This window comes from Breoghania sp. (assembly GCF_030066895.1).
Classification (GTDB): domain Bacteria; phylum Pseudomonadota; class Alphaproteobacteria; order Rhizobiales; family Stappiaceae; genus Breoghania.
Window position 1 is genome coordinate 1 of the sequence record NZ_JASJAV010000018.1, and the last position, 57671, is coordinate 57671.

Annotated in this window: 50 protein-coding genes and 14 pseudogenes (1 of these 64 running past the window's edge); 28 read left to right on the top strand and 36 right to left on the bottom strand. The window is 62.3% G+C overall.

Annotated features, from left to right (window positions below; genetic code table 11):
• The 7 genes and pseudogenes from QNJ43_RS17730 to QNJ43_RS17765 form a co-directional block, all read right to left on the bottom strand.
• Positions 1-307, bottom strand: a pseudogene (locus QNJ43_RS17730) (ATP-binding cassette domain-containing protein); the annotation flags it as partial.
• 156 nt (positions 308-463) lie between these two features.
• Positions 464-1815: pseudogene (pstA, locus tag QNJ43_RS17735) on the bottom strand (phosphate ABC transporter permease PstA).
• Positions 1812-3299 carry a phosphate ABC transporter permease subunit PstC gene (pstC, locus tag QNJ43_RS17740; RefSeq protein ID WP_300471915.1) on the bottom strand — a complete coding sequence of 496 codons (1488 nt, stop codon included), beginning with the start codon at positions 3297-3299 and terminating at the stop codon, positions 1812-1814. Before pstC ends, pstA begins: the two are co-directional and overlap by 4 nt.
• A gap of 106 nt (positions 3300-3405) precedes the next feature.
• Positions 3406-4386, bottom strand: coding sequence for a substrate-binding domain-containing protein (locus QNJ43_RS17745; RefSeq protein WP_300471962.1), 981 nt, complete (start codon positions 4384-4386; stop codon positions 3406-3408).
• 732 nt (positions 4387-5118) lie between these two features.
• A pseudogene (locus QNJ43_RS17755) lies at positions 5119-5856 on the bottom strand (ATP-binding protein).
• A gap of 138 nt (positions 5857-5994) precedes the next feature.
• Positions 5995-6204 (bottom strand): hypothetical protein, encoded by a 210-nt coding sequence (locus QNJ43_RS17760; RefSeq protein ID WP_300471918.1) that lies wholly within the window; start codon positions 6202-6204, stop codon positions 5995-5997.
• Positions 6201-6512: a hypothetical protein gene (locus QNJ43_RS17765; RefSeq protein WP_300471919.1), complete on the bottom strand. Its 312-nt coding sequence runs from the start codon at positions 6510-6512 to the stop codon at positions 6201-6203. The genes QNJ43_RS17760 and QNJ43_RS17765 overlap by 4 nt, the downstream gene beginning before the upstream one ends.
• Positions 6513-6757: 245 nt before the next feature.
• Here QNJ43_RS17765 and ppk2 point away from each other — a divergent pair.
• A pseudogene (gene ppk2, locus QNJ43_RS17770) lies at positions 6758-7600 on the top strand (polyphosphate kinase 2).
• Between the two features lie 43 nt (positions 7601-7643).
• Here ppk2 and QNJ43_RS17775 read toward each other — a convergent pair.
• A complete protein-coding gene (locus QNJ43_RS17775) occupies positions 7644-7859 on the bottom strand; it encodes a hypothetical protein (RefSeq protein WP_300471920.1) in 216 nt (71 codons plus the stop codon).
• Entirely contained in the window at positions 7856-8179 is a 324-nt protein-coding gene (locus QNJ43_RS17780) for a LysR family transcriptional regulator substrate-binding protein (protein WP_300471921.1), read from the bottom strand. Before QNJ43_RS17780 ends, QNJ43_RS17775 begins: the two co-directional genes overlap by 4 nt.
• Before the next feature lie 922 nt (positions 8180-9101).
• On the opposite strand from QNJ43_RS17780, the gene QNJ43_RS17785 reads away from it, so the two are divergent.
• The 4 genes and pseudogenes from QNJ43_RS17785 to QNJ43_RS17800 all read left to right on the top strand — a co-directional run bounded on the left by QNJ43_RS17785 (position 9102) and on the right by QNJ43_RS17800 (position 12823).
• The gene (locus QNJ43_RS17785; RefSeq protein ID WP_300471922.1) at positions 9102-9281 is read left to right on the top strand and encodes a hypothetical protein; all 180 of its coding nucleotides are present in this window, start codon (positions 9102-9104) and stop codon (positions 9279-9281) included.
• Between the two features lie 129 nt (positions 9282-9410).
• Positions 9411-10073: pseudogene (locus tag QNJ43_RS17790) on the top strand (CorA family divalent cation transporter).
• Between the two features lie 110 nt (positions 10074-10183).
• A pseudogene (locus QNJ43_RS17795) lies at positions 10184-11790 on the top strand (long-chain-fatty-acid--CoA ligase).
• A 148-nt stretch (positions 11791-11938) separates the two neighbouring features.
• On the top strand, positions 11939-12823 hold the full coding sequence (locus QNJ43_RS17800) for a DUF1499 domain-containing protein (protein WP_300471923.1): 885 nt from the start codon (positions 11939-11941) through the stop codon (positions 12821-12823).
• 278 nt (positions 12824-13101) lie between these two features.
• Here QNJ43_RS17800 and QNJ43_RS17805 read toward each other — a convergent pair whose 3' ends face one another.
• From QNJ43_RS17805 to pdxH, 3 genes are all read right to left on the bottom strand, one after another.
• On the bottom strand, positions 13102-14079 hold the full coding sequence (locus QNJ43_RS17805; RefSeq protein ID WP_300471924.1) for an MBL fold metallo-hydrolase: 978 nt from the start codon (positions 14077-14079) through the stop codon (positions 13102-13104).
• Between the two features lie 279 nt (positions 14080-14358).
• Positions 14359-14544: a hypothetical protein gene (locus tag QNJ43_RS17810; protein ID WP_300471925.1), complete on the bottom strand. Its 186-nt coding sequence runs from the start codon at positions 14542-14544 to the stop codon at positions 14359-14361.
• Positions 14545-14812: 268 nt separating this feature from the next.
• Positions 14813-15451 (bottom strand): pyridoxamine 5'-phosphate oxidase, encoded by a 639-nt coding sequence (gene pdxH, locus QNJ43_RS17815; RefSeq protein ID WP_300471963.1) that lies wholly within the window; start codon positions 15449-15451, stop codon positions 14813-14815.
• Positions 15452-15473: 22 nt separating this feature from the next.
• Here pdxH and QNJ43_RS17820 point away from each other — a divergent pair, with 22 nt between their 5' ends.
• Both QNJ43_RS17820 and QNJ43_RS17825 read left to right on the top strand, forming a co-directional pair.
• Entirely contained in the window at positions 15474-15953 is a 480-nt protein-coding gene (locus tag QNJ43_RS17820) for an RT0821/Lpp0805 family surface protein (protein ID WP_300471926.1), read from the top strand.
• Between the two features lie 238 nt (positions 15954-16191).
• Positions 16192-17184, top strand: coding sequence for a J domain-containing protein (locus QNJ43_RS17825; protein ID WP_300471927.1), 993 nt, complete (start codon positions 16192-16194; stop codon positions 17182-17184).
• 195 nt (positions 17185-17379) lie between these two features.
• Here the strand turns inward: QNJ43_RS17825 and QNJ43_RS17830 are convergent, their stop codons facing one another.
• From QNJ43_RS17830 to QNJ43_RS17840, 3 genes and pseudogenes are all read right to left on the bottom strand, one after another.
• Positions 17380-18243 carry an NAD(P)-dependent oxidoreductase gene (locus QNJ43_RS17830; RefSeq protein ID WP_300471964.1) on the bottom strand — a complete coding sequence of 288 codons (864 nt, stop codon included), beginning with the start codon at positions 18241-18243 and terminating at the stop codon, positions 17380-17382.
• A gap of 122 nt (positions 18244-18365) precedes the next feature.
• Complete coding sequence (locus tag QNJ43_RS17835) at positions 18366-19004, bottom strand: enoyl-CoA hydratase-related protein (RefSeq protein ID WP_346433032.1); 639 nt, start codon at positions 19002-19004, stop codon at positions 18366-18368.
• A 37-nt stretch (positions 19005-19041) separates the two neighbouring features.
• Positions 19042-20825: pseudogene (locus QNJ43_RS17840) on the bottom strand (acyl-CoA dehydrogenase).
• 163 nt (positions 20826-20988) lie between these two features.
• Between QNJ43_RS17840 and QNJ43_RS17845 the strand changes: the two are divergent.
• The 12 genes and pseudogenes from QNJ43_RS17845 (at position 20989) to QNJ43_RS17900 (ending at position 33292) form a co-directional block, all read left to right on the top strand.
• Positions 20989-22002 (top strand): L-threonylcarbamoyladenylate synthase, encoded by a 1014-nt coding sequence (locus QNJ43_RS17845; protein ID WP_300471928.1) that lies wholly within the window; start codon positions 20989-20991, stop codon positions 22000-22002.
• Between the two features lie 429 nt (positions 22003-22431).
• A pseudogene (locus tag QNJ43_RS17850) lies at positions 22432-23353 on the top strand (histone deacetylase family protein).
• Positions 23354-23501: 148 nt separating this feature from the next.
• Entirely contained in the window at positions 23502-23759 is a 258-nt protein-coding gene (locus QNJ43_RS17855) for an exodeoxyribonuclease VII small subunit (RefSeq protein ID WP_300471929.1), read from the top strand.
• 495 nt (positions 23760-24254) lie between these two features.
• Complete coding sequence (gene dxs, locus QNJ43_RS17860; protein ID WP_300471930.1) at positions 24255-26171, top strand: 1-deoxy-D-xylulose-5-phosphate synthase; 1917 nt, start codon at positions 24255-24257, stop codon at positions 26169-26171.
• Positions 26172-26509: 338 nt separating this feature from the next.
• A complete protein-coding gene (locus QNJ43_RS17865) occupies positions 26510-27976 on the top strand; it encodes an MFS transporter (RefSeq protein ID WP_300471931.1) in 1467 nt (488 codons plus the stop codon).
• A gap of 580 nt (positions 27977-28556) precedes the next feature.
• Positions 28557-29081 carry a copper chaperone PCu(A)C gene (locus tag QNJ43_RS17870; RefSeq protein ID WP_300471932.1) on the top strand — a complete coding sequence of 175 codons (525 nt, stop codon included), beginning with the start codon at positions 28557-28559 and terminating at the stop codon, positions 29079-29081.
• Positions 29082-29088: 7 nt separating this feature from the next.
• Positions 29089-29706: an SCO family protein gene (locus QNJ43_RS17875; protein WP_300471933.1), complete on the top strand. Its 618-nt coding sequence runs from the start codon at positions 29089-29091 to the stop codon at positions 29704-29706.
• Positions 29707-29815: 109 nt separating this feature from the next.
• Positions 29816-29959 carry a hypothetical protein gene (locus tag QNJ43_RS17880; RefSeq protein ID WP_300471934.1) on the top strand — a complete coding sequence of 48 codons (144 nt, stop codon included), beginning with the start codon at positions 29816-29818 and terminating at the stop codon, positions 29957-29959.
• 131 nt (positions 29960-30090) lie between these two features.
• A complete protein-coding gene (locus QNJ43_RS17885; RefSeq protein ID WP_346433033.1) occupies positions 30091-30729 on the top strand; it encodes a TlyA family RNA methyltransferase in 639 nt (212 codons plus the stop codon).
• Between the two features lie 284 nt (positions 30730-31013).
• Positions 31014-31367: a hypothetical protein gene (locus QNJ43_RS17890; protein WP_300471935.1), complete on the top strand. Its 354-nt coding sequence runs from the start codon at positions 31014-31016 to the stop codon at positions 31365-31367.
• Positions 31361-32191, top strand: coding sequence for an RsmD family RNA methyltransferase (locus QNJ43_RS17895; protein WP_300471936.1), 831 nt, complete (start codon positions 31361-31363; stop codon positions 32189-32191). Before QNJ43_RS17890 ends, QNJ43_RS17895 begins: the two co-directional genes overlap by 7 nt.
• A gap of 81 nt (positions 32192-32272) precedes the next feature.
• Positions 32273-33292 carry a class I SAM-dependent methyltransferase gene (locus tag QNJ43_RS17900; RefSeq protein ID WP_300471937.1) on the top strand — a complete coding sequence of 340 codons (1020 nt, stop codon included), beginning with the start codon at positions 32273-32275 and terminating at the stop codon, positions 33290-33292.
• A 143-nt stretch (positions 33293-33435) separates the two neighbouring features.
• Here the strand turns inward: QNJ43_RS17900 and QNJ43_RS17905 are convergent, their stop codons facing one another.
• Positions 33436-34200 (bottom strand): FAD-dependent oxidoreductase, encoded by a 765-nt coding sequence (locus QNJ43_RS17905; protein ID WP_346433034.1) that lies wholly within the window; start codon positions 34198-34200, stop codon positions 33436-33438.
• Positions 34095-34430 (bottom strand): annotated as a pseudogene (locus QNJ43_RS27355) (alanine dehydrogenase); the annotation flags it as partial. The pseudogene QNJ43_RS27355 and the gene QNJ43_RS17905, both read right to left, overlap by 106 nt.
• Positions 34431-34571: 141 nt before the next feature.
• On the opposite strand from QNJ43_RS27355, the gene QNJ43_RS17910 reads away from it, so the two are divergent.
• Positions 34572-35030, top strand: a complete 459-nt coding sequence (locus tag QNJ43_RS17910) for an Lrp/AsnC family transcriptional regulator (RefSeq protein WP_300471938.1) — start codon at positions 34572-34574, stop codon at positions 35028-35030.
• Positions 35031-35224: 194 nt separating this feature from the next.
• Here QNJ43_RS17910 and QNJ43_RS17915 read toward each other — a convergent pair whose 3' ends face one another.
• From QNJ43_RS17915 to fabI, 11 genes are all read right to left on the bottom strand, one after another.
• Complete coding sequence (locus QNJ43_RS17915; protein WP_300471939.1) at positions 35225-35578, bottom strand: hypothetical protein; 354 nt, start codon at positions 35576-35578, stop codon at positions 35225-35227.
• Between the two features lie 286 nt (positions 35579-35864).
• A complete protein-coding gene (gene ribB / locus QNJ43_RS17920; protein WP_300471965.1) occupies positions 35865-37181 on the bottom strand; it encodes a 3,4-dihydroxy-2-butanone-4-phosphate synthase in 1317 nt (438 codons plus the stop codon).
• Positions 37182-37559: 378 nt separating this feature from the next.
• The gene (gene aroC / locus QNJ43_RS17925; protein WP_300471940.1) at positions 37560-38645 is read right to left on the bottom strand and encodes a chorismate synthase; all 1086 of its coding nucleotides are present in this window, start codon (positions 38643-38645) and stop codon (positions 37560-37562) included.
• An 85-nt stretch (positions 38646-38730) separates the two neighbouring features.
• Positions 38731-40200: a TrkH family potassium uptake protein gene (locus QNJ43_RS17930; protein ID WP_300471941.1), complete on the bottom strand. Its 1470-nt coding sequence runs from the start codon at positions 40198-40200 to the stop codon at positions 38731-38733.
• Positions 40201-40404: 204 nt separating this feature from the next.
• Positions 40405-40998, bottom strand: coding sequence for a histidine phosphatase family protein (locus QNJ43_RS17935; RefSeq protein ID WP_300471942.1), 594 nt, complete (start codon positions 40996-40998; stop codon positions 40405-40407).
• A 201-nt stretch (positions 40999-41199) separates the two neighbouring features.
• Positions 41200-41469: a hypothetical protein gene (locus QNJ43_RS17940; protein WP_300471943.1), complete on the bottom strand. Its 270-nt coding sequence runs from the start codon at positions 41467-41469 to the stop codon at positions 41200-41202.
• 60 nt (positions 41470-41529) lie between these two features.
• Complete coding sequence (locus QNJ43_RS17945) at positions 41530-41793, bottom strand: methyl-accepting chemotaxis protein (protein ID WP_300471944.1); 264 nt, start codon at positions 41791-41793, stop codon at positions 41530-41532.
• A complete protein-coding gene (locus QNJ43_RS17950; protein ID WP_300471945.1) occupies positions 41715-42593 on the bottom strand; it encodes a HAMP domain-containing protein in 879 nt (292 codons plus the stop codon). The genes QNJ43_RS17945 and QNJ43_RS17950 overlap by 79 nt, the downstream gene beginning before the upstream one ends.
• A gap of 128 nt (positions 42594-42721) precedes the next feature.
• Positions 42722-43198 carry a hypothetical protein gene (locus QNJ43_RS17955; protein WP_300471946.1) on the bottom strand — a complete coding sequence of 159 codons (477 nt, stop codon included), beginning with the start codon at positions 43196-43198 and terminating at the stop codon, positions 42722-42724.
• Positions 43199-43237: 39 nt separating this feature from the next.
• Positions 43238-43408 carry a hypothetical protein gene (locus tag QNJ43_RS17960; RefSeq protein WP_300471947.1) on the bottom strand — a complete coding sequence of 57 codons (171 nt, stop codon included), beginning with the start codon at positions 43406-43408 and terminating at the stop codon, positions 43238-43240.
• A 351-nt stretch (positions 43409-43759) separates the two neighbouring features.
• The gene (fabI, locus tag QNJ43_RS17965; protein ID WP_300471948.1) at positions 43760-44572 is read right to left on the bottom strand and encodes an enoyl-ACP reductase FabI; all 813 of its coding nucleotides are present in this window, start codon (positions 44570-44572) and stop codon (positions 43760-43762) included.
• 199 nt (positions 44573-44771) lie between these two features.
• Here fabI and QNJ43_RS17970 point away from each other — a divergent pair.
• Positions 44772-46154 (top strand): annotated as a pseudogene (locus QNJ43_RS17970) (FAD-binding oxidoreductase).
• A 43-nt stretch (positions 46155-46197) separates the two neighbouring features.
• On the opposite strand, the gene QNJ43_RS17975 reads toward QNJ43_RS17970, so the two are convergent.
• From QNJ43_RS17975 to QNJ43_RS17995, 5 genes and pseudogenes are all read right to left on the bottom strand, one after another.
• Positions 46198-47067 carry a methyltransferase gene (locus tag QNJ43_RS17975; protein ID WP_300471966.1) on the bottom strand — a complete coding sequence of 290 codons (870 nt, stop codon included), beginning with the start codon at positions 47065-47067 and terminating at the stop codon, positions 46198-46200.
• A gap of 92 nt (positions 47068-47159) precedes the next feature.
• Complete coding sequence (locus QNJ43_RS17980; protein WP_300471949.1) at positions 47160-47909, bottom strand: hypothetical protein; 750 nt, start codon at positions 47907-47909, stop codon at positions 47160-47162.
• Complete coding sequence (locus tag QNJ43_RS17985; RefSeq protein WP_300471950.1) at positions 47906-48109, bottom strand: hypothetical protein; 204 nt, start codon at positions 48107-48109, stop codon at positions 47906-47908. Before QNJ43_RS17985 ends, QNJ43_RS17980 begins: the two co-directional genes overlap by 4 nt.
• 66 nt (positions 48110-48175) lie before the next feature.
• Complete coding sequence (locus QNJ43_RS17990) at positions 48176-48406, bottom strand: hypothetical protein (protein ID WP_300471951.1); 231 nt, start codon at positions 48404-48406, stop codon at positions 48176-48178.
• 81 nt (positions 48407-48487) lie between these two features.
• Positions 48488-49217 (bottom strand): annotated as a pseudogene (locus QNJ43_RS17995) (SOS response-associated peptidase).
• An 88-nt stretch (positions 49218-49305) separates the two neighbouring features.
• On the opposite strand from QNJ43_RS17995, the gene QNJ43_RS27360 reads away from it, so the two are divergent.
• From QNJ43_RS27360 to QNJ43_RS18010, 3 genes and pseudogenes are all read left to right on the top strand, one after another.
• Entirely contained in the window at positions 49306-49701 is a 396-nt protein-coding gene (locus tag QNJ43_RS27360) for a hypothetical protein (protein WP_346433035.1), read from the top strand.
• A gap of 171 nt (positions 49702-49872) precedes the next feature.
• Positions 49873-50226, top strand: a pseudogene (locus QNJ43_RS18005) (TIGR02301 family protein).
• Between the two features lie 350 nt (positions 50227-50576).
• Positions 50577-50855, top strand: a complete 279-nt coding sequence (locus tag QNJ43_RS18010; RefSeq protein ID WP_300471952.1) for a hypothetical protein — start codon at positions 50577-50579, stop codon at positions 50853-50855.
• A gap of 171 nt (positions 50856-51026) precedes the next feature.
• On the opposite strand, the gene QNJ43_RS18015 is transcribed toward QNJ43_RS18010, so the two are convergent.
• Entirely contained in the window at positions 51027-51665 is a 639-nt protein-coding gene (locus tag QNJ43_RS18015) for a LysE family transporter (protein WP_300471953.1), read from the bottom strand.
• A gap of 136 nt (positions 51666-51801) precedes the next feature.
• Here QNJ43_RS18015 and QNJ43_RS18020 point away from each other — a divergent pair, with 136 nt between their 5' ends.
• The 3 genes from QNJ43_RS18020 to QNJ43_RS18030 all read left to right on the top strand — a co-directional run bounded on the left by QNJ43_RS18020 (position 51802) and on the right by QNJ43_RS18030 (position 54279).
• On the top strand, positions 51802-52638 hold the full coding sequence (locus QNJ43_RS18020; RefSeq protein ID WP_300471954.1) for a hypothetical protein: 837 nt from the start codon (positions 51802-51804) through the stop codon (positions 52636-52638).
• Positions 52639-52765: 127 nt separating this feature from the next.
• On the top strand, positions 52766-53650 hold the full coding sequence (locus QNJ43_RS18025; protein ID WP_300471955.1) for a folate-binding protein: 885 nt from the start codon (positions 52766-52768) through the stop codon (positions 53648-53650).
• Between the two features lie 17 nt (positions 53651-53667).
• Positions 53668-54279, top strand: coding sequence for an HD family hydrolase (locus tag QNJ43_RS18030; RefSeq protein WP_300471956.1), 612 nt, complete (start codon positions 53668-53670; stop codon positions 54277-54279).
• Between the two features lie 141 nt (positions 54280-54420).
• On the opposite strand, the pseudogene QNJ43_RS18035 reads toward QNJ43_RS18030, so the two are convergent.
• Together QNJ43_RS18035 and QNJ43_RS18040 are read right to left on the bottom strand one after the other, a co-directional pair.
• Positions 54421-55418, bottom strand: a pseudogene (locus QNJ43_RS18035) (MDR family oxidoreductase).
• Positions 55419-55588: 170 nt separating this feature from the next.
• A pseudogene (locus QNJ43_RS18040) lies at positions 55589-56752 on the bottom strand (MFS transporter).
• Between the two features lie 686 nt (positions 56753-57438).
• On the opposite strand from QNJ43_RS18040, the gene nadA reads away from it, so the two are divergent.
• Positions 57439-57671 carry the beginning of a quinolinate synthase NadA gene (nadA, locus tag QNJ43_RS18045; protein ID WP_300471957.1) on the top strand. Its footprint extends 847 nt past the window's final position, so 233 of the gene's 1080 nt are visible here — the first part of the coding sequence; the start codon lies at positions 57439-57441; its stop codon lies off the right edge, out of view.

Below are 57671 nucleotides of genomic sequence, written 5' to 3' on the forward strand. Positions count from 1 at the left end.
TCGAAGATCGACTTCGGGAACGGGTTCGGCTTCTGGAACAGCATGCCGACGCTGGCGCGCAGCTCCACGACGTCGATCTTGGGATCGTAGATATCGGCGTTCTGAAGCGTGATGTTGCCGGTTACGCGGCAGCCTTCGATCGTGTCGTTTATGCGGTTGAGGTAGCGCAGGAAGATCGACTTGCCGCAACCCGAGAGACCGATCAGCACGGTGACTTGATTGGGTGCGCACGTCGAGATCGACGCCGAAGAGGGCCTGCTTCTCACCGTAATACTTAATAGACGCAAACGTCGCGGCCGCGCATCATCACCGACGCGGTGTCTGCGGACGGCGCCGCGACCGCCTCGACCGTCATTTCCATTGCATCGCTCATACTTCAAATCCTTTCAGCGTTTTCCCGTACCCGTCGTCTCCCCGCTCGAATACGGGCTCGCAATTCGATCTGCGTGACTTTCGGTACCACCTACCAGCGGCGCTCGAACCTGCACCGCAGGATAATCGCGGTGATGTTCATGACAGCAAGGAACATCAGCAGAATGATGATGGCGCCCGACGTGCGCTCGACAAAGGCGCGCTCGGCCTCGTTCGCCCACATGTAGATCTGCACGGGCAGCGCGGTGGCCGGATCCATTGGCGTTGCCGGGAAGTTGGCGACGAAGGCGACCATGCCGATCAGCAGCAGCGGCGCGGTCTCGCCCAGAACCTGCGCCAGGCCGATGATCGTGCAGGTCAAGATACCGGGGGCTGCCAGCGGCAGCACGTGGTGGAAGACCGTCTGCATCTTGGAGGCGCCAATGCCGAGCGCCGCAGAGCGGATCGACGGCGGCACCACCTTCAGCGCCGTGCGGATGGAGATGACGATGGTCGGCAGGGTCATCAAGGTCAGCACCAGACCGCCGACGAGCGAGGCGGAACGCGGAAGCCCCGCAAAGCTGATGAAGACGGCAAGCCCCCAGCAGGCAGAAGACGATCGAGGGCACGGCGGCCAGATTGTTGATGTTGACCTCGATGAGGTCCGTCCAGCAGTTCTTCGGCGCGAATTCCTCCAGGTAGATGGAGGCCGCGACGCCGATCGGCAGGGCCAGCGCCAGAACGATCAGCATCATGTACATGGAGCCGATCATCGCCACGCCCATACCCGCCGTCTCCGGACGCGAGGATGCGCTGTTGACGAAGATGCCGGTTGTTGAAGCGCTTGGCCAGAGTACCGTCCTCGGCGAGCTGGTTCATCCAGGCAACCTAACGGTCGTTCACCTTGCGGCGCGACTGATCCACGGAGAGATCGATCTGGCCCTTGAAGGCGGAGTCCACGTCGGCAGTCGCCAGAACCCAGATGGTCTGTGTCTTACCGATGATCGACAGGTCGCCCATCACCATGTCACGCAGCTGGGTGCGCACGCTGTTGGAGATCATACCGGAGAGATTGCACAGCACGGACCGGTCGGACTCGTCGACGCCGAGCTTCTTGGCAAGCGCGTCGCGGGCCAGCACCGGATAGTTGACCATCAGCAGCGAACGGCTGTTGCTTGCGGCCTTGCCGTTCGGATCGATCACCGACTTTGCGAAAGTGATGTCGAGCTGGATCTCAGTCTGCCGGAAGGCGGTATAGCCCTTGGAGACGACCAAGAAGAGCAACATCGCGAGGAACACCAGTCCGAGCAGCACGGCAATCAGACCGTAGGCCTTGAACCGGCGCTCGGCGGCATAGCGGCGCTTGATGCCGATATCGCGCCAGACCCGCGGCTCGGACCCGGACGCGGCAGGCGCCGGGGTCGAAGCCCTGGGAGCAGATCCGCTCGCGGTCATATCCGTCATTCGTACTGCTCCCGATACTTGCGCACGATGTAGAGGGCGTAAACGTTCAAGCCCAGCGTGATGAAGAACAGCGTCAGACCGAGCGCGGAGGCGACCAGGGGCTGAGGCGAGTTGAATTCGAGGTCGCCGGTGAGCTGGTTGACGATCTTCACCGTCACCGTCGTCATCGGCTCGAAGGGATTGATGGTGAGGCGGGCGGCGACGCCGGCGGCCAGCACCACGATCATGGTTTCGCCGATGGCGCGAGAGGCGGTGAGAAGCAGCGCGCCGACGATGCCCGGCAGGGCGGCGGGGAGGAGCACCTTGCGCATCATCTCCAAGCGCGTCGCCCCCAGCCCCAGCGACCCGTCGCGCATAGCGCGCGGCACCGCGGTGATGATGTCATCCGACAGCGAGGAGATGAAGGGGATGAGCATGATCCCCATGACGAGACCGGCGGTCAGCACGCTCTGCGCCTGGATGAAGCCCGTCGCGTTGCCGGTCACGATGCCGTCGATATCGGCGGAGAGATCGCGCAGGAACGGGCCGATCGTCACCAGGGCGAAGAAGCCGTAGACGATGGTCGGGATACCGGCGAGCACCTCGATAAGCGGCTTGGCCACGGAGCAGAATTTCGAGCCCACATATTCCGCCAGATAGGTGGCGGCGAAGAGCCCGATGGGCACCGCGAAGAGCATCGCCACGAAGGCGATGTAGACGGTGCCGGCGAGAAGCGGGATCAGGCCGAACTGGCCGTCGCTCGAGGTGGAACCGACAGTGGCGGCAAAGCGCGGGTCCCAGACCGTGCCGAAGAAGAATTCCATCGGCGGCACGGAGCGGAAGAACTGGATGGTCTCCGACAGCATCGACAGGATGATGCCGACGGTGGTCAGGATGGCGATGGCCGAAGCGCCGATCAGCGCGACCAGAATGGCGCGCTCTACCGAATGGCGCGCCCGCACCTGCGGCCGGATGTGCCAGACCGCGAACAACAGCCCCAGAACCACCAGCCCGAGAGCGCAGGCCGTCATCAGATTGTGGGAGGTATCACTCCACTCGTTCAGCTGGATCGCGCTGTCGATCATGTAGTCTTCGCCGTTTCCGGCGAGCGCGACGCCCTTTTCCGCCAGCATCGGCCACAGCGCGGAGAAGCCGACCTTGACGCGGGTCATCTCCTGATCGTCGAGATGGCGAAGGCCGCGGGTGATGGATTCCACCATGCCCATGGCAAGACCCTGGGTCGTTTCGATCTCCGACTTGACGTGGGCGGGGAAGATCTCGCGCACCGCCTCGTCGACGAGGATCGGGCTGGCGGCAAGCCAGACGGCGAGCAGAATGAGGGAGGAAACGATTGTCCACAGAAGCGCGAAGGAGCCGTAGTAGCCTTCACGCGAGTGCAGCTTCTCGCCGCTTGCAGCGGCACGCCTCTTCGCGGTGGTGCGGCCGAGAATGTAGGCCGCAACGGCCAGGACCAGAACGATCGACAATATGGTCGTGGTACTCATCTGTGTCCCACTTGAACCGCAATCGGAGGGAAGCGTGTCGGCGCAAGCGCCAGGCACGAAGATGAGGGCGCGGCACCAATGCGCCGCGCCCCCTTTGGAGAAGACTTTAGAGAGTCTTGCCCGATTCGAAATCCTTGCGCACCGCGTCACGCTCGGCGTCCGGCGCCAGGACGAGGCCGTAGTTGGCGAGCGGGCTGTCCGGGCCGATCATCTGATCCGAGGTGAAGAACTCGACATATTCCTTCAGGCCCGGGATCACGCCGAGGTGCGCCTTCTTGACGTAGAACTGCAGCGGACGGGAAACCGGGTACTCGCCCTTGGCGATGGATTCCACCGTCGGCGTCACGCCGCTCATGGTGGCAACCTTAAGCTTGCCGGCGTTGTTCTCGTAGAAGGACAGGCCGAAGACGCCGATGCCCTGCTTGTTGGCGTCGATGCGCGCCAGGGTCTCGGTGTAGTCGCCGTCGATGTCGACCGCGGCGCCGTCCTTGCGAACAGCCATGCAGTCCTCGCCGGCGGCCTTCTTATCCATGCCGGAAGCGATGCGGGCTTCCAGATCGCCAGCGGCTTCACAGCCGGCTTCCAGAACCTTCTCTTCGAAGACTTCACGGGTGCCGTGCTTCTCGCCCGGGATGTAGGCGGAGATGTTCCAGGCCGGGAAGGCCGGGTTCACGTCTTTCCAGGTCTTGTTGGGGTTGTCGACGAGCTTGTCGTCGACGACGACCTTGGCGGCGAGCGCCTTGTACAGGTCGATCGGCTCAAAGGCGAAGTCCGGGCCGTTGATGTCGGAAGCGAAGACGATTCCGTCGTAGCCGATACGGATTTCCTGGATCTCGGAAAGATCGTTGGATTTGCAGGCCTCAACTTCCTTGGCCTTGATGCGGCGCGAAGCATTGGCGATGTCGATGGTGTTCTCGCCAACGCCCTTGCAGAATTCCTTCAGGCCGGCAGAAGAATCGCCGGAATCAACAACCGGGGTCGGGAAATCCGGGAAGTTCTCGGCGACGATCTTGGCGTAGGGAAGGACGGTCGAAGAATCGGCGATCTGAACCTGATCACGGGCCTGCGCGCCGGTGGCGGCAATCATGAGTGCGCCGGCGGCGACGCTAGCAAGACGGATGGAATTCACGGGTTTTCTCCATGGTTTCACGTCAATGAGAATGCGTTCTCTATGTCAGGAGGCCTGATCTCAAACGGTCTGGCGCCGCTTTGCGCCGGACCCCGTGTTTCAAGGGCATCTCGTGTCTGGGCCTGGCCCTGAGCCCGGTCTAAGCTCTCGCCTCGGCGGCCTGTTATTAGGAAGACGATGTAACGCTGTGATAACACCACTTAGAACTTGATAATATTAACCTTTCCGCTGTTCGACTCGAATGCGGGATCGGTTCCCTCATTATTCGGGTGCGGGACAACTGACTGAACAGGGTGGGTCACCATCATCGGTTGTTTTCGTCACCTGACATCTTCCGGATGAATGCTGGAACTCGTTCGAACCGGGACTCAACATCCCCCATCCGCGCCACGTAGTGTTCCTCATGGCTTCTCTGCGGATGCGCAACGAACCTAGTCACGCTGTATGTGACTCATATGACACTTCTGTATCAGTTATATGACACTTCAAACTATTGATTTTATTATAGTTCTCTTATGCGCATAACATTACGCAGCGCGAGATACCGGGGTTTTTGACAAGAAAATGCCCAGCAGGCAGGCAGAGCCTGCCCACGAATCCGGACGGGGCGTTTTTGAAGACTGCGGGAAGTACCGAGGCGGTGGCGCGCATATGCGTGCACAGGTCCACTCAAAGACTCGGGAGGAGCCTCTAGTCGACCAAGGTCTGATCCTCTGCCGCCGCCCCTTCAAGAGCGGGAGCGTCGGCGGCGCGAATGCAGACCGTGAAGGTTGCCCCCTGCCTCAGCCCGCTGCTCACCTCCAGGCGGGCGCGGTGGCGGATATGCTTGACGATGGCAAGGCCGAGGCCGGTGCCCTTCATCTGGCGGCTGGCGGTGGCATCGACCCGGTAGAAGCGTTAGGTCAGGCGCGGCAGGTGCTCGGCGGGAATGCCCTCGCCCCAATCGCGAACGGACAGGCGCCATTCGCCGCCCGCCTTGCCGGTCGGCCCGCGCTCGCCGGAAATCAGCACGCGCTCCCACGACGCACCGTATTTGAGCGCGTTCTCCACCAGGTTGCTCATGACCTGCACGAGTTCGTCACGCTCGCCCACCACGACCATCGGATCATCGAGCAGATCAGTTTCGAGCGAGACACCGAGTTCGCGCGCCAGCGGGGTCAGCACATCCACCACGTTCTGCACCACGTCCGCCAGTTCCACGCGCGCATCCGGACGCACGTGCACCTTCAGCTCAATCCGCGACAGGGACAGGAGATCGTCGATGAGACGGCCCATGCACCCGGCCTGTTCGAGCATGATCGCCAGGAAGCGGTCGCGGGCGGTCGGATCGTCACGCGCCGCCCCCTGAAGCGTCTCCACGAAACCGGTCAAGGAGGCGAGCGGCGTACGCAATTCGTGGCTGGCATTGGCGACGAAATCGGCGCGCATGCGCTCCAGCCGGTGCTGTTCCGTCAGGTCCTGCACCGAGACAAGAACAAAGTCCGGCCTCAGGCTCCCGCTCTTGCGGCTGGAGGGCAACCGGACGGGGGTGATATAGGCTTCGAACCAGGATTCGGGCGGGACCTTCTACGCCCAGGAAATTCGTTCCGCCGGACCACCGCCGGTCACCCGGTCGAGCGCTTCCAGCAATGCGGGCGAGCGCAGGCCGAAGGAGAGCGGATCGCCCGGTTTGACGGACGGGAAATGACCGGCCGCCACCGTGTTCACGTATCGGGTGACGCCGCGCCGATCGATGATGAAACAGGGCTGGACCAGGGCATCGACGGCAACCTTCATGCCGGTGTCGGGCCAGGCCAGGCGGCGGCGCCTGCATTCTTGCGGTTGGCGGAAAGGATCGGCGCACGGCGCTGCGGCAGGGCCGCGCACAGGATGACGACGACCACGAAGGCGGCAACCACGTGCCAGGCGGGGACCTGATGGATGCGCACGGCGACGGCGAGCATGACGGCGATCGCCGCGAGCAGCCAGCGCAGGGACGCCAGACGGCGCATCGGCGTCATGCCGGTCGACTCAAACATCCGATCGGGGTGCAGTTCGGGACCCGGGCCGGATTCCTCCGGTGCTATGCGTTTGGGATCGTTCATCGTCGAACAGCTTTAACGTTTTTTCCGCCGATAGCCACCGGCTCGACGCCTAATACAAGGAACAAAAAGGCGCAACAGCGGCCGGTAACGGGCCTTTCCACCGGGATGCAGGTCTTCCCGAACGGGCTTTTTAGCGCATGAAGGGTGCTGATAGCATATCAGTGATGACAATCGCACGACACCGTGCGCACCCTGTCGTCGCATCGTGCCAGTGCGGTGGAGCAAACGGGAAAGGCAATGTCACCATGACCGATTTCGACCTTGAAAACCCTGTCCTGCCGAAGGCGATCCGGCATGCGGCGATGACGTCGGGCGGCTATTCCTATCCCAACAAGATCAAGCGCAAGGCCTATGAGGAATCGCTGCACCGGCTTCAGATCTAACTGATCAAGGCGCAGCGCGCGGTGCATGCGGACGGACGGCAGATTGTCGTGATCTTCGAGGGACGCGACGCCGCGGGCAAGGGCGGCACCATCTTCGCCTTCCGGCAGAACATGAACCCGCGCTACGCCCGAATCGTCGCCCTGTCCCAGCCTAGCAACACGGAGGCCGGACAATGGTATTTCCAGCGCTACGTGTCGCAACTGCCGACGGCGGGCGAAATCGTGCTGTTCGACCGCTCCTGGCACAACCGCGCCGTGGTCGAGCGCGTCAACAGGTTCTGCACGCGTTAGGAAAGCGAGGAATTTCTGGACGAGTTTCCCTGCTTCGAGCAGATGCTGGTCGACGACGGGCTGCTCCTGTTCAAGATCTGGCTCAATATCGGCCGGAAAATGCAGATGAAGCGCTTCCACGACCGACGTCACGATCCGCTCAAGATCTGGAAACTGTCGCCCATCGACGTTGCGGCGCTCAAGAAGTGGGACGACTACACCATCGCCCGCGACTGAATGTTCGCCCGCTCCCACACCGCGGGAACGCCGTGGGCGATCATTCGCGCCAACGACAAGCACCGCGCCCGGCTCAATGCCATCCGCCACGTGCTGACCCATATCGATTACAAGGGCAAGAACTGGGAGGCGATCGGCCCGATCGATCCACTCATTCTGAGCACCAATCCCGAGTTCCTAAACGGGCAGGACGAATAGCGGAAGGCATCGAAAGCCTCGCGCAAACCGCGCGAGGTCGAGTTCAGCGGGCGCGCCCGTTCGACACCGGATCCACCAGTTCCCGCGCGATCGACAGGAAGGCGGAAATGGAGCGGCGGCGGAAGTGCAGGTCCAGGCAGAACACGTCCTCGCGCACATAGTCCGGGATTTCGAAGACCGGCACGTAGACGACGTCATCCGCCTTCACGGAGGTGCCCTCGAACATGACGCCAACGCCGATGCGGGCGGCCACCGTCATAAGCATCGCCTCGCGCGTTTCACCGCCAGCACCGGTTCGATCGAGACGTCATGCGTAACCATGGCCTTCTGGAAGGCGTGGTGGCTGCATGAATCCGCCACGCGGAACACCATCCGCTCGTTCTCCAGCTCGGAAAGGTGAACCTGATCGCGCGTGCTGAAGGGTTGAGAGGCGGGAACGAGCGTGGTCAGACGGTGACGGCGAAAGGGAACGGTCAGGAAGCGCTCGCCGTCCTGAGAGTTCGTCATGACGGCGACATCGGCCTTGCGTTCGTCGATCGCCTGGATCACCGCCTCGTCCTCGCCATAGCGCGGTGACACGCACGCCGGGATAGCAGCGGGTGAAGACGGCGAGGATGTCCACCATGGCGGGCGCAGCGTTGGAGATCACCCGCAACTCGCCCTTTTCCAGCCCGTGCTGGGTGGTTAGGATCTCTTCGGCATCGCGCTCGACATCGTCCACCCACTCGGTGGTCGCAAAGAGCGCCAGGGCCAGCTCGGTCGAAATCAGCTTCTTGAAGCTGCGCTCGAAAAGGCGGACGTCGTAGATCTCTTCAATGGCCTTGATCTGGGCCGTGACGGCGGGCTGGGAAACGCCCAGTTCCCGCGCGGCGGCTGTAAAACTTCCTTCACGCACCACAGCATTGAACGTGCGGATCTGCGCATGTGTGAGTGGCATGTTATCGGTTCCGAACGGTTCGTTGTTTGTTTATGTGTTCAAGATGTTCGGTCGGCACGCCACCAACCATTCTCCTCCGACCGAAGCCGAGTCTCTCGTTTATATATTTCGCATATTAATTTTCTTGACAAAATGATTCCTCGCAAACAGCTCACGACCGATACGTTGTTACGGCAATTTTCCGTGGATAGGCCGTTTCAAGATTCGAACAACACTCCCCCGCAGCCCGGTCACCCCATGATGCCCCAATTCTGAAATTTAACAAATCTTGCATTGGCAATGTATCCGAGGATTCCGTTGACGGGAAGGGCAACGAAGGCTTTCGGTTGCTTATTTTACGTTGCGTTGAGTTCCGGATTTATCTTGTCGTAAAGACAGTAAGACAGTCCGCTTCGTCTGCATGATATGCGAGAGCACGGCGGGACACTTGGAACCAGCGACGGCGCGACGTTGGCAATGGCGGGTCGGTCATCACGAGAGTGGCCAGTGGCCGGCAACAGTGGCATATGTCTCCATTTGTCCCTCGCAGCGCCGCGCATGCGGTTGTCAGCCAAGAGGTGTTTCGTGATCTCGGTCTATGTGCCCGGCCCATCCGGACTTGTCGCCCTCGATCCTGCGGTGGATCTGCTGCCGGAAAACGCCGTGTGGATAGACCTGAACCGACCGACCCAGGCGGAGGAAGCCGCGGTCGAGGCGTTTTTCGAAATCGACGTGCCGACCCATGAGGAACGGGTGGAGATCTAAACGTCGAGCCGGCTTTACGAGGAAGACGGTGCCCTGATCATGTCGGCGACGATCCTGTGCGGCATTCAGATGGACAAGCCCGACACGACAGTCGCGACCTTCATTCTCAAGGGCGGGTGACTCGTTTCCGTGCGCTACGACGATCCGGTCACCTTCGCGATTGCCCGCCAACGCACCGTGAAGGGCGGCAGCTCCGTACATCACGGCAAGGACGTGATGATCGTCATGCTAGATGCCATCGTCGACCGGATCGCCAACGTTCTGAAACTGACGGGGGCGGAGACCGACCGGCTGTCGCGCGACATCTTCGATACCCAGACGCCCGACGAGCCGGTGCGCGACTACGACAGGATCATCCGCTCGCTCGGAAAGCTCGGCACGATGCTGTCGAAGATCCATGAAAGTCTGGTGAGCCTGTCCCGGCTCTTCCAGTTTGTCGGCACGCGCGACAAGAAGCTGGCATTTTCGGCCGCGGAAAAGACGCAGGTGAAATCGCTCACCCGGGATGCCCGCTCGCTCTACGAATTCGCCGCCTCGCTGGACAACAAGGTGGGCTTCCTGCTGGAAGCGACACTCGGGCTAGTCAACCTGCAGCAGAACCAGACCATCAAGATCTTCTCGGTTCTTGCGGTCATTTTCCTGCCGCCGACGCTGATCGCCTCTCTCTAGGGCATGAACTTCGCGGTAATGCCGGAACTGCACTGGGCGTGGGGGTATCCGCTCGCCGTCCTTGCCATGATTGCCTCCACGCTCGGCACCTGGGGACTATTTCGCTGGAAACGCTGGCTCTGAATTCAAACAGAGACTAGACAGCCCCGCCTCCCTTGTCTTTATTTCCTAAAATTACATGACAAATTGCGCTGGAGAAGATCCGGCGCGTGTGGCTTTACGGGAGTAATGCCATGCTCGGTCTCATGCAGGACTGGCCACTTCTTTGCACGAAAATTCTGGATCACGCCGCGATCAATCACGGAAACCGTGAGGTCATCTCGCGCACGGTGGAAGGAACGATTGCGCGCATTAGCTACCGCGACCTGCGCCTTGAACGCGACGGTATCAAGCTCGGCGATCGTTGCGCGACCCTTGCCTGGAACGCCGCTCGGCACATGGAGGTCTGGTACGGCCTGCTGGGCATCGGCGCGATCTATCACACGGTCAATCCCCGCCTGTTTCCCGAGCAGATCGCCTGGATCATCAATCACGCCGAAGACCGGTTCCTGTTCGTCGACCTGACCTTCCTGCCGATCGTCGAAAAGGTCTTCGACCAGTTGCACACGATCGAGAAGGTCATCATCCTGACCGATGCCGCTCACATGCCGGAGACCACGCTGCCCGCCGTCGCCTACGAGACCTGGCTGGCGGAAGTGGACGGCGATTTCGCCTGGAAGAGCTTCGACGAGAACACCGCGGCCGGGATCTGCTACACCTCGGGCACGACCGGCAATCCCAAGGGCGTGGTCTATTCCCACCGTTCCAACGTGCTGCATGCCATGACGACAATGCAGGTGGACATACTGGGCCTGTCGAGCCGCCACCGGGTGATGCCGGTGGTGCCGCTCTTTCATGCCAACGGCTGGTCGCTGGCCTTTGCCGCACCGATGGTGGGCGCGACGATGGTGATGCCCGGTCCGCGTCCGCGCATGGACGGGGAAGCCATCTGGAAACTGCTGAATACCGAGAAGGTCTCCTTCACCGCCGCGGTGCCGACAGTGTGGCTGATGCTGCTGGAATATCTGGAAAAGACGGGCAAGACCCTGCCCTATCTGGAACGGGTGGAGATCGGCGACTCGGCCTGTCTGCGCGCCATGACGCAGAAATTCAAGGACGTCTACGACGTGCGCGTCATCCATGCCTGGGGCATGACCGAGATGAGCCCGCTGGGTTCGGTGTGCACCTTGAAGCCGGAATACGAGAACCTCACCGGAGAAGCGCGGCTCGACATCCAGGAAAAGCAGGGCCATGCCCCCCTTCACCATCGAAATGAAGGTGACGGACGACGAGGGCAACGACCGCCCGTGGGACGGCAAGACCTTCGGGCGGCTGAAGGTTCGCGGCCCGGCGATCACGCGCGCCTATTTCAAGAGCGAGGACGGCGACGTTCTGGATGACGAGGGATATTTCGATACCGGTGACGTCGCCCATATCGACGAGCACGGCTACATGCAGATCACCGACCGCGCAAAGGGCGTGATCAAGTCGGGCGGCGAGTGGATCTCGACCATTGATCTGGAGAACATCGCGGTCAGTCACCCGGATGTGGCGGAGGCTGCGGCCATCGGCGTGTCGCATCCCAAATGGGACGAACGCCCGCTGCTCGTCATCGTGCCGCGCGAGGGAGCCGGCCCCCACCCGCGAGGATTTGCTCGCCTACATGCAGGACAAGGTCGCCAAATGGTGGCTTCCCGACGACGTGGTCATCGTCGACGAGATCCCGCACACGGCCACGGGCAAGATCAAGAAGACATCGCTGCGCGACACCTTCGCCGGGTATCGCCTGCCGACAGTCTAGACGGGCAAGGCCGCCCCTGGACGGGCAAAGACCAATCCCGATCGCCGCCCGACCTGTTTGCCTGCCCCTTCGCCGTGCTATGGCTTGTGGTGCAGAAGGCCGGGGTGGTTGCCAGGACCCGGCCTGTCCATCATTTACCGACAGGTTCATGCGCAAGCGTCTTTCGATCCGCCGTTCAAGCGCGGCGAAATTCAGCCGTTTTGCAGGTATCGTGGCGATCCCCGTGCTCGTCATCGGAACATTGCTGCACCGTGGCGAGCGCATCGACTCCACGACCCTTTTCGCGATCCTGGGACTCGGCTTCGTGCTGGCCTTCGTGGCGGTTGCAGCCGCGGTGACGGCGCTGACCGCGGTTTGGCGACAGGGCGCGCGCGGCACGGGCGACGCCGTGCTCGGTCTCATCTTCGGGCTGATCGCACTGGCTCCGGCGATCGGAGTGGCGGGTGCGACCCTCTACTATCCGCGCCTGACCGACATCTCCACCGATCTGGAGCGCCCGCCCCGGCTCGCCCCCTCCCCCCGGCGTTCCAATCCCGGCGGGCACCTGAACCCGAAGTTGCAGCGCTCAGCCTATCCAAACATCGTTCCGCGCCGCTTTCCGGTGGGAACGGCACAGCTTTACGGGGCCGTTGAACAGGTCATCAAGGAGCGAGGCTGGATGATCGGCCCGCATCTGGCGCCTGCCATAAACGACGACCCGGCCGCCATCCGCATCGAGACGCACACGCCGATTCTGGGGTTCGTCGACGACATGAGCGTGCGGATCTTGCCCGATCCCATCGGGGCACGGCTGGATATCCGGTCCGCCTCGCGCGTCGGCGACCATGATCTGGGCGCCAATGCCCGGCGCATCCGCGATCTTCTCACTGGGGTGGATACGGTTCTCACCGAGGCCTACGGCATCACCGAGGTGCAGGACGCCGACACTGCACCGCTGGAACTGCCGCCCGAGGACTACGAAACGCCGGGTGAGCCGGAAATTCCCGTGCCCGGCGACAAGCCGTCAGCCGGGAACGACGCGGTCAGCGGGTAGAACGCCACGGCGAGCGGGCAGGAAAACGGCGTTCAGCAGTATTCTGATCTCGACGGAAACGGATCGGGACCGTTCGCCACCAGTCCATCGAGTGGCCCATCCTTCGAGACGCCCGCTTACGCGGGCTCCTCAGGATGACGTTGTAAATATTGCGCGTTTCTTGAAAGCCGACACCACAATAACGTCATCCTGAGGAGCGCTCGCCAGAGCGCGTCTCGAAGGGTGGGCCGCAGGGAAATGCCAATCGGTGAGCGGGTCGGCCGTCAATCCCCCGTCTCTCACGCCAGTTCGTAGCGCGCCATCAGCGAGGGCGGGCCTTCGCACACCGCCACGCCGCGCGCCACGAGATCCTCCACATGCGCCAGAACCGACAGTGCGGCCGGGCCGTGCAGGATCGGGTCGACATTGCGGTAGATGATCTTGACCATCTCCGGGATGTGCGCATCGCCCGCCCGGATCCGCTCCAGAACGGCCGCCTCGCGCGCCTGACGGCGTTTCTTCAGGGCCGCAACATAGGCCTGCGCCTCTTCCACCGTGCCGCCGTGGCCGGGGTAGTAACGCTGTTCCGCGCGCGCCATCAGCCTGTCGAGCGAGGCCATATAGTCGGCCATCGTGCCATCGGGCGGGGCGACGATGGAGGTCGACCAGGCCATGACGTGATCGCCGGAAAAGAGCGAACCTTCCTGCGTCAGCGCGAAGGCCAGATGATTAGCGGTATGGCCGGGGGTTTCCACCGTCTCCAGCGACCAGCTGTCGCCTTCCAGAACCTCGCCCTCGCTCAGGATCCAGTCGGCGACGTGATAGGTATCGCCACCCGCGTCGAGCGGATTGATCTCGCCCACATTGAGGGGACGCGCGGGGCGATGCTCTGCGGCGCCGACGATCGGTGCGCCCGTGTGCGCCTTCAGGAGCCTGGCGCCGGGGGAATGATCGCGATGGGTATGGGTGACGACGATATGGGAAATCGAGCGCCCCGCCGTCGCGGCGAGGATCGCGCGGATGTGGCCTTCATCCTCGGGGCCGGGATCGATGACGGCGAGGTCCCGTTCGCCGACCAGATAGGTGTTGGTTCCGTGGAAGGTGAAAGGGCTCGCATTGGGGGCGGTCATTCGCGCCACCAGGGGCGACAGGGCAACGGCCTCGCCGTAGCGCGGCTCGAAGGTGCGGTTGTGGACGAGAGACAGGACAGAATGCTCCGCGTTGCGCGCCTGACCAGGGCAATCGGGGAACCGGCACCGGCAAGCGGCGGGGGTCATCGGACGGGCTCGCCGACAAACGTCGCGCAACAGGAGCTTCGTATACTTCAGAAAACCGTTCGGCTCACGAAAGCGATCGCCATCGAGCTCCGAGCCGCTGAAGCATTCCTGCCGCAAGCGATCCCGTCTTACCGCAGAGATATGACTTTTTAGCTGGGCTTACAATTTATAACGAAGGTTATGACCATTCCGGACTGGGTCGGAGAAAACCGCCCCAATCCTTCAATCATTCCCCCGCCGTCAGCAAACGGCGCATTTACAACGGTATGACGTGCAGCGTCAGCGAATTCCCTTGGCCGCTTTCCGCTTCTGCTCCTTCTCGTGGGCGCAGACAAATGCGGCAGAAATGACCTGAATACCGACCGGCTTGTACAGCTTGTCGAGATCGGGTTGTTGTCGTTTGCTTCCTTGCTCATCGTCCTCTTCCGCATCGCTTCCGATTTTGCTCGTTCGAGCCTGACACACGCACTGTCCCTTGCGATTGCGTCGCTTTCAGGACCACAGCATGTCCTTTACATGGCAAGTCACTTTAAGCGACAGCATGTAATCTTTCGCGAATAGTCTTGGAGCGGTCAATGAGTGGAAAAGGTAATAGCCTGCGACATTAGCACCAATGCACAGGAGATGAATCGGCCGTCGAATTCTTAACGTTTTCTTGCCCTTGGGTCAGTTTCGAACCGAAGGCATTCCTCACGCGCCCCGCGGTGCGGAGCGCGCCCAAGCGAGCCCGTCTTCAGGGGTAGAGCCGGCGGTGCGTCCAGGGGGCACCCGCATTTTCGCGGGTGAACTGGAGCCGGTCATGCAAGCGGAAGGGGCGATCGTGCCAGAATTCGATCGACACCGGCGTCAGACAGAAGCCGGACCAGTGCGCCGGACGGGGAATCGTGCCGAGCCCAAACTTGGCGGTGTACTTGGCCACTTCCTTTTCCAGAGCAAACCGGCTTTCCAGCGGACGGGACTGTTTCGACGCCCAGGCGCCGATGCGGCTGCCGCGAGCACGCGAGGCGTAATAGGCATCCGCCACCTCGTCGGCGACGGGCGCGACAGGACCGCGCACGCGCACCTGACGGCGCAGGCTCTTCCAGTGGAAACAGAGCGCTGCCTTGCCCTGACCGAGCAACTCACGACCCTTGGTACTCTCGTAATTCGTGTAGAAAACGAAACCCTCGGGATCGATCTCCTTCAGCAGGACGACGCGCACATTCGGCATGCCCGTCTCATCCACAGTCGCCAGTGACATAGCGTTAGGATCGTTGATCTCAGCCGCCTCAGCGTCTACAACCCATTCAGAAAAAATGTGAAACGGATCCGTGAGGTTCACCGGGTCACCCTTTGTTAACTCTTCAAAGGGATCTTTGGTTATCTTCGACATAAGAGGTGCTTTCGGGTTCGGCATGAGTGTTCACCGCGCGACGTTCTATACCGTTAAACCCAGCTCGCGCCAATGGCGTGTTGCATTGGCATCCTTCGCGCTCCTCGGGCTTGCGGACTGCGGCCATATCTCGTTCCCGCTCAACAGCGGCAGCGAGAGCAACAGCGCTGCGATCAAAACCGGATCGATCTCCAGCATGAGCGATCCGCAAACGGATCGCGACGTGGCGATGACCGGTCGTGGCATCATCGCCTCGACGCTCGCAAACGCCCCCGAGACAGCCGAACCGACCCCGACCCAACTAGCGAGACCGGGAATTCAGGGCACGATCTTCAAGATCGTCGACGCCGATCCCAAGGCCGAGAACGACTGCCGAAGATTCTCCACCACCGCCAACACGATCGACGGCGTACGCGCCTATTCCGGCATCGCCCGCCCCGACAGCTTCGACAAGTGGTATGTGACCGTGCTACAGCCTGCCGATGCGGATCCGGACGCCTAGGGGCAGACATCGGACAGACAAGCGGGCACGAAAAGCCGTCGGAACGCGCGAACCGTGCGCGCAGCATTCAGACCGCCCACGACCACCTGAAACCGGTTTTCTCCACGCTTTTCGGCATCCGCAGGTTCTGGATTTTATTCCTACGACACCCCATATCGGCGGTGAATGGACGTCCCGGCGAAGTCCTCCTAACATCGCTGCGCCCCTAACGGGCGCCCTTTGAAACACGGACCTGATCATGCGCGATCCGTACCAAGTTCTTGGCCTGACGAAATCCACCAGCGAGGCGGACATCAAGCGTGCTTTCCGCAAGCTCGCCAAGAAGTACCATCCCGATCAGCACCCTGACGACAAGACGGCACAGAACAAGTTCGCCGAGGTCAACCAGGCCTACGAGATCATCGGCGACAAGAAGAAGCGTGCCCAGTTCGATCGCGGCGAAATCGACGCGGAGGGCAAGCAGCGCTTCCAGGGCTTTGAAGGGTTCGACGGACCGGAAGGTGCCGGACGCCCGAGCGGCTGGCATTTCCGCCAATCCGGCGGAGGCAGCGGAGCGGGCGACAGCGCAGGCGGCTTCGACGACATCCTGAACGAGATCTTCGGCAATTTCGGCGGCGGCCGGGCCCGTGCGGCCGGCGGAGCGGGAGCGGCCGGGGCAGGCATGGGCGGCGCGGGTGCCGGAACCCGCACCCGTCCGCAGCGCGGCGAGGAAGTCACCGTGACGGTGCGCGTCACGCTTGAGGACATCGCCCACGGCGGCAAGGCGCGCGTGAGCCTTCCCAACGGCAAGACGCTCAACGTCACCATTCCGGCCGGCACGCAATCGGGCGACCAGATCCGCCTGAAGGGCCAGGGTGTACCCGGCCCCAACGGCGGGCCGACGGGCGATGCGCGGGTGACCGTGCAGTTCGCACCGCACGCGCTTTTCACGCCCGAGGGCAGCAACCTGCGCCTCAACCTGCCGATCACGCTCTATGAGGCGGTTCTGGGCGCGAAGGTTCGCGTCCCCACGCTCGACGGATCGGTCGAGGTGACGGTGCCCGCCAATTCGTCGGGCGGTCGTACCTTGCGGCTGAAGGGCAAGGGCCTGCCGACCAAGGGCGGCGGCCACGGCGACCTGATGGTCGCGCTCCGCATCGCGCTGCCGGAGGACGGCGACGCGGATCTCGAAAAGCTCATGCGCGTGCAGCAGAGCACCAAGCCCTACAATCCGCGCTCTGGCATGGAGTGAGCGGGCGGGCGACTGCAATCGAGCTTGGGACCGGGAACAAATGGCCCATCCTTCGAGACGGCCTTATCAGGCCTCTTCAGGATGATGTTGTGATTGTTGTAGATTTATCAGAAATAACAACACGATAACGTCATCCTGAAGAGCCCGCGAAAGCGGGCGTCTCGAAGGATGGACAACACACTTCCCCTCACTCCATCACGCCTCCACCGGCCCCGTAGCCGCCGGAGCCGGGATATCCTCCGGCACCAAGAAACCCGGCGTCAGCGGCACGCTGAGGTCCATCCGGTATTGATCGAAATCCATCCAGCCCTCACCGGCGAGGAATGTGTCGTCGATCAGAAAATTGCCGGTGAACTCGCGGGCGGGCTTGGCGAAGATCGCGGCAGCTGCGTCGGCCAGGATCTGCGGGCTGCGGCTGGAGCGCATCATGGCGTCGTCGCCGAGAAGGTTCTTCACCGCCGTGGTGGCGATGACGGTTCGCAGCCACAGGGCGTTCACGGCGATGCCCGTCCCGCGCAATTCGCCCGCAAGGCCGAGCACGACGAGGCTCATGCCGTATTTTGCGATCGAATAGGTCGTGTGCCCGGCGAACCACTTCTCCCTCATGTCCAGCGGCGGCGAGAGCATCAGGATGTGCCGATTTTCCGATTTCTCCAGATGCGGGATGGCGAATTTCGAGGTTACCAACGTGCCGCGCGTGTTGATTTGGTGAATCAGATCGAAGCGCTTCATGTCCGTCTTCTGGACGTTGGTGAGCTGAACGGCGCTGGCGTTGTTGACCACGGTGTCGAGGCCGCCAAAGGTCTCCACCGTCTTGTCGATGGCGCCCTTCACGCTGTCCTCGTCGCGCACATCGACGACGAGCGGCAGAGCCTTGCCGCCCGCCTGTTCGATCTCTTCGGCCGCCGTGTAGATCGTCCTCTCAAGCTTGGGATGCGGCTCAGCCGTCTTGGCGGCAACGGTGACATTGGCGCCCTCTGCGGCCATCTTCAGCGCGATCGCAAGGCTGATCCCGCGTGAGGCCCCAATGATGAAAAGCGTCTTTCCGGCAAGGCTAATCGTTGTCTCCCTCCCTATCCCTTGCTGCGCGCCATGAAGGCGGCGAACGCGGCGCACGCCTCGTCCGATTGCAGACGGGCGCGGAAGGCCGCCGATTCCTCATCAATCCGCGTCATCACTGCCTACCGGTCACCGCGCAGGAACCTGCGGGCGATGGCAAGCGCTGCGGGCGGTTTGGCGGCGATGGTGCGCGCCGCCGTCATGGCCGCAGCCTCGATTTCCGCCTCTGCGACCACATGATTGACCAGACCGGCGCGGTGCGCGGCTTCACCGTCCAGCGGCGCGCCGAGACAGAGCAGCTCGAAGGCGCGTTGCGGCCCCATGATGGCGGGGGCAAGTAACGTGGAGGCCGCCTCCGGCACGAGGCCCAGATCGAGAAACGGCGTGTGGATCTGCGAGCGCGGCGTGGCAAACACCATGTCGCAATACATCAGCATGGTGGCGCCGACGCCGATGGCGAGCCCGTCCACGGCCGCCAGAACGGGCTTTTCGGACCCGGCAACCGCCTTCAGGAAGCGGATCACCTCCGTGCCGAGCCCCTCCCCGGTTTCCGCCACTTTCAGAAAGTCGGCAATGTCGTTGCCAGCCGTGAACGCGCCCGGCGCCCCCAGGATCAGCGAGACGCGAACATCGTCCGATCCGTTCGCCTCCTTCAGCGCTGCGGCCATGTCGTCATACATGGCTGCCGTCAGAGCATTCTTCTTTTCCGGACGATCCATGCGGATCGTCCGAATCCCGTCGTTCGTTTCAACGCGGATCATGGTTCCCCCTGTCGCGCCTGACTTGTTCTCGCTTCGATCAACCGGCCATCAACGCGGCATCGGCACCGAGCAGGCTGTCGGCGCCGTCCGTCACCGTGAAGCGAAGTAAGGCGCTTTCGCCGATCAGGTTGTCGGCAAAAAAGCGGGCGACATGGATGCGCAAGGCATCGGCGGGGCTCACCTCCCCGGCCCATACGATCGCCGAGGCCCCTTGCGCAAGCAGCGCGCCGCCCGTGGCCAAGCCGAAGAGCCGCAGATAGGGCGTGCCCCGGCAAGCGCCTCGTCCATCCGCTCTGCCTTGAGCGCATCGAGAAGCCAGTCGGTCGCCGCCGACAGATCGTTGAGCGCGACGCGACCTTGCGCGCCATGGCCGCGAAGCCCTCATCGTTCTGCGCCCCCGCCTCGCGGACGATCTCGCGCATTTCCTCGATGAAGCCGCGTGCCTCAGCACCTTCGGAAAGGGGAAGTTTGCGGGTGACGAGGCCGATCGCCTGGATGCCGTTGGTGCCCTCATAGATCGGGGCGATGCGCGCATCGCGCAGGAACTGGGCCGCCCCCGTCTCCTCCACATAGCCCATGCCGCCATGGATCTGGACGCCCAGAGACGACACCTCGACGCCGATATCCGTCGGCATGGCCTTGGCCACCAACGTCAGCAGAGCCGCACGCTCGGCCCAGCGTTTCTTTTCCTCGCCCTCGGCGCCGTGGGCCATGTCTATTGCCGCCGCGCAGCGGTAGCACAGGGCACGGACCACGGCGGTAAGCGCCCACATGGTCACCAAATTGCAGCGGATATCGGGATGCGTGGCGATCGGGGCCATGCCCTCGCCGGTCCAGCCCGACGCCTTGCCCTGACGGCGCTCATGCGCATAGGCGAGCGCATGCTGCAAGGCGGCTTCGGCCACACCGAGCCCCTGCACGCCGACGGCGAGCCGGGCGTTGTTCATCATCGTGAACATGCAGGCCAGCCCCTTGTGTTCCTCGCCCACGAGCCAGCCCTTCGCACCGCCCCGGTCGCCATAGACCATGGTGCAGGTGGGCGAGCCGTGAATGCCCAGCTTGTGCTCCACGTTAGCGCTCTGGACGTCGTTGCGCGCGCCCAGTGAACCGTCGGCCTCAACCAGAAACTTCGGCACGAGAAACAGCGAGATGCCGCGCGTGCCAGACGGCGCATCCGGCAGGCGGGCAAGCACCAGATGGACGATGTTGTCGGTCAGGTCGTGCTCGCCATAGGTGATGAAGATCTTCTGACCGAAAACGGAATAGGTGCCGTCGTCGTTGCGCTCGGCGCGCGAACGCAGGGCGGCGAGATCGGAGCCCACCTGCGGCTCGATCAGGCTCATCGTGGCCATCTACTCGCCGGAAACGAGCCGAGAGAGATAGATCTCCTTCAGATCCTCGCTGGCGTGCGCCGTCAGCACCTCGATGGCACCGGCGGTCAGCGTCGGACCGATGGCAAAGGACATGGAGGCGGAATTCCACATCTCGTAGGTGGCGACCTGCAACTATGGTCGGCAGGCCCTGGCCGCCGTAATCCTGCGGCGCGGTCAGGCCGTTCCAGCCTCCTTCCGCTCAGGCGCGATAGGCATCGCGCCTGAGCGGCGGCGGCGTCACCTCGCCGTTCTTCAGCGGCGTGCCGTGACTGTCGGCGATCTTGTTCAGCGGCGCGATTTCGTCGGCCGCAAACCGTCCCGCCTCAACGAGGATCGCCTCGACGAGATCCTCGCTCAACTCCTCCTCTTCGAACACGTCCGCGACACGGTCGAAACCTAATACGTGCTTGAAAGTAAAGCCTATTTCGGTAATTTGAGCCCTATACATGATGGTCATTCCTCACCCTGTAACCTTGACGTGGGGCATCTGTCCGCGCAAAACGCCTGCGCCGCCTTATCAAAGACGACACTGCCTCATCCGCAAACCGCCTTAGCGGCGACAGTAGCGTGCTAGGCCATGTCGTCAACGATGCCGCTAGGGAAACACACCAATGACAGTCCGGCGCATCAATCCGCAAGACCCGAACCTTTCCGCATCAACCGGCTTTCGCGAAGCCGTCGCCGCCATTCTCGACGGAGGGCTCGTCGCGGCACCGACGGAAACCGTCTACGGGCTGGCGGCAGACGCGACGAACCCGCAGGCCTGCACGGGCATCTACACCGCCAAGGGGCGGCCGCGGTTCAATCCGCTGATCAGCCATGTCAGCGATGCAGCGGCCGCGCGCGAGTACGGGCTCTTCGACGAGCGGGCGAATTTTCTGGCGGACGCCTTCTGGCCGGGGCCGTTGACACTCGTCGTACCGCGCCGCCCCGGCTCCGCGGTCTGCGATCTCGCCACCGCCGGTCTCGACAGCATCGCACTCCGAGTGCCGGATTCTCCGATCATGCAACGACTGTCGCGTGAGGCCGGCCGTCCACTGGCCGCCCCCAGCGCCAACCGTTCGGGCGGAATCAGCCCGACCACGGCCGAGGCGGTTAACGAGGATCTGGGCGAGCGGGTCGATGTCATTCTCGATGCGGGTCCGACGCGGATCGGCGTGGAATCGACCATCGTCGCGCTGATCGATGACGAGGCCCGCCTGCTGCGTCCCGGCGGCCTCGCGCGGGAGGATATCGAAAAGGTGCTAGGACGCCCGCTGGCCGGACCTCCGGGCGACAGCGCGGCCAAACCGGCCGGGCCGGGCATGCTGAAGTCCCACTATGCCCCGCGCGCCATCGTGCGGCTTGAGGCGCTCGATATCGCGCCCGGCAAAGCCTACCTGGGTTTCGGCCCGATCCCCGATCAGATCGCACGCGATGCCGTCGCCGTGCGCACGCTCAGCGAGAAATCTAACCTAGAGGAAGCTGCCGCGAATCTCTTTTCGGATCTGCGCGCGCTCGATGCCACGGGAGCTGCCTCCATCGCGGTGGCTCCGGTGCCAAAAACCGGGCTTGGCGAGGCGATCAACGATCGTCTTTCGCGCGCGGCGGCGGAGCGGATGGGCCCCGGCGTACGATCCGAGTAACCGAGAATTATTTAGCGGCTGATATACAAGTCTATTTCAAACAAATATAAATTAATATTTGTACTTGAATAAAACTATGGTTCGTCAATATAATTATTATCTATTTTTTCTTGGACTTACTCTTGTCTCCCAACGAAAACTCTGACATAAAACTTCTCGGAACCCCTGGTGATGCAGCGAACCTCCCAACCCCGGGTAAAATCATTTCCCATTTGCCCGTACCTTTCCGGCGGCAGTTGCTGTGGCAACTGCCGTTTTTTTCGTCTCCTCCTGGCCAGCGCCCCTGTTCGCCCGTCCTTTCGATTTGCGAGAACAAACATTGAGCTGACGCAGAGGCCGCGAATGCACAGTCTTCCCGATAAGGCGCATTGACAGAAAGACTCCGGGCGCGTCAGTTCGTTGAACTGACAATATCAATCGGGGCCCGTCTTGGCGACGCTGCTGCTGCATCACTCTTGCTTTCTCGACCATCACACGCCCCTTGAGCATCCGGAACGCCCGGACCGGGTGCGCGTGGTCGACAGAATTATCGAGCACGAACGTTTTCAGACCCTGGAGCGCGATGCCGCGCCGTTGGGTGAGGTCGAAGCGATCGAACGGGCACACCCGGCCGAATACGTGGAGCGCATCCGCACCAACATACCCAAGGAGGGACTGGTGCGCATCGACGACGACACGACGGTTTCGGCGGGAAGCTGGGAAGCGGCGTTACGCGGTGTGGAGGCTGGCTGTCAGGCAGTCGACGAGGTAATGACCAGCAAGGTCAAGAGCGCCTTCTGCGCGATCCGCCCGCCCGGGCCACCACACCGAACTCCAGCGCGCCATGGGCTTCTGCCTGTTCAACAACATCGCGGTCGCCGCGCGTCACGCGCAGAATAAAGCACGGGGCGGAGCGATCATCGATTTCGATGTCCATCACGGCAACGGCACGCAGGGCATCTTCTGGAACGATCCGTCGATGATGTACTGCTCGACCCACCAGATGCCGCTCTTTCCCGGCACGGGGGCTGCCAACGAGACGGGAGCGGGCAATATCGTCAACGCACCGCTGCAGGCGGGCGACGGTTCGGCCCAGTTTCAGGAAGCGGTGGACGTGATGCTGCTGCCGCGGCTGACCGATTTCCGCCCCGATCTGGTTCTCATTTCCGCGGGGTTCGATGCCCACAAGCGCGATCCGATCGCCAACATCAATCTGGTGGAGGAGGATTTCGCCTGGATCACCGCCAAATTGATGGACGTGGCCGACGCCAGTTGCGACGGCCGGGTCGTGTCCATGCTGGAGGGCGGCTACGATCTGGAAATCCTCGCGCGCTCCGTTGCGGCACATGTGATGACGCTGATGGATTCGTAGGCGCGCCGAACGGCCACCGGCACCCACGGCCCGGTTGTGTTCCCACCGATCGGGCTTGCGCACGAAAGAGAGCCCTTGACGTGAAAAGGCCGGGGCCCGACCCTGCCGACATTCCGAATCCCGTAAAATGACGGATACGCCAAGGCCGATGAGCGATACTCAACCCACCCCCAAACCAGTCGACGACATGAGTTTCGAGGAAGCCCTGCGCGAACTGGAAACGATCGTGCAGAAGCTGGAGCGCGGGGACGTGCCGCTGCAGGAGAGCATCGCCCAGTACGAACGGGGCGACAAGCTGCGCAGCCACTGCGACAAATTGTTACAAGCCGCAGAGGCAAAAGTGGAAAAGCTTCGCCGCGGCAACGACGGCACGGCCAGCGGTACCGAGCCGCTCGACGTCAGCTGACAGACGCCAAGCACGCCGAATTACCGCAGAGGCCGCGACGTAAGGATAGCCGGCTGCGCCGGACATGCGCACAAGTCGTTATGACGACCGGATTGTACTGTTTTACGTCCGCGTGGCGCGCTTTGTAACATAACAAATATTATTGCCGGAATAGTTCCGCAGAGACCGTTGCGTGGATTTCGCGCGACGTCGCGGGTTTACTCCCCTTGCACAGAAAAAAGGGCCGCGGCGAACCGCGGCCCAAGTCGTTCACTGTGCACGTGGCCCCATCGACCACGGGATTTTTATATTCTGTTTCTTCGTAAAAATCATCACCCTAATCCGTATGAACTGGAATTTTTAGATTTCCGGGGTGAACATCGCTACGGAATCCGCCCGAATTGGCGAATGGCGCATCTGCGGAATGGCAACTGTCGGATTGCTTCAATTGCGCCTATCGTCGCCGTGGTGTAAGCGTGCCCTTTCCCTCGAACTCAGCAGGCACATATTCGTGCGATGATGACGCTCGCCACACCTCTCCTCAACACGATCACAAAACCCGAAGATCTGCGAAAGCTCGACCCGCAGGACCTCAAGCAGGTCGCCGAAGAGCTGCGCGCGGAGATGATCGATGCCGTGTCGCAGACCGGCGGCCATCTGGGGGCGGGGCTGGGCGTCGTGGAGCTGACGGTTGCCCTGCACTACATTTTCAACACGCCCAACGACCAGCTGATCTGGGATGTCGGGCATCAGGCCTATCCTCACAAAATCTTGACCGGTCGCCGTGACCGGATTCGCACGCTTCGTCAGCCCGGCGGATTGTCCGGTTTCACCAAGCGTGCCGAATCTCCCTACGACCCGTTCGGTGCCGCCCATTCCTCGACCTCGATTTCCTCCGGCCTCGGCATGGCGGTCGGGCGCGATCTCAACCATGGCGACAACAACGTCGTCGCGGTGATCGGCGACGGCGCAATGTCGGCCGGGATGGCCTATGAGGCGATGAACAATGCCGGGGCGCTGAAGTCGCGGCTCGTCGTTGTGCTGAACGACAACGACATGTCGATCGCCCCGCCGGTCGGCGCGATGTCGGGCTATCTGGCGCGTCTCGTTTCCGGGCGTACCTACCATTCGCTGCGCGAACTGGCGAAAAGCGTGGCCAAGGCGCTGCCCGATCCGCTGCAAAAAAGGGCGGCACGCGCGGAAGAATACGCGCGCGGCTTCTTCACCGGCGGCACGCTGTTTGAAGAACTGGGCTTCTACTATGTCGGCCCGATCGACGGTCACAATCTGGACCACCTGCTGCCCATCCTGAAGAACGTGCGTGACACGCGGGAAGGGCCGGTCCTCGTCCATGTGGTCACGCAGAAGGGCAAGGGCTACGAACCGGCGGAAAATTCCTCCGACAAGTATCACGGCGTCGCCCGCTTCGACGTGATCACCGGCAAGCAGGCCAAGCCGGTTCCCAATGCGCCGAGCTACACCCGCGTTTTCGGGGAAAGTCTCGCGCAGGCCGCCCGCGAGGACGACAAGATCGTCGCCATCACCGCGGCCATGCCGTCGGGCACAGGCGTCGACATCTTCGGCAAGGGATTTCCCGAGCGCACCTTCGATGTTGGGATCGCGGAACAGCACGCGGTGACCTTCGGCGCAGGCCTTGCCACCGAGGGTTACAAGCCGTTCGTCGCGATCTATTCCACCTTCCTGCAGCGCGCCTACGACCAGGTCGTGCATGACGTGGCGATCCAGCACCTGCCGGTGCGTTTCGCCATCGACCGCGCCGGTTTCGTGGGTGCGGACGGGCCGACCCATGCGGGCTCCTTCGACATCGGCTATCTCTCCTCCCTGCCCGGCTTCACCGTGATGGCGGCGGCTGACGAGGCGGAGCTGAAGCACATGGTGACCACCGCCGTAGCCTTCGACGACGGCCCGATCGCCTTCCGCTACCCGCGCGGCGAAGGTGTGGGCGTGGACATGCCCGAACGCGGCGTTCCGCTTAAAATCGGCAAGGGCCGGATCTTGCGCGAAGGCACCAAGGTGGCGCTCCTCTCGCTGGGCACAAGGCTTGCCTCCTGCCTGGAGGCAGCGGAGATCCTGGAAGCGAGCGGATTGTCGACGACGGTCGCCGATGCGCGCTTTGCCAAGCCGCTCGATACGGATCTCGTTCGGCGGCTGGCCGTCGAGCACGAATTGCTGATCACCTTGGAGGAAGGCGCCATCGGCGGATTTGCCGCCCATGTGACGCAGTACCTTCTGCAGGAAGGTCTGCTCGACGGTCAGGTCAAGCTTCGCGCAATGATGATGCCGGATACCTTTGTCGATCACGACAAACCGGATGCGATGTATGCCGGGGTCGGGCTCGACGCGAAGGGGATAGTCACACGTGTCTTTGAGGCACTGGGACGTGACACGGCGGAAATCGGGCGTCTCGCCTGAGGCGCATTAAGCCGTTTTTCATCGATTTGTTTCACCGTTCGTGTATAGGCAAGAAACGGGGACCTATTCAGGTTCCTTTTGCCGTAATTCCGCCGCGATCAGGTTGAATGCCGAGCACACGGGCCGGTGGTTCGTCCCGCTCCCTGGGCGAGGATGAATGATCGCCGTTCCGAAGGTTCTGCCTCACGCGATCCAAAATGACGAAACGGTCTCGCAGCCCGGTGTTCCGGGTGCCAGAACACTCCGAATTGATGCCTTTCCAGACTAAATAGACCGGTTCGTCCGCCAACATCCCCGACACCATCCCGCGCGACATTGCGCGTTACTGGCGAAGTCCAATGGCCAAGACTCTGAATCCGATTGCCGCCCTTCTGCTCTCGGTCGCCCTCACGTTGTTGAGGCACGGTCTGCAGGCAACATTGCTGCCCGTACACGCGGATATGGAGGGCTTCTCGGCCATCGCCATCGGCTGGATGTCGTCGAGTTACTTCGCAGGCTTAGTGCTGGGCTGCGTGGTTGCGCCCTATGCGGTGCTGCGCGCCGGACATATCCACGCCTTCGCCACTCTCGTCTCGCTGGGCTCCGCCAGTGCGATCCTCTACCCGGCTCTTGCCGATCCGATCGCCTGGGCGGTCATCCGCTTTGCCTATGGTTTCACAATAGCTGGGTTCTATCTGATCGTTGAAAGCTGGCTGAACGAACACGCGACGAACGAAAACCGCGACGCGCTGATGTCGACCTACATCATCATCAACCTCGCTGCGATCACCGGCGGGCAATTGCTGCTCACCGTCATCGATCCGGAAGGCTTCACCGCCTTCGTGCTGGCTTCCGTCGCCGTGTCCCTGGCGGTGGTGCCGATCTCGATGACGCGCTCGCAGCAGCCCGCCCCAATCACCTTCGTGCACTCCCGGCCGATGGAGCTTTACCAGATCTCTCCGGCAGCCATCGTCGGCAGTCTGTTCATCAGGCTTGCCAACGGCACGAACTGGACGCTGGCCCCGCTCTATGCACGCCAGGTCGACCTTGACAAGGCGGGCGTCGCCTATTTCGCCTCCGCCATCATCTTCAGCGGCGCGCTCGCGCAATGGCCGATCGGTCGCCTATCGGACCGCATGGACCGACGTTACGTTCTCATCGGGCTGGCCTGCGCCTCCGGTATCGTCGCAACGCTCATCACCGAGCTGGAGCCGACGCAAGCCCTGCCGACCATCGCCTTTGCCGGACTGCTGGGTTTCGTCTCCCAGCCCGCCTACTCGATTGCCGTCGCCCACGCCTTCGACCATGTGGAATCGGAAAGTTTCGTTGAAACCTCCTCGGGTCTGCTGCTAGCCAACGGCATCGGTTCGACCATCGGCCTGCTGGTCGCCTCCGTGGTGATGATGCGGGTCGGGCCCAGCGGGCTTTACGCCACGATCGCCGTGATGATGTTCTCGCTGGCGGCCTATATCATCTTCCGCATCCAGGTGCGCGAGCGTCCCTCCGCACGCCTCCACACCGAATTTGACCTTGCCGGTACTGCGCAGGTCGGTGGTGTGCTGACGCCGGAACTGCTCGACAAGAGCAGCCCGCACGTGGTCGTGCCCGAATATTCACCCGTCCCGCACGTGACGCCCGATCCGGAAGCGATCGCCGAAGCGTGGGAGACCGCGTGGGACGGCGAGGAAGAGACAACGGACGAAACCGCGTCATCTGCGGCGGAAGAGAGCGGCAAGGACGACGCCTCGCCTGCCGCTGCGGACGGGCCCAACGAACCGTCTTCCGACGGCGCCAAGGCTGCGGATAAGGACGACACGTCCCGCTGAGGACAATTCCTGCCGCAACGACATATGTTCTCGACGCACGCGTCGGGATGACGCATAGTCCCGCCCGTGATGAGAAACCGAACAGGCCTTCTTCACCTGCTCAGATGCGAGCGCAAGTCGCTTTCCACATTGGCGGAGACGGCGCTGGTCGCGCGCGTTCTCATCGGCGTGCTCGGGCTTGTCCTGGCGCCGTCCAATGCGCTTGCGAGCGGACCCGGGACTGATCATCGTTCCGGCTCAACCGGGGCGGGTCCCAGCCCGTCAAGGGCGTTCCCCTGGGTGCGTTCCACTGTCCCTGTGCCGCCTGCTATCACTCCGGATGCGCGGTCGTCTGCACGCCTCCGATCGCAGGGGCGCAACTGCCGGGACCCGAGCCTGCGCATGCGATGCGGCTTCTCATTCCGCGCAGTTTCGAACAGGCTGCGCAGACGGCCGCAACGCACCGACAGATCCGCGCGCCTCCCTTCAACGCTTGAATGCTTTGTGCCCCTGCGGGCGCACCCAATCAAAAAGTGAGGCAAGGCCTCGTTGCGTTCAAGTGCATGGTCGAGCCGCGCGCCGCCATGCCAAGGAGGATTACATGAAGACCCTGTTTTCGTTTGCGGCAGCCGCCGCGCTTTCGCTGACCTTCGCCGCCCAGGCTGAGCCCGCGCCGATCACCGCCGGTGATCTGAAGATCGAGATGCCCTGGACCCGGGTCACGCCCGGCAAGGCGGCTGCAGGCGGCGGCTTCCTGAAAATCACCAATACCGGCACCGAGGCAGATCGTCTGGTCGGGGCGTTTTCCCCGCGCTCCAAGCGCACGGAAATTCACGAGATGACCGTCAAGGACGGTATCATGGTGATGCGTCAGGTAAAGGGCGGGCTGGAGATCCCGGCAGGCGGCACGCTGGAACTGAAGCCCGGCAGCTATCACGTGATGTTCATGGGGCTGCCCGAGCCCTTCAAGGAAGGCGAAATGATCCCCGTCACCCTGACCTTCGAGAAAACGGGCGACGTGGAGCTCAAACTGATGGTGCAGAAGCCGGGGGGGGGGAAGAACCCGGCCCACTCCGTGGAGATGGACCACGGGCATATGGACCACGACAACAAGAAGATGAAGTAGTGACGCGATGAGCGCTCGAAAGGTCATTCGTTACGGGGCGTGGGCGGCGATAGCCGCCCTCGTCCTCGTCGTCGCCGGCGTCATGAGCGGGGGGAGCGACCTGGGTTCCGGCAAGGGCTTCCTCTCGCCTGCCACCGCCATTGGAGGGCCGTTCACGCTGATCAACGGCAAGGGCGAGACGGTGACGGAAGCCGATCTCAAGTGCAAGCCGACGGTGATGTTCTTCGGCTACACGTTCTGTCCCGACGTCTGCCCGACGACGCTTGCGGAGCTTCAGGGCTGGATCGACCAGCTCGGCCCGGATGCCGACAAGCTCAACTACGTGTTCGTCACCGTCGATCCGGAACGCGATACGCCGGACGTGATGGCGTCCTATATCGCGGCCTTCGACGATCACATCATGCCGCTGACGGGGACGCGCGAAGAGATCGACTCCATGATCAAGACCTATCGGGTCTATGCCCGAAAGGTGCCGCTCGATGACGGCGGTTACGCGATGGACCATTCTGCCGGGCTCTACCTGCTGAACGCGGACAACCGCTTCGTCGGCACCATCGCCTATGGCGAGGACGGCGAGATCGCGATGGAGAAGCTGAAACGGTTGATCAAGGGCGAGCAGAGCTGAGACGCGGAACGTAAAACGCGAGATTTCCCCGGTCGCTGCCAAGGTAGTTGACGGGGCGGATCGGTTGCGCTAGAGTTCATCTCTTTAGAGATGAGGGATTTTCGACGCTATGACCACTATACCCGCCACATGGGCCGTGATCGGGACACTGGGCGCCATCCTGTTGCTGGTGACACTCGGTCTCTGGGCGCGTTACGGCAAGATGATCTTCGTCCGATTCGTGCTGAACGGCCTGGCGGGCTGCTTCGGCTGACGCCCTTTTCCTGCTGACTTCTACCCCTACGCCGCCACAGACCAGACCCACCCGATACGCAACGCGCCCGGCCATGACGACAAAGGTACACCTCGACCAACTTCTCGTGGAGCGGGGACTGATGGTTAGCTGTGCGCGACGTGGTGCTGCGCGGTCACGTGACGGTTGACGGCAAGCCCGCAGCAAAGCCCGGCCAGACGGTTTCCGGGGATGCGGAGGTCGCCATCGACAATCCTGTCTCGCGCGCTGCGCTGAAGCTGGTCGCCGGATTCGATGCCTCTTCCTTCGACGTCACCGATTGCCATTGCCTCGATATCGGCGCCTCTACGGGAGGTTTCACGCAGATGCTTCTGGAGCGCGGGGCGGCAAGCGTCGATGCCATCGACGTGGGGCACGGGCAGTTATACGCCTCTCTGGTCGATCATCCCCGCATCCGTTCTCTGGAAGGGATCAACGCGCGTGCGCTGGCCAACGAGCATCTCAGGGCCGAGCCGGAGATCGTGATGTCCGACGTGAGTTTCATTTCGCTGAGGTTTGCCCTGCCGCCGGCCCTTGCACTCGCCGCCCCCGGCGTGTTTCTGGTCAAGCCGCAATTCAAGGCGGGCGAGGGCGGGCTCGTCGACCCGAGCGTGGCGGAAGAGGTCGCGGAAGGCATCCGCGTCTGGCTTTCCGGACATACCGGCTGGCAGTTGCACGGCATGACGACCTCGCCGATCAAGGGCAGCGACGGCAATGCGGAGTATCTGCTGGGCGTGGTGAAGGACGGCTAGCGCGGTGGATATTGCATGCCTGCAGGGCCGTACATGTGGCCCATCTTTTGAGACGCCGTCTGCGACGGCTCCTCACTATGGCGTTATGCGTGGGGATAGTTTCTTGCAGTAAATCAATACGATAACGTCATCCTGAGGAAGCTGCACCGCAGCCGTCTCGAAGGATGGACGACGTGCACCGAAAGCGTCTCACGCCTCTCTCCCGGCATACGCAACACCCGCAACCCCATAGCCTTGGCGGCCGAAATCCTGCAATCCCGGCACAACGCCAGCAGGACGCCCGCATGTCACAGACACTCACCATCGATCACCTCGCCCATCGCGGCGACGGGGTCGCTCTTCTCGACGACAAACAGATCTATGTGCCCCTTACCCTTCCAGGCGAAACCGTCGAGGTGGAGCGCAAGGGAGAACGCGTGCGGCTGATCTCGATCGAGACCGCCTCCCCGCAGCGCGTCGAGGCCCTGTGCCGCCATTTCGGCACCTGCGGCGGCTGCGCGCTGCAGCACATGGAGCGGACGGCCTATGACAGCAGGAAAGAGAAACAGGTCACAGCGGCGCTCGCCTCGCGCGGGCTGGAGCGCGAGGTTTTGCCCATCGTGCCGGCAAGCCCGGCACACGACGGCGCGCCATGCTGACGGCCGTGCGTGTGGGCTGTGGCGTGCTGTTCGGCTACCACGAGCACATGACCAACCGGATGGTGGCGATCAGCGAATGCGTGGTCGTAACGCCGCGCATCGTCTCCGCATTGGCCGACCTCAACCGGCTGGCGGAGAAGCTTGTCCCGTGCAAGGGCGAGTTGCGGGTGACCGTGCTCGACACCGTCACCGATCTCGACGTCGCCGTGGATGGCGCGGACAGAAAGGCATCGCACGAATTTCCCCTGCTCGGCCGTGTGGCGGCAGAGGCCGATTTCGCTCGGCTTTCGGTGAACGGTGAAACGGTGATCGAGATCCGTCCGCCCGCCCTCGATTTCGGCGGCGCGGCGACGGTGCCGCCGCCGGGAAGCTTCGTGCAGGCGAGCGCGAATGCGGAGGCCGCGATGGCGGCTGCGGTTCTCAAGGCGATCGGCGGTGCAAAGCGCGTTGCGGATCTCTTTGCCGGATCGGGAACCTTCGCACTGAGGATCGCGCGCGAGGCTGTCGTTCATGCGGTGGAAAGCGACAAGGCGGCGATGGCCGCGCTCGACCGCTCCTGGCGGCAGACGCCGGGACTGAAAACGATCACGCAGGAGGTGCGCGATCTCTTTCGAAGCCCGCTCAGGCCGAAGGAGACGGAAAATTTCGACGCGATGGTGTTCGATCCACCGCGCGCGGGCGCCAAGGAACAGGCGGAGCAGCTCGCCGCCTCCAAGATGCCCGACATCGTCGCCGTCTCCTGCAGTCCGGCAACATTGGCACACGATCCGCGCACTCTGGTCGACGGCGGTTATCAGGTTCAATCCGTACAACCGGTGGACTAGTTCCTGTTCTCGCCCCACATTGAGGTGATCGCCCATTTGAAGAGGGTCTAGGCGACGCTCCAGCTCAAGGAGGAGTGAGCCGTGGCCGAGACGCTGGAACGCCCCGCAACACTTGCCGATTGGGCCCGGCGTGCCCGCTTTGCCACCGCCAGCATGAGCCGTCTCGCCTGGTACGGCGCCCATCGCTATGCCTCTCGCCGGATCGACCAACGGATCGGCGAGGACTACCCCGATTTCCGGATTTCCGCGCCTGAGGGGCCCGTGCCCTCAGAGCGGCGGATCCTGTCCGATATCGCCCGGCTTCAGACCGCAGACCTCGCCAATGTGGAGGCAGGGCACTATCCGATGCCCGCGCGCGAGGCGGATGGCCTGGCGGGGCTCATCAAGCGCGCCCGCGCCTATTACGCCGACCTTCCCGACACCGCTCACCGCCGCCGACGCGCACCCGAGACGGAGACGGCCTCCAACGAACCCTATTACCTACAGCATTTCCATTTTCAGGCCGACGGCTGGATGTCGGAGGTGTCTGCCGAACTCTACGAGTTTCAGGTGGAGGTGCTTTTCAACGGCGCGACCGCAGCCATGCGTCGGCAGGGGCTGGTGCCGTTGAGCAGGCTGGTGCGCGAGAGGGATCAGCGCAAACTGCAATATGCCAACATCGCCTGCAGGACCGGCAACATGCTGCGCGAGATCACGCGCGCCTTTCCGCGCCTGCCCACAATCGGCTTCGATGTCTCCGAGCCCTATCTGCGCTACGGGCGGAAACTCACCGGGAGGCGACGCGACAGACGGCTTGCGGCCGCCCTTGCCGAGGCGTTGCCGCTGGCCGATGAAAGCCTCGATGCGGCGAGCGTCGTCTATCTCTTCCACGAACTGCCGCCGGAGGTGCGTCGGGCGGCGGCGGGAGAACTCGGCCGGGTGCTGAAACCGGGCGGGTTGCTCGTCTTCATCGATACGCTGCAGATGGACGATGAACCGGATTACGACGGCTTGCTGGAGTTTTTCCCTCAGCTCTTCCTGGAGCCCTATTACGAGGGTTTCGTGCGTGAGGATCTCGATGCGCTTTTCGCCCCGCACGAGTTGAAGCGCGAAGAGGCCTAGAATGCCTATGTCTCGCGGGTGACGCTGTTTCGGAAGGCGTGAGCGGTCGAAGGATCGGCCCCACACTCCACCTCAAGCCGACATACAAAAAGGGCGCCGACCGGAGCCGACGCCCTTTCAATCTCGTCCGAAATCCGCAGCGATTACGCGGCAAGCGTCTTGTCGGCTTCGCAATAGGCCTCGCCGAGTGCTTCCGACACCGCCTTGTAGGTGATGCGGCCGCCCTGCACGTTGAGGCCCGCCTTCAGGTGCGGATCGTCGGCCAGCGCCTGCTTCCAGCCCTTGTCTGCGAGCACAAGGCCGGAGGGCAGCGTCGCGTTGGCAAGCACGAAGGTGGAGGTGCGCGCCACGCCGCCCGGCATGTTGGCCACGCAATAGTGCACCACGCCGTCAACCACGTAGGTCGGCTCGGAATGGGTGGTTGCGTGGCTCGTTTCCGTGCAACCGCCCTGATCGATGGCGACATCGACAATGGCCGAGCCCTTGCGCATCGTGGAAAGCATGTCTCGGGTGATGAGCTTGGGGGCGGATGCTCCCGGGATCAGCACCGTGCCGATGATCAGCTCGGCATTGGCAACCAGTTCGGCAAGCGTGTGGGCATTGGAATAGGCGGTCTTCACAGCCGTGCCGAATTGCGTATTGAGGCGACGCAGCACATCGGCGGAGCGATCGACGACGGTGACGTTCGCACCGAGCCCCAGCGCCATCTGCGTAGCGTGCGTTCCCGCCATGCCGCCGCCGAGAATGAGGACATCGGCGTGAGAAGCGGCAGACCGCCGGTCGGGGAGGTCACCGTCTCGTAGGCGATGCAGGTGGCGCCCGAGGCCATCAGATCGCGCGTCTGGGCCGGATCCGGAGCCAGGTGAAGATAGGTGAAAAGGATCTGATCCTCGCGCAGGCGCTTGCACTCCTCGGCCTGCGGTTCCTTCACCTTCACGATCATGTCGCTTTCGGCAAAGACCGTCTCCGCATCGGGTGCGATCTTCGTCCCGGCGGCGACATAGACCTCATCGGGAAGCCCCGCACTGAGCTCCACCAGCACGGAGTGACCGTGCGCGATAAATTCCTGAACGCCGGCGGGGATGACGCTGACGCCGTCTTCGTGGTTCTTGATTTCCTTCGGAACGCCAATACGCATGGCTTTGTCCTTTCATTCTGTTCCCTGACGCACAGAATGGACCGGGTTACCGTCAATTTTCTCGCAATTTGACGTGTCGTTTGTGCGAATGATCGCATAATCTGCGAAAATGGATCGTAAATTTCGAAAAAATCGCGCCTAATGAAATTCGACACTCGAGACAGGGCCATCCTCAAGGCATTGCAGGACAACGGCCGCCTGACCAACGCGGAACTGGCGGAAATGGTGAACCTGTCGCCGTCGATCTGTCTGCGCCGCACGAAAATGCTGGAAGAAGCAGGCGTCATCGCCGGCTACACGATGCTGCTGAACGCCAAGGCGGTGGGGCTTTCGGGCACCGCCTTCGCACAGGTAACGCTGAAGGGCCAGTGCCGCGAGGAACTCGACCGTTTCGAACAGGCGACGGCCAAGATCCCGGAAATCCTGGAGTGCTACCTGCTGGCGGAACAGTACGACTACCTGCTGCGCATCGCCTATCGCGACGCGGAAGACTTGGAACGCATGCACACCAGCATCCTGACTAGCCTGCCCGGCGTCGACCGGGTGCAGTCGATGCTGACACTCCGAACCGTGAAGCGGACGACCAAGCTGCCGGTTTGAAGGAGCTGGCGCGCGCGCCCTTGCCTCTCCATCGTCATTGCACGGCGAAGTCCGGGCAATCCAGCAGGCAACGGCATATACGGATGGTGATGGATCCCCCGGACGAAGCCGGGGGATGACGAACGAAGGTGTGGGCCGTGGAGCAATTTCAGACGCTCACGCGATGCCCACCCCTGCGCGGACAACGCCCACAATCAACTCGCCCCCGGCCGATAGGCCTGCAGCCGCATCAGAATTTCATCGGGAGCGCCGCGCAAGGAGTGGAGCGGGACGCGGAGGGTGGTCTTGCCCTTGCGGTGGTAGGCGCGGGCCATCAGCAGGCGCCACCAGGCGACCTTTTCCGGCTTGGCGACCACCTCTTCCAGCGGGCGGTGCAGAGTAATGATCAGCGTAGAGAGGCGGATCTGGCGGACGGCGGAGTTGAAGAGCTCCAAGCGCGCGATCTCCGCCCAGGCGATGAAACCGATGCCTGATACGAAGAGGCCGTCGTCATTGGTCCCCAGTTGCGGGCGCTTCGTCTCCACCAGCGGGAAATAGTGGAACGACATGACGAGCGCCGCGAACGTCAGGGCGTAAGAGGCCTGGCTGAGCCCAGTATGCCGCCAGAAACCCCGTCAGCACCGCGGCGGCGAGCCCGCCATAGACGGGCCCCTTTCCGCTCCCCTTGCGATAACCGGTCGCAAAGGGGGTTGGGCGTACATCCTCGAAGGGATTCAAAGCTTGGGTCAGTCGAGCCTCCATATGGGGTCCTCGCGGTTGTTTCCGGCCGCCGGTTTGCGCATTGAAGGCTTACGACACCATTGCAGAAATGCCTGCGCCTTTTGGCACAGGGTCTCAGCCGTCGATGATCTCGGTCGACTCGATCTTGATGCCGAAGCCTTTCAGGCCGACATAGTGGCGCTCACGCGAGGCCAGCAGGCGGATGGAGGAGACACCGAGATCCTTGAGGATCTGAGCACCGAGGCCGATCTCGCGCCAGGAATCGGAGCGGGCCTGAGCGGAGGCGTGCTCTTCCTTGTCCTGTGCGATATCAACGCGCGCGCGACGCGACTGACGGGTGACGCCGACGGAGCCTTCGCGCAGGTAGATCACGACGCCACGGCCGCGCTCGACCAGGCCCTTCATGATCGTATCAAGCTGCTGGGAACGGCCGAAAACGTCGTCGATAACCGATTCCAGATGCAGGCGCACCGGCACGTTGCGGCCGTCGAGAATGTCGCCGTAGATGATGGTGAGATGATCCATCGGATCGTAGGGCGTGGAATAGGTGATGGCGTAGGCGGGGCCGGCGAGCGTCTCGATCGCCTGCTCGTAGACGCGCTCCACCAGCTTTTCCTTGCGCTGACGCCAGGCGATGATGTCGGCGACGGAGACCTGCTTCAGGCCGTGCTTTTCGGCAAATTCCTTGACCTGCGGCCCGCGCGACACCGTGCCGTCGTCATTGACCATCTCGCAGATGACGCCAACCTCGGGCAGCCCCGCCAGACGGCAGAGATCGACGGCGGCCTCGGTATGGCCGGAGCGCATCAGCACGCCGCCATCCTTGGCGATCAGCGGGAAGACGTGGCCCGGACGGACAAAATCCGTCGCGCCCGAATTCGGATTGGCCAGACCGCGCAACGCAGCCGTGCGATCCTCGGCGGAGATGCCGGTGGTCGTTCCGTGCTTGTAGTCGATGGAAATGGTGAAGGCGGTGGAACGCGGCGCATCATTGTCGCTCACCATCAGGTCGAGGCGCAGCTTGTGCGCAAGCTCGCGGGTGATCGGCGCGCAGACGATGCCCGAGGTGTGACGAATGATGAAGGCCACCTTTTCCGGCGTAGCGTGGGTGGCGGCGAGGATCAGATCACCTTCGTTCTCGCGGTCGTCATCATCGATGACGACGACGATCTCGCCGCTTTCGAAAGCGCGGATCGCTTCGGCTACTCGTGACTGGGACATGTCGATTTCCTTTGCGGGCCTCAGCCCGAGAAAGTCGTTGGGCGTGACGGCACCGTCCGTGGCGTCGGCAATGCGCCCCCCTGTCTCGCGCGAGATCCAGACATTGGGATCGTTGCACAAAGCGGTGACGGCCGCCGGAGAGAAACCGGCGCGACGGGCAAAGGCGGAACGGGTTTCTTTGGCTCGCACGAGCCATTCGTCGAGACGCATGTCCATAATCTAATATCCGAAAATTTCAGTATCAATGAAAAATAGAAAATATTTCAGTCAGACTGAAAATGGCAATCCGTGGCAGGCATATTAGGGCGCATTCGCGCGAAACGGAAGTAGTGCGGAGGGGCGAGAGCAGACGAGGCAACGTGCGGCCCATTCCAGGAAGGACCAGACGGCGCCCCAATGTCAGGCCCGAAGTGAGCACATTTCACTCCGGACTGTCATCCCCGCGCAGGTGGGGATCCAGTAACCACAGGATCTCGCGCACCGAATTGAACAGCCAGCCTCACGGAGTACTGGATCCCCGCCTGCGCGGGGATGACAATTGTGCTTGGTGGCATTGCATCGGCACTTACAAAGTCTGCCCCCAAGCGCCTACCCCACCTGCGCGCGGTTGCGCAGGAAGTGATCAGCCAGCACGCAGGCCATCATCGCCTCGCCGACGGGCACGGCGCGGATGCCGACGCACGGGTCGTGACGGCCCTTGGTGACCACGTCCACTTCCTCGCCCGTGCGGGTGATGGAGTGGCGCGGGGTGAGGATCGACGACGTCGGCTTGACAGCGAAGCGCACCACGACCGGCTCACCTGACGAAATGCCCCCCAGGATGCCGCCAGCGTTGTTGGAGAGGAAAATCGGCGTGTTGCCCTGACCGATGCGCATCTCGTCGGCATTCTCCTCGCCGCGCAGCGTCGCCACCTCGAAACCGTTGCCAATCTCCACGCCCTTCACAGCGTTGATCGACATCATCGCGGCCGCCAGGTCCGCATCGAGCTTTCCGTAGAGCGGAGCGCCGAGGCCGACGGGCACGTTCTCCGCCACCACTTCCACGACCGCGCCGACGGACGATCCCAACTTGCGGATATCGTCTAGATAATCGGCCCATTCCTTCGCCGCGACCGGGTCGGGGCAGAAAAAGGGGTTGTTGTCGATCTCCGCCCAGTCCCAGCGGGTACAATCGACCTTCAGCGGCCCCATCTGCACCAGAGCGCCGCGAATGCGGATATCCGGCACCACCTTGCGCGCCACACCACCCGCCGCCACGCAGGCTGCGGTCTCGCGCGCGGAGGAACGGCCGCCACCGCGATAGTCGCGGATGCCGTACTTGGCGTCGTAGGTATAGTCGGCGTGCCCCGGCCGGAAGCGGGACTTGATCTCCGAATAGTCCTTGGAGCGCTGATCGACATTGCGGATCTCCAGCGAGATCGGCGTGCCGGTGGTCTTCTGCACACCGTCCTCATCGACCATCACGCCGGACAGGATGTGCACCTCGTCGGGCTCGTGGCGCTGGGTGGTGTATTTCGACTGGCCGGGCTTGCGCTTTTCCAGCCAGCCCTGCAGGTCGGCCTCGGTGAGCGGGATCAGCGGCGGGCAGCCGTCCACCACGCAACCGATCGCAGTACCGTGGCTTTCGCCCCAGGTAATGACACGGAAAAGATGACCGAACGTGTTATGCGACATGGGGCCTCGAGGAAGCGCGGACGGACAGGAATGTTCAAGACGAGGTTCTAATGCCTCGCCTGCGCGAAGGAAAGCCGGTCTGAGCTTATCGATAGAAGGCGGGCACCAGCAGGACGAACACCGTCATGATCTCCAGGCGGCCGATGAGCATGGCGGCCGACAGGATCCACTTCGCAGCATCCGACAGGCTGGCGAAGTTGCCAGCAGGCCCGATGATCGAGCCGATGCCCGGACCGACGTTGGACAGCGCCGTGATGGAGCCGGAAAGCGCCGTCATCGGTTCCACGCCGACGAGTTGGAGCAGCAACGCGACGGCGAGCCATGTGGCGATGTAGAGGAAGAAGAACACGCAGACGGACGCGACTTCCTCATCCGACAGGACGCGTTCGCCGTAGCGCGGCACCACGATGGCGTGGGGAAAGCTCTGACGGGCCATGAGCTGGCTGATCATGCGCGCCAGCACCTGAAAGCGGAAGATCTTGATGCCACCGGCAGTCGATCCCGTGCAGCCGCCAATGAAGGTGAGCAGGAAGAACATGCCCGCAACCGGGGTGCCCCAGGCCAGATAGTCCTGCGTGGCGTAGCCCGTCGTCGTGACCACCGAGACCACGTTGAAGGAGGACTGCGTCAGCGCCTCGCAGAAGGGCAGCCCGTCGACAATGACGAGCCAGATCGCGATGGCGACGCTGACGACGGTGAGAAAGGTCAGGAACCCGACGACCTGGGTTTCCAGACGGCGGGAGGACTGGGCTCGCCGCGTCAGGCGCACATAGGTCAGGAAGGGAATTCCGGAGGCCGCCATGAAGAACACGGACGCCCAGTCGATGAAGGGGCTGTCGAAATAGCCCATCGACGCATCGTGGGTGGAAAAGCCGCCGGTGCACACGGTGGTGAAGGCGTGATTGAGGGCATCGAACCAGCTCATGCCGCCGAACCGGTAGGCCAGGATGCAGGCCACCGTGATGAACATGTAGATGCCGAAAATCGCTAAGGCGAGCTGGCCGGAGCGATAGAAGAGCTTTTCCGACTGGTCGGAGGATTCCAGCTTGAAAAGCTGCATTCCGCCGAGGCGCAGGAACGGGAAGATCACCAGCGCCATGCCGATGATGCCGATACCGCCGACCCATTGCATGAGCGAGCGCCACAGCAGAACCGTTTCCGGCTGATGATCGAGACCGCTCATCACGGTGGAACCGGTCGTGGTGATGGCGGACACCGTCTCGAAATAGGCGTCGGCCACCGACAACCCGTCCGGCGACAGCATCAACGGCACCGCCGCAACGAAGGGCACGATCACCCAGGCGAGCGTGACGAACAGCACCGCCTGACGGAAATCCATGCCGAAATTAGTGGGGGCGAAGGAAATGATGATCGCCAGGCCCAGCATGAAGGTGCCGATGGAGGAAACGAGGAAGGCCGCAGTTTCGCCGTCGAGCAGCGCCACGGAGATCAGGACCAGCAGCATTTCGGCCAGTGCGATCACGATCAGAAGCCAGCCGATCGGAAAGATCACCAGATTGCGGCGATTGGCGGCCGATTGGCCGTTCGCGGTCACGCCATTTTCCGTCACTGGAAGGCTCTTCGTGGGGTCTCGGGTTGTCTTGCGCCGATCGGAACGGTCAACAAACGGTCAGGCTCCGGCGAATTTCTCAAAAGCCGCATTGCAAGGCCGCGACCTAGCGACCGGAACAGGGCCCGATTATCGAGATTTCAGTTACACCGGCTGAAGACTTTTGTCGAATGCTCCATGCGGCAGGCTCTAAAGCCAGGTGCCGAGGCGCCCGTGCGTGACCAGAACCCGGTCCTGATCGATCGAGCGGATCGGCAAGCAGCTTGCGGGCGCAGAGAACAACAAGCCGCGCAGCACGCGCAAAATGCCGTCATGCGCCACGACAACGGCATCGCCCGTCACCGTCTCCAGCCATCCGACAACCCGGTGCGACAACGCCGCATAGCTTTTCCCACCCGGCGGCGTGAAGCCCCATTTGTCGGCCCGGCGCTGTCGCACGGATTCGCGATCGCGCTCCTTCAGCTCCGCCATGGTGAAGCCTTCCCATTCGCCGAAGGTCAGCTCCTTGAGCGCCTCGTTGCATGTGAAGGCTTCCGGCACCAGGTCGATTTCCTCGCGCACCAACCACATGGTCTCGCGGGTGCGCGCCATCGGCGAGGCGAGATAGGCGAAGCTTTCCGGGTCCCGGCCGAGGGATTCGAAATAGGCCTTCACCGTCCGTCCGTTGCGCCGGGCCTGAGCCCGGCCGACCTCGCTGATATCGACCTCGCGCTGGCCCTGAAGACGCCCTTCGAGATTCCAGGGCGTTTCGCCGTGGCGAATGAAGATCATTGTGGCTGTCATGCGAAGTCCAGCAGAGGTGAGCGTTTTGTTGGGTGCCCGGACTATGACCGCAAGCCTAGAGGCAGGCAAGGCGTGCGACGATAATTCCGGTACCGACCGACATTCTCGCAGCCCCTTTCCAGGGTCGGAAGTTGCACCAGACGCAGGAACCGGCCATACGGCCGGTTCCCGTCTCTCGTTCACTCAGATCGCGCCAGCCGATCAGGCGGCACGTACCGTCTTGAGGAAGTCGTCCATCACCCGGCGCAGGGTCGCGGACTGAGAATCGAGTTCGTCGACCGCCATCTGCACCTCACCGGCCGCGGTCGTCGCATCGACGGCGGCACTGGTGATCTCGCGGGTGTTCTCGGAGACCTGCGAGGAGCCTTCGGAGGCCTGCACGACGCTGTGGGAGATCTCCTGCGTCGCGGTGCCCTGCTCGGAGACGGCGTTGGCGATTGCCGAGGAGACCTGATTGATCCGCTCGATCACCTCCGTGATGCCGACGATCGCAGTTGCCGAGGCCTGCGTGGAGTTCTGGATTTCGCCGATCTAGGTGGCGATTTCCGATCTAGGTGGCGATTTCCGACGTCGCCTTCGAGATCGCTCGGCAAGCTGCTTCACTTCCGAGGCCACGACCGCGAACCCCTTGCCCGCCTCGCCGGCACGTGCCGCCTCGATGGTGGCGTTCAGCGCCAGAAGGTTGGTCTGGTTGGCGATCGTGTCGATCAGATCGATCATATCGCCGATACGGGTTGCAGCGCCCGACAATTCGCGAACCTTGTCGGCCGTCTGCTCCGCATCGGTTGCCGCCATGCCGACGATGCGTGCCGATTCGTCGACCTGACGCTTATCTCGCCGATGGAGGCAGAAAGCTCTTCGGCCGCCGAGGCCACGGTCTGGACGTTGCTGGAGGCTTCGCTGGAGGCGTTGGAGGCCGACCGCGACTCGGCCGCCACCTTGTCGGTCACCGAATCCATGACGCGGGAAGCGCCCTGCAGCTTGTCGGCGGTACCGACGACGCCGCTCACGACCACCGCCATCGATCTTTCGAACTCGTCGGCCAGGCGCAACATCGTGCTGCGGCGTTTTTCTTCCTGACGCGCATGGTTGGCGGCATCGGTTTCCGCCTTGCGCTTGGCATCCTCCTCCGCCGCGACCCGGATCTGATCGACGGCGCGAGCAATGTCGCCGATTTCGTCGTGCCTGTTGGCACCGGCAATTTCGTCCAGCGTTTCGCCGGTCGCAAGCTTGCGCAGCGCATTGGTCAACCGGGCGATCGGCGAGGAGATGACCTGCGCCAGAATGGCCATGCCGAGCGTCGCAAGAACCGCAATCACCAGACCGGTGATGATCTGCCAGCTCATTTCGCTGCTGCTGCGTTCCTCAAGCGAGTTGGAGAGCGCGGTCGCCTCCGCCATCACCACCTGGCGCGGCACCGTGATGAGGACGGACCAGGCCAACCCCGTCCGCCCGAGCACGATGGGCGAGAAGACCTGAAGGTTTTCGGTGTTGGGATCGACCTGAATGGTGGTCATTCCGTTCTTGAGAATGTCCGTGCTCTTGGCGGCTTCCGGATCGACCTGCTCAAGTGGCCTGCCGACGACCTGCGGCATCTGCGAGGAGGCGACGACGGGCCGTCGCTCGAGACGATCGTGACTTCGCCCTTGCCACCATAGATGGGCTGCTTCACTTCGTCGGCTAGCGTCCGCACGAAGGAGAGATCGAAGTCCGCACCAGCGACTCAAGCGAACTTCCCGTCGATCGTGATCGGCACGGACATGGTCGCCAGATAAACGGAATTGCCCTGAACGATATAGGGCAACGGCGCCAGTACGCTTTCCTTGCCCGTGGTCTGCGGGCCGATGAACCAGCCGCCCTTCATGACACCGTTGGGGTGGAGAGCGGTGCTGTCATAATTCCACGAGCGGCTGCAGCGCGATGTTGCCCTCCGCATCGCGCGTCCAGTACGGCAGGGCGCGGCCGATCTTGTCCGACCCCATGCCCTTGTTGCCGACAAAGGCGACGTCGTTGCCGTCGAGCGCATTCGGCATCCAGGCGCTGTAGGTGCCGTTGAAACGGGATTGTCCTTCAGCACGCCGAGAAGAATGTCGTTGAGCTGCTCGCGCTGCTTGGCGGGCTCGGTGGCATCCGCTTCCTTGCCGGCGACCACTTCCAGCGCCCGGACCATGTTGCGTGCCGCATTAAAGGCGGCCGTCACCTCGATCTTGATGGCCGCCGCCTGGGCCGCGGCCAGACTCTAGAGCGACTGACGCCCGCTCTTGTCGAACAGGTCTTCGACATTGGTCTTCACATATTGCGACGTGCGGTCGACGGAGGAAATACTAAACCCGACCAGCGCCCCGATCACGGCCAACACACAGAATGTGGACACGGCCACGATCTTGATTTTCACGGAATGCAGATTCATGCGAGCGATCTCCACCGACCGACAGTCAAACGCCAATCATCGATCGGACGCGTGACTATCGAGGTCCGTTCAACTTTGTTTTAATTCTTATCTCTCCTGTGTATTAAATAATAATATAAATATTGTAAGTATTTCTACGTTATAATTTTTCTATTACATTAGAACGCGCTTTTCAAGCAAAATACCAATATCGGAAGCCATCAATTCTTACCCAAAGGCTCCGTCGATTTCCGCCGCCAGCATCTGAAAAGAAAACGGCCGCTCGAAGGAGCGGCCGATCTGTCGTGATACGGTCTCCCGCTCACCTCCCGACGGTGACCCGTCGGACTATGCAATCGCGCCAGGCGCGTCTCACACCGTGGTGATGTCGGGTGCGTCCACGTTCTTCATGCCGACGATGTGATAGCCGGAATCGACGTGGGTGATTTCGCCGGTGATGCCGCGTGCAAGATCCGACAGCAGGAACAGGGCCGTATCGCCCACCTCGTCGGTGGTGGTGTTGTGGCGCAGCGGCGAGTTGTACTCGTTCCACTTCAGGATATAGCGGAAGTCGCCGATGCCGGAGGCAGCCAGCGTCTTGATCGGTCCGGCCGAGATCGCGTTGACGCGCACCTTGTTGGCGCCGAGATCGACGGCCAGATAGCGCACACTCGCTTCCAGCGCCGCCTTGGCCACGCCCATCACGTTGTAGTTCGGCATCACGCGTTCGGCGCCGAAATAGGTCAGGGTCAGAATCGAACCTCCGTCCGTCATCAGCTTTTCCGCGCGCCGGGCAATCGCCGTCAGCGAGTAGCAGGAAATCTGCATGGTCAGCGAGAAGTTCTCGGCGGTGGTGTCCACATAGCGGCCGGTCAGTTCGTCCTTGTCGGAGAAAGCGATCGCGTGGACCAGAAAGTCGATCTTGCCCCACTGCTTCTCGACTTCGGCGAAAACCGCGTCGATGGAGGCTTCGTCAGTCACGTCGCAATGGCCGATGACGATACCGCCAAGTTCTTCGGCCAACGGCTCGACTCGCTTCTTCAGTGCATCGCCCTGGTAGGTGAACGCGAGTTCCGCTCCGGCAGATCGCAGAGCCTTCGCAATACCCCAGGCTATCGACCGATTGTTCGCCAAACCCATGATTACGCCGCGCTTGCCGTTCATCAGTCCGCCTGTTTCCGCCATCGTCATCCCCTAAAGAAAATGCCCTTCACAATGCCCGCGCGCACTTGTTCAGCGCTGAGGCCGGGCTGGCCTCCTATGGCACAGCCCCCCTGAAGCTTCAAGACACGCGTGGACGATGTTGGCAAAATCCGTTCACGACTTTAAACGACTGGAAGAGAGTTCTCACACGCGCCCCAAACACCGATCGAGACCGCGTTACATGACAAAAAATCTTTCCAAGCCCTCCGCCGAACTCATTGCCCGTTTCACCGCGATCGTCGGTGAAGCGAACGCCCTGACGGGGGAATCCGATACCGCAACCTATGTGGAATAGCCGCGTGAGCTTCATCCGGGAAAGATGCCGCTCGTGCTGCGCCTCGGCTCCACCGAAGAGGTGTCGCAAATTCTGAAACTGGCGAACGAAGCCGGTGTCGCAATCATTCCTCAAGGCGGCAACACAGACCTCGTGGGAGGGCAGGTTCTCGACGTTTCCGGGGATCAGGTCATCGTTTCTCTGTCGCGCATAAACCGGATCAAAGAGATCGACGAGACCGGAAATACGATGACGGTCGAGGCCGGAGCGGTGCTGGAGACGATCCACGCGGAGGCCGAAAAGATCGATCGGATCTTTCCTCTGACGCTCGGCGCGCAGGGCTCGTGCGAGATCGGCGGCAACCTTTCGAACAACGCCAGCGGCACCGCCATTCTAGCTTACGGCAACACCCGAGAGCGCGTTTTGGGAGCCTAGTTCGTGCTGCCCGACGGACGCATTTGGGAGGGCTTGCGCAAACTGCGTAAGGACAATACCGGTTATGATCTGAAACAATTGTTTATCGGTGCGGAGGGCACTTTGGGGATTGTTACGGCCGTCGTGCTGAAACTTTTCCCCGCTCCGAAGGCTCTGGAAGTCGCTTTTGCCGGATTGCATGCACCGGAAGACGCACTGAAGTTGTTCAACGTGGCGCGCGCGGGAACGATGCTGACCGGCTTCGAACTGATGCCGCGAGTCGGCATCAAATTCACCGTGAAACACCTGGACGGCGCCCGCGATCCGCTGATGGCTCCCCATCCCTGGTATGTGCTGATGGAGCTGATCTTCGAAGACGCCTTCGAACACGGGCTGGTGGATGATGCCGCGCTGGCGGAAAGCGTCAGCCACCGGGAGGACTTCTGGCGGCTGCGTCACGGCATGTCGGAAGTTCAGGAGATGGAAGGCGGGTCGATCAAGCACGACGTGTCGGTGCCCGTTGCCAAGATCCCGGAATTTTTCTGGCGCACGCCACCGCGGCGATCGAGGAAGCGATTCCCGGCTGCCGCCCCTGCCCCTTCGGCCACATGGGCGACGGCAACATCCACTACGACATTTCCCAGCCCATCGACGGCGACAAGGCCGAGTTCCTGGCCCGCTGGAACGACGCCAACGAGATCGTCCATGCGATCGTGAAGGAGCTGGGCGGTTCGATCTCGGCGGAACACGGCGTCGGCATCCAGAAGCGCCATTTGCTGCCGAAGGTTAAAGAGCGACGTCGAGATGGACATGATGCGCGCCATCAAGGCTACGTTCGATCCGAACGGGATCATGAACCCGGGCAAGATGCTCTAAAGAGCGTCGGGATTCGCGGGAACCGGGTTGGGAGTTTGTGGCCCTACTCTTTGAATCCCTTGCGTGCGATCACCAGATGGCCGGGCACCGGCTCGCCCTTTTCCGCGCGCACGGTGATGTCTTCCATCGTCAGAACCGTGAAGCCGTGCGTTGTCAGCGTGTCGCGCACATAGGCGGCCTTCTGGGCGTAGCGGCGCGAGGGCCCAAGAATGTAGGGCTGATCGGCAAAGGCCGCGTCCTCGAGCGTTTCGGTGGAAAAGGCGAATACCCCGCCCGCATTGAGCCGATCCGCGGCCCCGCTCACGATAGCCTCGATCGCGCCCAGATAGGGAAAGACGTCGGTGGCGACGATCAGGTCCCAGGTCGGGCGGTTGTCGTCCTCCTCCTCGAATTCCTCCAGAAAATCGACCACCTCACCCGTATAGAGGTCCTCATAGACCTCGCGATCGAAGGCGATCTCGACCATGCGCTCGGACAGGTCGACGCCCGTCATGGCGCCGCAAAGATCCACCAGCGCCACGCCGGACAGCCCCGTGCCGCAGCCGAGATCAAGCCCGCGGGCATAGGGCCCCGGCGCATGGATCTTCAACGCATCGCTCAGCAGCAGCGGCACGCAATAGCCCAGCCGGTCGACGAGGATTTCGTCGAAATCCTCGGCATGCTGGTCGAAAAGCGTCGCCACATAGGCGTCGGGCATCTTTTCGGGCGCTTCGCCCTTGCCCATCGCCACCAACCGGATGGTGATGCCGCAATGATCGGCCGGGTCGATCTCCAGTGCCTGGCGATAGGCCTCGATTGCACCGGCAAGATCGCCCTCGTTTTCAAGCTGCAGCCCGCGATTATAGACCTCACCCAGAGCTTCCTCGTCAAAGGAAGCGTTGTCGCTGAAACCGGCGTAGTCGTCGTTGTCCATCACACATGCCTTTCAAGGAACGCGAGCCCTGATAGGCACAGGAGCGACGAAAGACAAGCGAGGCGAGGTGCGGCGCGGTTGCCGCCGCCCCGTCAGTAGACGGGATCGGCGACGTCGAAGGTCACGGAAACCGAGCGATGATCACTGGTGGAGCCGAAGCCTTCCAGATCGGTGTTGGCCGCCACGTGGGCGGTGTGTTCCACCAGTCCCGCTCCCGATCGGACGCGCAGGCCCGAGCGCTCGAGCGCTTCGTCGCCGACGACCGACTGGGCGAAGAGGATATGGTCGATCAGGATGCGCGGATCGCGGCCGGGGTCCCAGGCATCCTCGAAATAGATCGACCAGCGGTAATTGGCGTCCGCATCGGCGTCGATCTTGTAGTCGAACAGGGCGTGATTGAGAAAACGCCGCGCGAAGAAGACATCGCCCTGAAGATTGGAGATCAGGTCGTGGAAGAGCGCCTTGCGCTCGAAATACTCCCGCCCGACGCCGTAATTCATGTCGCCCAGCAGGAAGATCGCCGGATAGGGTTCGTTGCGAAACCGGTTTTCGATGTAATAGCGGATGTTGATACATTCGGTTGTCAGCTTGATCCGCGCCTCGACCGCGCGCTGCTCCGCCTTCAGGATGCGTTTGATGTCGGACGCGCTCAACTGATCGTGCGGACGCTGGTTGAGCTTGCCGACATCGGCGAAATCGTCGCCAGCAAATTTCGACTTCAGATGCGCGCCGATGAAATCCACCCGCTTGCCCACCGATGGTGCAGACCAGCGTCTGCGGATGACGGAAATGGCGGTGCTCATCGTCGAGAAGCTGAGGCACGGGATCGCCTTCGCCCTCATGCTCCTCCTCTTCCGGATCGCGCGGCTTGGACTTTGAACCAGGGATGGACGATCGTCCACTTGTCGCGATGCTCGCCGGGGATCCTCCGGCTTTCGTATTCGATCGCCTTGCTCCAGGCCTCTATGGGCAACAGACGCGGTGACAGCATGGTCAGACGCGAGGTCTTGACCAGGAACCAGATACCCTGCGCTCCGCTCACCTGATACCCGCCGGGGTCATCCGATCCGCGCTCGATGACCGTGTAGGCCTTGTTCAGGTAGGTCTCTCAGAAGTCCTTCAAAAGCGCGACGCAGCCGGTGCTGGGCCCTTCCTGAATACACAGGATGTCGGGATCGACCAGCCGGATCTCATCCACGATCCGAAGCTTTTCCTTTTCCTGCAACGCCTTGTCGGCGGCGGACGTGAATTTCTTCGCATGGATGGGAAGCGTGCGCTCCCGCCCCTGAAGAAGCTGCCCGAACCATTCAAGATTCCAAGTCGTCAATTTGAGAGACATGCGGCCTCCATGAAATAAAATAATTATTTTTATTTATTATAGAAAAAATTCAGAATAAATAATATCTTTTCTCCGTTCTTTTCAGAACAGATCGATTTTTTCTCCGCCTTCCTTCTTCTTTTCCTTAGTTGGCTTTGTCGGTTCCTCGACCGGTTGATGAAGCCCCGGATCGTCGTTGCGCACGGCGTTGACGCGGTAGGAGACGGGCACAGCATCGAACAGATCGTCGGGCGGGGGAACCAGCAGATCCTGGACGTGGCGCGGCTCGGTGTGGGCAACATCGAGCCAGCGATCGAAATCCTCCGGTGCGATGATCACGGGCATGCGGTGATGGATCGGCTTCAACGTGGCGTTCGCCTGGGTCGTTAGGATGGCCCCGGTATCGACCTAGCTGTCGTCGACCCCCGACCAGTCGGACCAAAGTCCGGCGAAGGCGACGATACCGCCGTCCTTCGGGGCGATTCAGTAGGGCTGTTTCGGGCCACCGCCCACCTTGCGCCATTCGTAGAACCCGGTGGCGGGCACGAGACAGCGCATGTGGCGCATGGATCCGCGAAAGGCGGGTTTTTCGGCTGTGGTCTCCGAGCGGACGTTGATCAGCAGGGATAAAGTCGGAGAGATCCTTCACCCGGCCGGGCATCAACCCCCAGCGCACGAGCGCGAAGCGACGCTTTCCCTGTTCAAGCCGAACGACCGCGATCGGCTGCGTGGGCGCTATGTTGTAGCGGGGAGGAAGGTTCGGCTGGTCCGCATAGCCAAATACGGAGCGCACTTCTTCGGGGGTCGCGGTTAGGCTGAAACGTCCGCACACTATGCCTTTTTCTTGATGTCTCGAAGTAAGTAATTGGCAAGAGACTCACTCTAGAGCCTCTCCGGATTGAAAAAGAAATGTACCTTTGATGTTGGACGAACGCGAGACGATCGGCCACGGCGATCTCAGCTACGAGAATTTGGTGGAGGCCAATATCAATCCCTCGACCAGGCTCGCCACCGACTATCTGAATCATTTCAATGAAATTGTCATGTTACTCGAGTTGCATTCCGACATGCCGGAATGCATTCCCGACGTCTTGGCATGGCAACCGGCTAATTACGCCGACCATTTCATGAATTCCAATTTCGCCGCCAAGGAACTGGCGGTTCGCGCCTATAACGCCGCTCCGGCCGCCGAGCGCGGCACGATCACCCCGAAATCAATTCCGAAGTTCATGCCGCGGAAACGGAACTCAAAGAGGCTGAACCGGACCGCACCGGCACGATCGGGAGCGAGGTCGCACAGCGGATCAAGCCGTTGATCGCGGAGGCCGGCGACGTCATTCACGGCCACGACACGACCCATCCGCCCGAGGCGGAAACGGAAAGCGAATCCTCGCAGGCCGATATCGACGCGCTGTTTGCCTAAGCGACGTCGAACCGCAGAGGTTTGCCGCTTGCATGGTCTGACCGGCATGACCATTATCCCCGTCATGACAACGCCGCTTCGCCGGGCCCCTGCCCTTGTCCCTGCCGTTTTCGCATTTTCCGTGTTCACGCTCACCGTCCAGCCCGCCGCCGCGGCCGACGAGCCGCCTTACGAGGCGGGTTTGCTGCGCCTGTCGGAACTGCTCGGCTCCACCCATTATCTGCGCGCCCTGTGCGGGGCGCAGGACGGCAACCGCTAGCGCGATGAAATGAACGCGCTCGTGGAGGCGGAGGACAGCAACGAGGATCGCCGCCGCAAACTGGTGGAACGCTTCAACCGCGGCTATCGGGCCTTCGCATCCGTTTACCGTGAATGCACCCCGTCAGCCCGGCAAGCGGTGGAAAGTTACATGTCGTAAGGGGCGGAACTTTCCGCCGAGATCAGGGCGCGCTACAGCCGCTGAAGCAGCACGTAACGTCAAAACTCACTCCAAGACACTGTTTGGACGCCCTTTATCGCACGCAACTGTGGAACGGGCGGCGCAAGCAATCGCCAATGCACTGTTTTTCCGTCTATGTTTTCGACGGTCCGTTGCAGAAGAAGTGCCGTCACGGGACAGAGGGTTAACCTTTCTGTTGAATCTTTCATTAGTTATTAACACCTACTCAACCTTACCGATGTTCCGACCGCCAAGACGTGCTACCTTTTGATTCGGATCACAGGCTTATCATCGGATGAGCGGCAGTTCCGCAGCGGTGGCAGATCTTTATGATTATCGATGAGAAAGACGAGATCCTAAGCGAAGAAGCAGAAGATGGTATTCGTCCCGAAGACGAACGTCGCCTTGCCATGGGCTATATCAGCGGCGCATGGGCGGATGCGATTGCAGACGGTGTCGATGCGGATGCCGTTGCTCACGCGGCGCTCTTCACGGCACTGATTGATCTTGTCGCCGCCTACGGCGAAAGCGCGGTTGCCGAACTTGCCGAAGGATTGCCCCGTCGCATCCTAGAAGGCGAATACACGGTCAACCGGACGCTGCAATAAGCACCACACTTCCCTACTCAGGCCGGTAGATCTCACTCTGAGAGACTTGCCTTTTGAGTCCTGCAGCCCCAGGACTGCGCTCGGCCCGGACGGTGCCGCGGCCGCACGGACAGTTGGCACGTCAGCTCGACGAACGGATAAGCCGTCGGTCGAGGACGACCGGTTCCGATTTCAGAAAATCAGCGAATACAGCGCGCCGGTCATGATCACGATGCCGAAGAGCATCAGCAGACCGCCCGCAACAAGATTGATCAGATGCAGCCAGCGGTCGTTCATGTAACCGCGCAGCCGCGTGACCAGGGCAGACAGCCCCGCCCACCACGCCAGAGCCCCGATCGAAACGCCCGCCACAAGCATCAGAACGCCCAGATAGTCATCGTGCGCAGGCGTCAGATCGCCCAGAGAGCCAAAGATCGCCAGAAATCCCAGAACGGCGCCGGGGTTCGTCAGCGTCATCGCAAAGGCGGCGAGAAAGCTCGACACGATCCCGATGCCGACCTCAGAGCGCAGCCCGGCCATCGCATACAGATGCGGGTGGGTGCGCACCGTCAGCCAGTCGAACCCGATCAGCAACAGGCCGCCGACCACCTGGATCCCCAGCTTGTGACCGGACAGGAAGTGCGCAATCGTTGAAATGCCGAAAGCGGCAATGGCGGCATAGATCGTATCGGCGACAACCGCGCCGATACCGACCGTCAGACCGGATACTAAGCCGTGCTTGAAGGCGCGCTGGATCGTCATCAGGTTGACCGGTCCGACGGGGGCAGAGACGATCAGGCCAATGCCGATACCGGTAACGAAAAACAACAAGCCATGCCCCCTCGATCTACGCCGGGTTTCCCATGCTCTCATTCTACCGCGGATCGGCCGGAAGAGACGCTCGGGAAACCCGGTAGATGCGTAAAAATGCGTGCGAAATAAGGCCCACAGCCGCAACTGTGACCCAGTGACCACCTATCCCCGGCGGTGTGCGCAGACGACATTGAACGATGCCTGCGGGCAGCGCATAGTGCGCACCGAGCGGCCGGACGAGGCGAACGCGTGCATGCCCGTCCGCAAGGCCAATGCATTCATGATCGGGAGACTTCCCGTGTCGACACCCATGGCGATCCTGGCGGCGCTGACGGCGGCCTTCGTTGTCGCCGGTCCGGCACAGGCGGCGACGGTGACAACGGAACGCATCCAGCTTCCCGCAAGCGACACGGAGACGCCCGAGGGACTGGACAATCCTGAGGCGGGAGATGCGGCACAGGGCAAGCCGGTCGGCGCTCCGGAAGCCGGCGTTCCGCTTCCTGAAATCCACTACGGGGCGGGCGAGTTGCCGAAACCGGTCATGCGGCTGCGCAAACAGATTCTCGATGCGGCGCGATCGGGCGAGGTGGAACGGCTCCGCCCGGTACTGAAATCCAACGAAATGCCGCCGACCCTGTCGCTGACGCGGATCGGCGATCCGATCGATTTCCTGAAATCGTCCTCCGGCGACGCAAACGGCCGCGAGATCCTCGCCATCCTCAGCGAAGTGATTGGAGGCGGGCTGGGTGCATGTGGATGTCGGCACGCCGCAGGAGATGTATGTCTGGCCCTATTTCGCGCGCTATCCGCTGAACAGGCTGCCCCCGCCGCAGGAGGTGGAGCTTTATCGCATCCTGACCGCAGACGACGTGGAGGAGATGCGCGATTTCGGCGTCTATGTCTTCTACCGCGTCGGCATCGGCCAGGACGGCACATGGCACTATTTCGTGGCAGGCGAATAGGCGCGGGGCGCTTCGCCGGAGCAGACTGACCATCCTTCGAGACGTCGTCTCCTTGCGCCCAATCGTGCCGGTGTCCCCGGCATGCCTTGCCGACCCCCGGCATCTCCCTTATCTCGCTAGATAGATCTTTTTCACACGCGTTCCGGAGCTTCGTCCATGTCCGCCTTTCTCAGCCCTCTTCCCTCGCGTGCCGTGGTGCGGATCAGCGGGGAAGGTGCGGAGCATTTCCTGCAAGGACTCATCACCTGTGATGTCGAGAAGCTTGAAGAGGGGGCAGCACGCTACGGCGGACTTCTGACGCCGCAGGGCAAGATCCTGTCCGACTTTCTCGTTCAGCGCCGGGAGGACGGGTTCTGGTTCGATCTACCGTCAGCTCTTGCCGCCGACTTCATCAAGCGGATGACGCTCTACAAGCTGCGCGCGAAGGTGGAGATCGCAAACCTGAGCGACAGCCATCAGGTGCTGGCGCTCTGGTCGACGACCGGCGAGATGACGTTGCCCGACGGCGCATTCGCGGACCCGCGCCATGCCGGGCTCGGCGGACGGCTGATCGCAGGAAGAGACGCGGCGCTGCCGGACGGATTTGCGGAAGCGGACGAGGCTGCCTGGGAGGCGCACCGTATTGCGCTCACGGTGCCCGAGGGCGGGGCCGATTTCGAATACGGACAGGCCTTCCCGCACGATGCGGACATGGACCAGCTTTCCGGCGTTGCCCTCGACAAGGGATGTTTCGTCGGTCAGGAAGTCGTGTCGCGCATGCGCCATCGCGGCACCGCACGCAAACGGATCATCGCAGTCCGCGCCCATGACGATCTGCCGGAAACCGGCAGCGAGATCACGGCAGGCGGCAAGGCGGCGGGAACGCTCGGCTCCGTGAGCGGAGGCGCGGGACTGGCGCTGGTGCGGATCGACCGTCTGGGAGCCGCCGTGAAGGACGGCGTGCCGATCACGGCGGGAGACGTGGCGATCACGCCGCATATTCCGGACTGGGCGCAATTCGACTGGCCCGCAGATGCGGCTGGCAACGAGACCGGCGCATGAGCGGGGAGCACTGACACATGGCACCCGACAAGACAGGCAACGCTCCGCGTGCCTGGCAGCGGATGCTGTCCGGCCGCAGGCTCGATCTGCTCGACCCCTCGCCGCTCGACGTCGAAATCGCCGATATCGCACACGGTCTGGCCCGCGTTGCGCGCTGGAACGGGCAGACGGTGGGCGATCATGCCTTTTCGGTTGCCCAGCATTCCATAGTTGTGGAGGAGATCGCCTGCCGAATGGTCGAGGGCCTTGAGCCCAAATGGCGGATGGCAATGCTGTTGCACGATGCGCCGGAATACGTCATCGGCGACATGATCTCGCCCCTCAAGACGGTGATGGGCGGCGACTACAAGACCCTCGAGGCGCGGCTGCAGGAGGCCATTCACCGCCGCTTCTCCCTGCCGCCGAAACTGCCGGTAAAGATCAAGAAGCTCGCCAAGCACGCCGATATCGTCTCCGCCTACTACGAGGCGGTGGAGCTGGCCGGGTTCGACGAGCAGGAGGCGGCGCGCATCTTCGGCCGCCCGCGCGGCTTCACGCCGCTCGGTCTGAAACCGTGGCCCGCGGCGGAAGCGCAAACCCGGTTCCTTGACCGGTTCGAGGAGCTGGAACGGGCAATAGCGAACGCCTGAGACAGCTGCGGCGACGATCCATCGGGACAGCCCATCCTTCGAGACGTGCTCTGAAGAGGCGCGTAAGCGCCGTCTCGAAGGATGGGCCACACGACCGAAACAGCCGACCTCCGCCCCTCTCACGCACTTCGGCGACGCCACTCAGCCCATCGGCACGACGAGGCGTCCGCGGACCTTGCCGTCGAGCAATTCGTCCGCCTTGCCGATCAGATCATCAAAGCCGATTTCGTGCGAGATTTCGGTCAGGAAATCCTTGTTCGAGATCGGTCACCGGCCGGGCATAGGCTTCCACGCGCTTTTCGACCGGCGCCATGACGGAATCGATACCGTAGAGCGTGACCCCGCGCAGAATGAAGGGCGCGACGGAGCCCGGCAGGTCGAGCCCCTGCGCCAGACCGCAGGTGGTGACCGCACCGCCGTAGTGCGTCTGGGCAAGGACGTTGGCGAGCGTGTGGCTGCCCGCGACATCGACGGCTCCGACCCAGCGCTCCTTGCCGAACGGGCGGCCCGGCGCGGAGAGTTCCGCGCGATCGATGATGGAGGTCGCACCCAGGCGCTTCAGATAGGGTTCTTCCGACGTCTTGCCGGTGGAGGCGATGACCTCGAAGCCGAGGCGCGACAGCAGGCTGACGGCGACTGAGCCGACACCGCCCGAAGCCCCCGTCACCAGAATGGCCCCCTGATCTGGCGTCTGCCCCGCGCGCTCCAGCGCCAACACGCTCAGCATTGCCGTGTAGCCCGCCGTGCCGATGGCCATGGCCTGCCAACCGCTCAGGCCCTCGGGCAAAGGGGATCAGCCAGTCGGAATTGAGCCGCGCCAGCCCCGCATAGGCGCCCATATGGGTTTCGCCGACACCGAAGCCGTTCAGCAGCACCTTGTCGCCGGGCTTGAATTTCCCGCTGTCGCAGGCGACGACCTCACCCGCCAGATCGATTCCGGGGATCATCGGGAAGGTGCGCACGACCGAACTGCGGCCGGTGATCGCCAGCGCGTCCTTGTAGTTCATCGTGGTGTACTTGACCCGGACGGTGACATCGCCGGGCATCAGGTCGGCAAGCGTGATCTCCCGGATTTCAGCCGGGTTCTGCTTCTTGCTACCCTCTTCACGGGTGATCCAGACGGCCTTGAAGCGTTCCATGTTGCGCCACTCCCCTTCGCTAATCGCGTGTTTTGCGCACGCCCCTTAGCCGGCCACGGGCGCGCGCATATGGAGATTTGTCGCAAGTCACCGGGCGAGGGACAAGGGCGAAGGCGACGATAAAACCCGCGTCGCCTTGCCACCCGCCGTCTTGGCCCGCAAGTGAAACGCTATTCGGCGGGGGAAAGAGGTCGCTCGATCGCCTGATCCTTGATCGGCCAGTGAACGATCGCCGCGAAGATGCCGAGGGCGATCGCGATCCACCACACGACGTCATAGGAGTCGGTCGTGTCATAAAGCCGCCCGCCCAGCCACACGCCGATGAACGATCCGATCTGATGCGACAGGAAGACGATGCCGAACAGCGTCGCCATGTAGCGTGGGCCGAACATCACTGCCACGAGCCCGGAGGTCAGCGGCACGGTGGCGAGCCACAGAAGACCCGTGGAGGCGGAGAAGAACAGCAGCCAGCCCCGGCGACATCGGCAGCATCACGAAGACGACGATGACGGCGGAGCGCGCCAGATAGATCACGGCCAGCATGATCTGCTTGGGCTGGCGTTGACCGAGCGACCCGGCGACCAGCAAGCCGACGATGTTAAAGAGGCCGATCAGCGCGATCGACCAGTCGCCCCAGGAGGGATCGAACCCCTTGTCAACGATGTAGGTAGGCAGGTGGACGGTGATGAAGGGGCCAGGTGGAAGCCGCAGACGAAGAAGCCCGCAACCAGCAGGAGATAGCTCGGGTGGGAAAAGGCTTCGGCGAGCGCTTCGGAAATCGTCTGGTCGCGACCGCCCGCGTGAGTGGAATGCGCGGCGGGTTTGCCCTTGAGCGGCAGCGAGAAGACGACGATCAGCACGAAGGTTAGCCCACCGAGATCGATCAGCACCTGTTGCCAGCCGAACCCGTCGATGAGCGCCTGCCCGAGCGGGGCAAACAGGAACTGGCCGAAGGACCCGGCCGCCGTGCCGATGCCGAAGGCAACCGAGTGCTTTTCCGGCGACACCAGACGGCTGAAGGCGGCCAGAACAATGGAGAAGGAAGAGGCGGAAAGACCGAGGCCGAACAGCAGGCCCGCCGAAATGTGCAACCACAGCGGCGTCGGCGCCCAGGCCATGATCAGGAAGGCACCGCCGATGAGCACTGCGCCCGCCAGAAGCACGCGCGTCGTGCCGTACTTGTCCGCGAAAGCGCCCGCAAAGGGCTGACCGATCCCCCACAGAAGGTTCTGAATGGCGATCGCGAGCGCGAAGGTCTCGCGACTCCAGCCGTGGGCATCCATCATCGGCGCCAGAAAAAGCCCCATGGAGGAGCGCGGACCGAAAGAGGCCATCGCAACGAGACCGCCGCAGGCAATGACAAACGGCAAAGCCCGCCAGAACGGCGTGACGACAGGTGTGGATGCTGATTGGCTCAACGGAAATCTCCCCTCCATGACCGGGACGCCGGATCGCAAACAAAGCGACCGGGGCACCGGCACCAATTCTCTCGGATCAGCAATCTTTCACGATCAATGATCTTCCAGGATCTCGGACTTCAAGGATCGACACGGCACAACAGGCGTTGTTCCTCGAAGTCTTCGGCTTTCGGATCAGGACCAACAGTCGTCCGTTCGCGCTCACCCTCGACGCGCGGGATCCGGTACAACGCTTATTCATTCCTACCTTTGGCTATAGGACCCATTTCCTTACGTGAGAAGTCAAAACTATTCATGTCGGATATCAATCATTTTAATGGGATCACAAAACGTCCTTCTACCCCGCATTCAACCCAGAGTTTCCCTCCAAACTCCCCTGAAGCTGCCTCTCGAACGACTTTGCCAAAAGCTGTTTATTTTATTAATTTCATAAGTTTTTTCTCTTTACGGCTAAACTCTTCCGAAAAGGGGGCTGGATTTTCCGAGCGTCACCCCCTATAAAGGCTCCAACTGAGCATAAACCGAATGAGAGGCCGATCCCCCACCGGTTTTTCAAATAGCATTTTTGTGCTCATTTTGAGTGTTTTGGGAAGGAGACCCGCATGTCCACGACACAGCAACCCCCTCACGCGCAAGCCGCGGAGCGAACGGCCCAGCGCGCACGGGTCTTCCCGCCCAAGGCCATGCCCGCGCTTGAGTACACGCGCGAAGTCGCGGAGGCGACGACCCCGATCTACGAGAAGGTTCGCCATGTCATTCCGGAAATCGAATGGCCCGCCCATGCGCCCTACATCAAGGCGATCAACGATCTGAAAGCGGAACGCAACGCCATCAT

Coding starts and splice junctions, on each gene's coding strand:
- QNJ43_RS17865 (WP_300471931.1), top strand. CDS start 26,510: ATGGCCAAGACTCTGAATCCGATTGCCGCCCTTCTGCTCTCGGTCGCC.
- aroC (WP_300471940.1), bottom strand. CDS start 38,645: ATGTCGCATAACACGTTCGGTCATCTTTTCCGTGTCATTACCTGGGGC.
- QNJ43_RS18010 (WP_300471952.1), top strand. CDS start 50,577: ATGATTATCGATGAGAAAGACGAGATCCTAAGCGAAGAAGCAGAAGAT.
- QNJ43_RS17800 (WP_300471923.1), top strand. CDS start 11,939: ATGCGCAAGCGTCTTTCGATCCGCCGTTCAAGCGCGGCGAAATTCAGC.
- QNJ43_RS17895 (WP_300471936.1), top strand. CDS start 31,361: ATGCTGACGGCCGTGCGTGTGGGCTGTGGCGTGCTGTTCGGCTACCAC.
- QNJ43_RS17915 (WP_300471939.1), bottom strand. CDS start 35,578: ATGTCGTTCCACTATTTCCCGCTGGTGGAGACGAAGCGCCCGCAACTG.
- dxs (WP_300471930.1), top strand. CDS start 24,255: ATGATGACGCTCGCCACACCTCTCCTCAACACGATCACAAAACCCGAA.
- QNJ43_RS17845 (WP_300471928.1), top strand. CDS start 20,989: ATGACAGTCCGGCGCATCAATCCGCAAGACCCGAACCTTTCCGCATCA.
- QNJ43_RS17835 (WP_346433032.1), bottom strand. CDS start 19,004: ATGATCCGCGTTGAAACGAACGACGGGATTCGGACGATCCGCATGGAT.
- QNJ43_RS17760 (WP_300471918.1), bottom strand. CDS start 6,204: ATGAAGGTTGCCGTCGATGCCCTGGTCCAGCCCTGTTTCATCATCGAT.
- QNJ43_RS17945 (WP_300471944.1), bottom strand. CDS start 41,793: ATGGCGGCAACCGATGCGGAGCAGACGGCCGACAAGGTTCGCGAATTG.
- QNJ43_RS17950 (WP_300471945.1), bottom strand. CDS start 42,593: ATGCCGCAGGTCGTCGGCAGGCCACTTGAGCAGGTCGATCCGGAAGCC.
- QNJ43_RS17825 (WP_300471927.1), top strand. CDS start 16,192: ATGCGCGATCCGTACCAAGTTCTTGGCCTGACGAAATCCACCAGCGAG.
- QNJ43_RS18025 (WP_300471955.1), top strand. CDS start 52,766: ATGTCCGCCTTTCTCAGCCCTCTTCCCTCGCGTGCCGTGGTGCGGATC.
- QNJ43_RS17805 (WP_300471924.1), bottom strand. CDS start 14,079: ATGACCCCCGCCGCTTGCCGGTGCCGGTTCCCCGATTGCCCTGGTCAG.
- QNJ43_RS17765 (WP_300471919.1), bottom strand. CDS start 6,512: ATGAACGATCCCAAACGCATAGCACCGGAGGAATCCGGCCCGGGTCCC.
- ribB (WP_300471965.1), bottom strand. CDS start 37,181: ATGCGTCTCGACGAATGGCTCGTGCGAGCCAAAGAAACCCGTTCCGCC.
- QNJ43_RS17910 (WP_300471938.1), top strand. CDS start 34,572: ATGAAATTCGACACTCGAGACAGGGCCATCCTCAAGGCATTGCAGGAC.
- QNJ43_RS17975 (WP_300471966.1), bottom strand. CDS start 47,067: ATGGACAACGACGACTACGCCGGTTTCAGCGACAACGCTTCCTTTGAC.
- QNJ43_RS17880 (WP_300471934.1), top strand. CDS start 29,816: ATGACCACTATACCCGCCACATGGGCCGTGATCGGGACACTGGGCGCC.
- QNJ43_RS17820 (WP_300471926.1), top strand. CDS start 15,474: ATGAGTGTTCACCGCGCGACGTTCTATACCGTTAAACCCAGCTCGCGC.
- QNJ43_RS17935 (WP_300471942.1), bottom strand. CDS start 40,998: ATGACAGCCACAATGATCTTCATTCGCCACGGCGAAACGCCCTGGAAT.
- QNJ43_RS18030 (WP_300471956.1), top strand. CDS start 53,668: ATGGCACCCGACAAGACAGGCAACGCTCCGCGTGCCTGGCAGCGGATG.
- QNJ43_RS17745 (WP_300471962.1), bottom strand. CDS start 4,386: ATGATTGCCGCCACCGGCGCGCAGGCCCGTGATCAGGTTCAGATCGCC.
- QNJ43_RS17875 (WP_300471933.1), top strand. CDS start 29,089: ATGAGCGCTCGAAAGGTCATTCGTTACGGGGCGTGGGCGGCGATAGCC.
- pdxH (WP_300471963.1), bottom strand. CDS start 15,451: ATGTCGAAGATAACCAAAGATCCCTTTGAAGAGTTAACAAAGGGTGAC.
- QNJ43_RS17890 (WP_300471935.1), top strand. CDS start 31,014: ATGTCACAGACACTCACCATCGATCACCTCGCCCATCGCGGCGACGGG.
- QNJ43_RS17775 (WP_300471920.1), bottom strand. CDS start 7,859: ATGACGGTGGCCGCCCGCATCGGCGTTGGCGTCATGTTCGAGGGCACC.
- QNJ43_RS27360 (WP_346433035.1), top strand. CDS start 49,306: ATGTTGGACGAACGCGAGACGATCGGCCACGGCGATCTCAGCTACGAG.
- QNJ43_RS17980 (WP_300471949.1), bottom strand. CDS start 47,909: ATGAGGGCGAAGGCGATCCCGTGCCTCAGCTTCTCGACGATGAGCACC.
- QNJ43_RS17960 (WP_300471947.1), bottom strand. CDS start 43,408: ATGAATCTGCATTCCGTGAAAATCAAGATCGTGGCCGTGTCCACATTC.
- pstC (WP_300471915.1), bottom strand. CDS start 3,299: ATGAGTACCACGACCATATTGTCGATCGTTCTGGTCCTGGCCGTTGCG.
- QNJ43_RS17990 (WP_300471951.1), bottom strand. CDS start 48,406: ATGTCTCTCAAATTGACGACTTGGAATCTTGAATGGTTCGGGCAGCTT.
- QNJ43_RS17870 (WP_300471932.1), top strand. CDS start 28,557: ATGAAGACCCTGTTTTCGTTTGCGGCAGCCGCCGCGCTTTCGCTGACC.
- fabI (WP_300471948.1), bottom strand. CDS start 44,572: ATGGCGGAAACAGGCGGACTGATGAACGGCAAGCGCGGCGTAATCATG.
- QNJ43_RS17855 (WP_300471929.1), top strand. CDS start 23,502: ATGAGCGATACTCAACCCACCCCCAAACCAGTCGACGACATGAGTTTC.